The organism is Paraburkholderia sp. FW306-2-2C-D06C (assembly GCF_058781505.1).
Map to the genome: position 1 here is coordinate 1 of NZ_JBYSWU010000050.1, position 56583 is coordinate 56583.

The 56583-nt window shown below is 61.9% G+C and carries 54 protein-coding genes and 1 tRNA gene (1 of these 55 only partly in view); 37 read left to right on the top strand and 18 right to left on the bottom strand.

What is annotated here, in order from left to right; all coding sequences use genetic code 11:
• Window positions 1-160 precede the first annotated feature (160 nt).
• From AC3WLT_RS28800 to AC3WLT_RS28830, 7 genes are all read right to left on the bottom strand, one after another.
• Window positions 161-904, bottom strand: a complete 744-nt coding sequence (locus AC3WLT_RS28800) for a diacylglycerol kinase (RefSeq protein WP_492595058.1) — start codon at window positions 902-904, stop codon at window positions 161-163.
• Between the two features lie 20 nt (window positions 905-924).
• The gene (locus AC3WLT_RS28805) at window positions 925-1956 is read right to left on the bottom strand and encodes a glycosyltransferase family 4 protein (RefSeq protein WP_492595059.1); all 1032 of its coding nucleotides are present in this window, start codon (window positions 1954-1956) and stop codon (window positions 925-927) included.
• A 30-nt stretch (window positions 1957-1986) separates the two neighbouring features.
• Entirely contained in the window at window positions 1987-2928 is a 942-nt protein-coding gene (locus AC3WLT_RS28810) for a UDP-2,3-diacylglucosamine diphosphatase (RefSeq protein WP_492595060.1), read from the bottom strand.
• 250 nt (window positions 2929-3178) lie between these two features.
• Window positions 3179-3700 (bottom strand): RDD family protein, encoded by a 522-nt coding sequence (locus AC3WLT_RS28815; protein ID WP_492595061.1) that lies wholly within the window; start codon window positions 3698-3700, stop codon window positions 3179-3181.
• Window positions 3701-3722: 22 nt separating this feature from the next.
• Complete coding sequence (locus AC3WLT_RS28820; protein WP_492595062.1) at window positions 3723-4475, bottom strand: DUF3106 domain-containing protein; 753 nt, start codon at window positions 4473-4475, stop codon at window positions 3723-3725.
• A gap of 16 nt (window positions 4476-4491) precedes the next feature.
• A complete protein-coding gene (locus AC3WLT_RS28825) occupies window positions 4492-4920 on the bottom strand; it encodes a DUF3619 family protein (RefSeq protein ID WP_492595063.1) in 429 nt (142 codons plus the stop codon).
• Window positions 4917-5480, bottom strand: coding sequence for an RNA polymerase sigma factor (locus tag AC3WLT_RS28830; RefSeq protein WP_492595064.1), 564 nt, complete (start codon window positions 5478-5480; stop codon window positions 4917-4919). Before AC3WLT_RS28830 ends, AC3WLT_RS28825 begins: the two co-directional genes overlap by 4 nt.
• 364 nt (window positions 5481-5844) lie before the next feature.
• Here AC3WLT_RS28830 and AC3WLT_RS28835 point away from each other — a divergent pair, with 364 nt between their 5' ends.
• From AC3WLT_RS28835 to AC3WLT_RS28865, 7 genes are all read left to right on the top strand, one after another.
• A complete protein-coding gene (locus AC3WLT_RS28835; protein ID WP_492595065.1) occupies window positions 5845-7608 on the top strand; it encodes an acetolactate synthase 3 catalytic subunit in 1764 nt (587 codons plus the stop codon).
• A 115-nt stretch (window positions 7609-7723) separates the two neighbouring features.
• Window positions 7724-8215, top strand: a complete 492-nt coding sequence (gene ilvN, locus AC3WLT_RS28840) for an acetolactate synthase small subunit (RefSeq protein WP_492595066.1) — start codon at window positions 7724-7726, stop codon at window positions 8213-8215.
• A 121-nt stretch (window positions 8216-8336) separates the two neighbouring features.
• On the top strand, window positions 8337-9353 hold the full coding sequence (gene ilvC, locus AC3WLT_RS28845; protein WP_492595067.1) for a ketol-acid reductoisomerase: 1017 nt from the start codon (window positions 8337-8339) through the stop codon (window positions 9351-9353).
• A 1166-nt stretch (window positions 9354-10519) separates the two neighbouring features.
• On the top strand, window positions 10520-12220 hold the full coding sequence (ltrA, locus tag AC3WLT_RS28850) for a group II intron reverse transcriptase/maturase (RefSeq protein WP_171925029.1): 1701 nt from the start codon (window positions 10520-10522) through the stop codon (window positions 12218-12220).
• 117 nt (window positions 12221-12337) lie between these two features.
• Window positions 12338-12976 (top strand): phosphatidylserine decarboxylase, encoded by a 639-nt coding sequence (locus AC3WLT_RS28855; protein ID WP_492595068.1) that lies wholly within the window; start codon window positions 12338-12340, stop codon window positions 12974-12976.
• Between the two features lie 23 nt (window positions 12977-12999).
• The gene (gene pssA / locus AC3WLT_RS28860) at window positions 13000-13869 is read left to right on the top strand and encodes a CDP-diacylglycerol--serine O-phosphatidyltransferase (RefSeq protein ID WP_492595069.1); all 870 of its coding nucleotides are present in this window, start codon (window positions 13000-13002) and stop codon (window positions 13867-13869) included.
• A gap of 417 nt (window positions 13870-14286) precedes the next feature.
• The gene (locus AC3WLT_RS28865) at window positions 14287-15834 is read left to right on the top strand and encodes a 2-isopropylmalate synthase (RefSeq protein ID WP_492595070.1); all 1548 of its coding nucleotides are present in this window, start codon (window positions 14287-14289) and stop codon (window positions 15832-15834) included.
• 123 nt (window positions 15835-15957) lie between these two features.
• On the opposite strand, the gene AC3WLT_RS28870 is transcribed toward AC3WLT_RS28865, so the two are convergent.
• The 3 genes from AC3WLT_RS28870 to AC3WLT_RS28880 all read right to left on the bottom strand — a co-directional run bounded on the left by AC3WLT_RS28870 (window position 15958) and on the right by AC3WLT_RS28880 (window position 19050).
• Window positions 15958-17547 carry a SulP family inorganic anion transporter gene (locus AC3WLT_RS28870; protein WP_492595071.1) on the bottom strand — a complete coding sequence of 530 codons (1590 nt, stop codon included), beginning with the start codon at window positions 17545-17547 and terminating at the stop codon, window positions 15958-15960.
• Between the two features lie 87 nt (window positions 17548-17634).
• Window positions 17635-18270 carry a carbonic anhydrase gene (locus AC3WLT_RS28875; RefSeq protein WP_492595072.1) on the bottom strand — a complete coding sequence of 212 codons (636 nt, stop codon included), beginning with the start codon at window positions 18268-18270 and terminating at the stop codon, window positions 17635-17637.
• Window positions 18271-18498: 228 nt separating this feature from the next.
• Entirely contained in the window at window positions 18499-19050 is a 552-nt protein-coding gene (locus AC3WLT_RS28880) for a hypothetical protein (RefSeq protein WP_492595073.1), read from the bottom strand.
• Between the two features lie 190 nt (window positions 19051-19240).
• On the opposite strand from AC3WLT_RS28880, the gene AC3WLT_RS28885 reads away from it, so the two are divergent.
• The 28 genes from AC3WLT_RS28885 (at window position 19241) to AC3WLT_RS29020 (ending at window position 46659) form a co-directional block, all read left to right on the top strand.
• On the top strand, window positions 19241-20644 hold the full coding sequence (locus tag AC3WLT_RS28885; protein ID WP_492595074.1) for a branched-chain amino acid ABC transporter substrate-binding protein: 1404 nt from the start codon (window positions 19241-19243) through the stop codon (window positions 20642-20644).
• Window positions 20645-20811: 167 nt separating this feature from the next.
• The gene (gene rpsO, locus AC3WLT_RS28890) at window positions 20812-21084 is read left to right on the top strand and encodes a 30S ribosomal protein S15 (protein WP_073429571.1); all 273 of its coding nucleotides are present in this window, start codon (window positions 20812-20814) and stop codon (window positions 21082-21084) included.
• Between the two features lie 338 nt (window positions 21085-21422).
• Window positions 21423-23570: a polyribonucleotide nucleotidyltransferase gene (gene pnp / locus AC3WLT_RS28895; RefSeq protein ID WP_492595075.1), complete on the top strand. Its 2148-nt coding sequence runs from the start codon at window positions 21423-21425 to the stop codon at window positions 23568-23570.
• A gap of 217 nt (window positions 23571-23787) precedes the next feature.
• Window positions 23788-24804: an NAD(P)H-quinone oxidoreductase gene (locus tag AC3WLT_RS28900; protein ID WP_492595076.1), complete on the top strand. Its 1017-nt coding sequence runs from the start codon at window positions 23788-23790 to the stop codon at window positions 24802-24804.
• Between the two features lie 147 nt (window positions 24805-24951).
• On the top strand, window positions 24952-25731 hold the full coding sequence (tpiA, locus tag AC3WLT_RS28905) for a triose-phosphate isomerase (RefSeq protein WP_492595077.1): 780 nt from the start codon (window positions 24952-24954) through the stop codon (window positions 25729-25731).
• Between the two features lie 82 nt (window positions 25732-25813).
• Window positions 25814-26191 carry a preprotein translocase subunit SecG gene (secG, locus tag AC3WLT_RS28910; RefSeq protein WP_115102477.1) on the top strand — a complete coding sequence of 126 codons (378 nt, stop codon included), beginning with the start codon at window positions 25814-25816 and terminating at the stop codon, window positions 26189-26191.
• Window positions 26192-26305: 114 nt separating this feature from the next.
• Window positions 26306-26390, top strand: a tRNA-Leu gene (locus AC3WLT_RS28915).
• A 159-nt stretch (window positions 26391-26549) separates the two neighbouring features.
• Window positions 26550-26909, top strand: a complete 360-nt coding sequence (locus AC3WLT_RS28920) for an NADH-quinone oxidoreductase subunit A (protein ID WP_025496704.1) — start codon at window positions 26550-26552, stop codon at window positions 26907-26909.
• A 62-nt stretch (window positions 26910-26971) separates the two neighbouring features.
• The gene (locus AC3WLT_RS28925) at window positions 26972-27451 is read left to right on the top strand and encodes a NuoB/complex I 20 kDa subunit family protein (protein WP_006052903.1); all 480 of its coding nucleotides are present in this window, start codon (window positions 26972-26974) and stop codon (window positions 27449-27451) included.
• A 21-nt stretch (window positions 27452-27472) separates the two neighbouring features.
• The gene (locus AC3WLT_RS28930) at window positions 27473-28075 is read left to right on the top strand and encodes an NADH-quinone oxidoreductase subunit C (protein ID WP_492595078.1); all 603 of its coding nucleotides are present in this window, start codon (window positions 27473-27475) and stop codon (window positions 28073-28075) included.
• Window positions 28076-28084: 9 nt separating this feature from the next.
• Window positions 28085-29338: an NADH-quinone oxidoreductase subunit D gene (locus AC3WLT_RS28935; protein WP_492595079.1), complete on the top strand. Its 1254-nt coding sequence runs from the start codon at window positions 28085-28087 to the stop codon at window positions 29336-29338.
• Between the two features lie 131 nt (window positions 29339-29469).
• Complete coding sequence (gene nuoE, locus AC3WLT_RS28940) at window positions 29470-29955, top strand: NADH-quinone oxidoreductase subunit NuoE (RefSeq protein WP_006052900.1); 486 nt, start codon at window positions 29470-29472, stop codon at window positions 29953-29955.
• A complete protein-coding gene (nuoF, locus tag AC3WLT_RS28945; protein ID WP_492595080.1) occupies window positions 29952-31280 on the top strand; it encodes an NADH-quinone oxidoreductase subunit NuoF in 1329 nt (442 codons plus the stop codon). Before nuoE ends, nuoF begins: the two co-directional genes overlap by 4 nt.
• Before the next feature lie 123 nt (window positions 31281-31403).
• On the top strand, window positions 31404-33737 hold the full coding sequence (gene nuoG / locus AC3WLT_RS28950; protein WP_492595081.1) for an NADH-quinone oxidoreductase subunit NuoG: 2334 nt from the start codon (window positions 31404-31406) through the stop codon (window positions 33735-33737).
• Window positions 33738-34802, top strand: coding sequence for an NADH-quinone oxidoreductase subunit NuoH (gene nuoH, locus AC3WLT_RS28955; protein ID WP_492595082.1), 1065 nt, complete (start codon window positions 33738-33740; stop codon window positions 34800-34802).
• Window positions 34803-34817: 15 nt separating this feature from the next.
• A complete protein-coding gene (gene nuoI, locus AC3WLT_RS28960; RefSeq protein WP_090803773.1) occupies window positions 34818-35306 on the top strand; it encodes an NADH-quinone oxidoreductase subunit NuoI in 489 nt (162 codons plus the stop codon).
• A gap of 158 nt (window positions 35307-35464) precedes the next feature.
• Window positions 35465-36142 carry an NADH-quinone oxidoreductase subunit J gene (locus tag AC3WLT_RS28965; protein ID WP_492595083.1) on the top strand — a complete coding sequence of 226 codons (678 nt, stop codon included), beginning with the start codon at window positions 35465-35467 and terminating at the stop codon, window positions 36140-36142.
• A 16-nt stretch (window positions 36143-36158) separates the two neighbouring features.
• Window positions 36159-36464 carry an NADH-quinone oxidoreductase subunit NuoK gene (gene nuoK / locus AC3WLT_RS28970; RefSeq protein WP_115102602.1) on the top strand — a complete coding sequence of 102 codons (306 nt, stop codon included), beginning with the start codon at window positions 36159-36161 and terminating at the stop codon, window positions 36462-36464.
• A 17-nt stretch (window positions 36465-36481) separates the two neighbouring features.
• Window positions 36482-38539 (top strand): NADH-quinone oxidoreductase subunit L, encoded by a 2058-nt coding sequence (nuoL, locus tag AC3WLT_RS28975; protein ID WP_492595084.1) that lies wholly within the window; start codon window positions 36482-36484, stop codon window positions 38537-38539.
• Window positions 38540-38553: 14 nt separating this feature from the next.
• Window positions 38554-40044: an NADH-quinone oxidoreductase subunit M gene (locus AC3WLT_RS28980; RefSeq protein ID WP_492595085.1), complete on the top strand. Its 1491-nt coding sequence runs from the start codon at window positions 38554-38556 to the stop codon at window positions 40042-40044.
• A gap of 25 nt (window positions 40045-40069) precedes the next feature.
• Window positions 40070-41542, top strand: coding sequence for an NADH-quinone oxidoreductase subunit NuoN (gene nuoN / locus AC3WLT_RS28985; protein ID WP_492595086.1), 1473 nt, complete (start codon window positions 40070-40072; stop codon window positions 41540-41542).
• Window positions 41542-41838 (top strand): DUF2818 family protein, encoded by a 297-nt coding sequence (locus AC3WLT_RS28990; protein ID WP_007175603.1) that lies wholly within the window; start codon window positions 41542-41544, stop codon window positions 41836-41838. Before nuoN ends, AC3WLT_RS28990 begins: the two co-directional genes overlap by 1 nt.
• Before the next feature lie 43 nt (window positions 41839-41881).
• Window positions 41882-42466 (top strand): NUDIX domain-containing protein, encoded by a 585-nt coding sequence (locus AC3WLT_RS28995; protein WP_492595087.1) that lies wholly within the window; start codon window positions 41882-41884, stop codon window positions 42464-42466.
• A gap of 413 nt (window positions 42467-42879) precedes the next feature.
• Complete coding sequence (locus AC3WLT_RS29000) at window positions 42880-43308, top strand: DUF1178 family protein (protein ID WP_492595088.1); 429 nt, start codon at window positions 42880-42882, stop codon at window positions 43306-43308.
• A 48-nt stretch (window positions 43309-43356) separates the two neighbouring features.
• Window positions 43357-44553 (top strand): acyl-CoA dehydrogenase family protein, encoded by a 1197-nt coding sequence (locus tag AC3WLT_RS29005; RefSeq protein WP_492595089.1) that lies wholly within the window; start codon window positions 43357-43359, stop codon window positions 44551-44553.
• A gap of 10 nt (window positions 44554-44563) precedes the next feature.
• On the top strand, window positions 44564-45691 hold the full coding sequence (locus AC3WLT_RS29010; RefSeq protein WP_492595090.1) for an acyl-CoA dehydrogenase family protein: 1128 nt from the start codon (window positions 44564-44566) through the stop codon (window positions 45689-45691).
• 36 nt (window positions 45692-45727) lie between these two features.
• Window positions 45728-46186, top strand: a complete 459-nt coding sequence (locus tag AC3WLT_RS29015) for a MaoC family dehydratase (protein WP_492595091.1) — start codon at window positions 45728-45730, stop codon at window positions 46184-46186.
• Window positions 46183-46659, top strand: coding sequence for a MaoC family dehydratase (locus AC3WLT_RS29020; protein ID WP_492595092.1), 477 nt, complete (start codon window positions 46183-46185; stop codon window positions 46657-46659). Before AC3WLT_RS29015 ends, AC3WLT_RS29020 begins: the two co-directional genes overlap by 4 nt.
• 88 nt (window positions 46660-46747) lie before the next feature.
• On the opposite strand, the gene AC3WLT_RS29025 is transcribed toward AC3WLT_RS29020, so the two are convergent.
• From AC3WLT_RS29025 to AC3WLT_RS29050, 6 genes are all read right to left on the bottom strand, one after another.
• Window positions 46748-47449, bottom strand: a complete 702-nt coding sequence (locus AC3WLT_RS29025; RefSeq protein WP_492595093.1) for a glutathione binding-like protein — start codon at window positions 47447-47449, stop codon at window positions 46748-46750.
• Between the two features lie 168 nt (window positions 47450-47617).
• Window positions 47618-48877 (bottom strand): acyl-CoA dehydrogenase family protein, encoded by a 1260-nt coding sequence (locus AC3WLT_RS29030; protein WP_492595094.1) that lies wholly within the window; start codon window positions 48875-48877, stop codon window positions 47618-47620.
• 62 nt (window positions 48878-48939) lie between these two features.
• Window positions 48940-50046: a phosphotransferase gene (locus AC3WLT_RS29035; RefSeq protein WP_492595095.1), complete on the bottom strand. Its 1107-nt coding sequence runs from the start codon at window positions 50044-50046 to the stop codon at window positions 48940-48942.
• 20 nt (window positions 50047-50066) lie between these two features.
• Window positions 50067-50783, bottom strand: coding sequence for a histidine phosphatase family protein (locus tag AC3WLT_RS29040; protein WP_492595096.1), 717 nt, complete (start codon window positions 50781-50783; stop codon window positions 50067-50069).
• 25 nt (window positions 50784-50808) lie between these two features.
• Complete coding sequence (locus tag AC3WLT_RS29045) at window positions 50809-51594, bottom strand: oxepin-CoA hydrolase, alternative type (protein ID WP_492595097.1); 786 nt, start codon at window positions 51592-51594, stop codon at window positions 50809-50811.
• Window positions 51591-53147, bottom strand: coding sequence for a 3-hydroxyacyl-CoA dehydrogenase (locus AC3WLT_RS29050; protein WP_492595098.1), 1557 nt, complete (start codon window positions 53145-53147; stop codon window positions 51591-51593). The genes AC3WLT_RS29045 and AC3WLT_RS29050 overlap by 4 nt, the downstream gene beginning before the upstream one ends.
• Window positions 53148-53272: 125 nt before the next feature.
• Here AC3WLT_RS29050 and AC3WLT_RS29055 point away from each other — a divergent pair, with 125 nt between their 5' ends.
• Window positions 53273-53920 (top strand): glutathione S-transferase family protein, encoded by a 648-nt coding sequence (locus AC3WLT_RS29055; protein WP_492595099.1) that lies wholly within the window; start codon window positions 53273-53275, stop codon window positions 53918-53920.
• Between the two features lie 106 nt (window positions 53921-54026).
• Here the strand turns inward: AC3WLT_RS29055 and AC3WLT_RS29060 are convergent, their stop codons facing one another.
• Both AC3WLT_RS29060 and AC3WLT_RS29065 read right to left on the bottom strand, forming a co-directional pair.
• The gene (locus AC3WLT_RS29060; protein WP_492595100.1) at window positions 54027-55199 is read right to left on the bottom strand and encodes a pyridoxal phosphate-dependent aminotransferase; all 1173 of its coding nucleotides are present in this window, start codon (window positions 55197-55199) and stop codon (window positions 54027-54029) included.
• Window positions 55200-55326: 127 nt separating this feature from the next.
• Window positions 55327-55824, bottom strand: a complete 498-nt coding sequence (locus AC3WLT_RS29065; RefSeq protein ID WP_492595101.1) for a putative toxin-antitoxin system toxin component, PIN family — start codon at window positions 55822-55824, stop codon at window positions 55327-55329.
• A 57-nt stretch (window positions 55825-55881) separates the two neighbouring features.
• Between AC3WLT_RS29065 and yaaA the strand changes: the two genes are divergently transcribed.
• On the top strand, window positions 55882-56583 hold the 5' portion of the coding sequence (gene yaaA, locus AC3WLT_RS29070) for a peroxide stress protein YaaA (protein ID WP_492595102.1). The gene runs 81 nt beyond the window's last position; the window shows 702 of its 783 coding nt (coding positions 1-702); the start codon lies at window positions 55882-55884; its stop codon lies beyond the right edge, outside the window.

A 56583-nucleotide genomic window follows, 5' to 3' on the forward strand; every position in this document is an offset into this window, starting at 1 on the left:
TTCCTTCGGGGCGGGGGACTTCCTGCGGGGCGGAAAACTTGGGGCGGCCCAGCGTTTTCTAGTGAGACTATCGGACGATTATAAACCGAGCGTTCTAATACCCAACGGATACTCAGGGTTTTCATTCTTTGGGACGTTGGGCCATCGCGCAGCACCGGTCCTACAGCCATGCCTTGACCCAATGCACGACGAGCGGCCCGACGATCAACCCCCACGTCATCACGCACATGCCGAGCGCGACCATCACCGCGGCACTGCCGAGATCCTTCGCGCGCCGCGACAGTTCGTGGCGTTCGAGAGAAATGCGGTCGATGGCCGCTTCGACGCTCGAATTCAGCAACTCGACGATCAGCACCAGCAGCACCGAGCCGAGCAACAACACACGCGACACGGGATCGACCGGCACCAGCACGCCGCACGGAAGCAGAATCGCGGCGAGCGTCAATTCCTGGCGGAACGCGCTTTCCTCGCGGATCGCGACGCGAAACCCGGCCAGCGAATTTTTCAGCGCGTGCCATGCGCGGGTCAGGCCGCGATTGCCCTTGTAGGGATTGAAGGGCAGCGGCGCGAGCGGATCGTCGGGACTGAGCGGCTCGTGGTGGGTTTCGCTCGCGCCGCTCATGCCGCTGGTGCTGTCGGCGCGGTGAGTGCTGTCAGTGCGGTGTGTCTCGCTGGCGCCGCTCATACCGCCTGTGCGGTTTGCGCCGATGGCGCGGTTCGCGTGATTCACTGCGTGCGGCTCATCGTGTTCGCGCACGTCGTCGAACGGTTCGATGCTGGCCGCGTCGGTGTCGGTGTCGGCGTCGGTATTTGTGTCCGTATTTGCGTCCGTATTTGGGTCGTCACGCACGGCGTGCAACGCGCCGTTCGCCATGCGCGCCACGGTGGAGTGTCTGGTTCGCATAAGCGGCTCGGCACGCCGCGTCATGCGGCGGCGCTTTCCTCGCCGTACGACGGGCGCGGCAGCGGCTTCAGATGCGCCGCGAACTGCTCGGACGCGGCCGCCCATGAGAAGCGCTCGGCCCACGCGCGCGCGTGGTTGCGCTCGATCCTCAACGCTTCGAGGCAGGCTTCGCGCAGGTCTTCGTGCATCGCGCCCGCGCCGCCGTCGCCCAGTACGTCGATCGGGCCGGTCACCGGGTAAGCCGCGACCGGCGTGCCGCAGGCCAGCGCTTCGAGCAGCACGAGGCCGAAGGTATCGGTGCGGCTCGGGAACACGAACACGTCGGCGGCTGCATAGACCTTGGCCAGCTCGGCCTGCGTGAGCACGCCGAGGTAATTCGCTTGCGGATAGCGCGACTTCAGTTCGGCGAGCGCGGGGCCTTCGCCCGCGACCCACTTCGAGCCGGGCAGATCGAGCTTCAGAAACGCCTCGACGTTCTTCTCGACGGCCACGCGTCCCACGTACAGGAAGATCGGCCGCGCCGTGTTGAGCACCTTCGAGTCCATCTGGTGAAAGATGTCGAGGTCGACGCCGCGCGTCCACAGCACGACGTTCGTGAAGCCGTACTTCTCGAGGTCGCTCTTGACCACGGGCGTCGGCGCCATCACCGCCAGCGACGGCTTGTGGAACCAGTGCAGAAACTTGTAGGTCGCGGCCAGCGGAATGCCGAAGCGCGCCTGCACGTACTCGGGAAAGCGCGTGTGATAGGCGGTCGTGAACGGCAGCTTGTGCTGGATCGCATAGGCGCGCGCGGCCATGCCGAGCGGGCCTTCGGTGGCGATGTGCAGCGCGTCGGGGGCGAACGCGTCGATCCGCTGGCGCAGCTTGCGGCGCGGCAGCAGCGACAGGCGGATCTCAGGATAGGTCGGGCAGGCGATCGTCCTGAATTCGAGCGGCGTCAGCAGATCGACGTGGTGGCCGAGCGCGGTGAGTTCGCGCGTGGTGTTTTTCAGCGTGCGCACGACGCCATTGACCTGCGGTTCCCATGCGTCGGTGACGATCATGATCTTCATCGATTTCGGCCCAATAGAAGTGGAGAGGGACTATGCGGTCGCCCGGGCTTTTTGCACGCCGGCTTCCGGCGCGCGCATCACGGTCCAGTAGATCACTTTGACTTCGCCTTCGTATGTTTCGACGAGCGCCGACAGGCTCTCGACCCAGTCGCCGTCGTTGCAATAGAGCACACCGTCGATCTCGCGGATCTCGGCTTTGTGGATGTGCCCGCAGACCACGCCGTCGCAGCCGCGGCGGCGCGCTTCGTCAGTCATCACGCGTTCGAACGACGAGATGAAATTTACCGCGTTCTTCACCTGATGCTTCAGGTATTGCGACAGCGACCAGTACGGAAAGCCGAGCCGGCTGCGGATCCGGTTGAACCAGCGGTTCAGGATCAGGATCATCGTGTAGAGCGTGTCGCCGAGATAGGCGAGCCACTTGGCGTGCTGGATCACGCCGTCGAACAGGTCGCCGTGCACGATCCACAGGCGTTTGCCGGCGAGCGTCGTGTGGAACGCCTCGCCGCGCACGTGGATGTCGCCGAACGCGAGGTCGCAGAACTGGCGCGCGGCTTCGTCGTGGTTGCCGGGCACGTAGACGACCTGGGTGCCTTTGCGGGCTTTGCGCAGCACCTTCTGCACGACGTCGTTGTGCGCCTGCGGCCAGTACCAGCCTTTCTTCAGCTGCCAGCCGTCGATGATGTCGCCGACGAGGTACAGATACTCAGACTCGTTGTGACGCAGGAAGTCGAGCAGATAGGGCGCCTGGCAGCCGCTCGATCCCAGGTGGATGTCGGATAGCCAGATGGTGCGGTAGCGGTGCGTTTCGGCGTGCTCGTCGTCGTGATGGCCGGCGCGCGGGTCGAGCGGCAGCGACGGCGCCGGCAACGGCCGTCCCTGACTCTGGTTGGGTTCCGGACGGAACGCGACGGGGTCGACGCTCGGGGCGGTCTGGCGGAACAGGGAAGTCGCGGACGTTTTGGGGTCCATGGCTCACGCGTCGAGTTGCGGTGCCCGTATTGCGCCAGCCGCGCGTGACTGCGTCGTGACAGTCACAAGAAGTTCTTATTACTGTCGAGCGCCGGTCAGCCCGACAGAGAGGCGCGGAGAGAGATGTTACGCAGGCTGTTGGCGGGGAAAAGGGAGCAGAGCGGCGGGGAGCAAGCGAAAGGGAGCAAGCGAAAGGGAGCAAGCGAAAGGGGGCACGCTGCGCCGCGGACGACAATGCGGCCCGGCCCCCTCAGCGCGCGACGCTGATCACGCGTGTTCCGGCGAGACGGTCGTGCAGGAATTGGCGCTGCGGATCGAACCGGCCGGTCGCGGCCCACAGCGCGAACCAGAGCGCGGCGATCGCGAGCGTCTGCGGCACGGCGAGCCCCAATAGCGGATGCAACACGAGCGGCGGCAAAAACCACAGCCAGGCCAGCACGTAACGGACGATCGCGCGGCCGGTGGAGAGCGGCGCCCCGTCAGCGGCGGCGACGCGCAGGCGCCAGGTTTTCATCGGCAGGGTCTGCCCGCCGTGGGTCCAGAACCAGACAAAGTACAGCCCGACCACAAGGCCGATCCATGCCGCTAGAAGGTTGTGATGGGTCAGGCCGTTGCGCTGCTGCGTCAACGTGCTGAACAGATAACCGGCGATAAACACGACGCCGAACAGGATCACGGCTTCATAAAGCAGCGCGGCGAGGCGCCGGCGCACGGTGGGCGCGGTGACGGAGGCGCCGGCGGGCGGCGCTGAGGTCGTGAGCGGCTGGTGCACGGGTGTCGGGGTTGGGGCCGAATCAGGAGCCGTTGAAGATCGACGGCGCCTCGGACGGCGAAACCGGCACCGGCGTGGCGGGTACGAAGCTGCCTGCGGTGGGAACGGCCGGCAGGTCCCGGCTCGGCAACGACGCGCCGGCCGCGGCGCTCACCGCGACGGCACTGCTCGCGCCATGCTCACGCGCATTGACCAGGCGGTCGAGCCCCTTGATTTCGCTTCTGCCCGACGGCGGCGCGCTGACTACGCTGGGCCGCCGCTTGCGCTCGCTGGCGGCGAGCCGCTCCTTCTGTTCTTCGGGCAGTTGCTGATAGGCCTTCCATGCGTTCTGGCGGGTTTCTCGCGGCAATTCCTTCGAAACCTGGTAGTTTTCGCGTGCGACGCGCCGCTGATCGGGCGTCATGCGGACCCATTCAGCCATCCGGTCATGCAGGCGTTTTTGCGCATCGGGCGATAACTTCGAGTAACGCGACGCGATCTTGATCCATTTGCGCTTACGTTCGTCGCTGAAGGAATCCCATTGGCCGGCGAACGGTGCCAGCGCCACGCGCTCGGCGTTGGTGAGGCGCGCCCATGCCATCGGGCTGTTGTCGCCCGGCAAGCTGGGCAGTTCGACGGCAAGGGTCGGGGCGGGCGCCTTGGCGGTCCCCCCGCCGGCGGCAGGTGCGCTGGCAGTCGACGGGCTCGGATAAAAGCGCGGATAGGTTGCGGCGAACGACACCAGGGCCGCGATTGCACATCCGAAAACAACGGCCAAGCCGCGCTTGTAACTCACCCGAAGAATCTCCCGATCAGTGCGCGCGCGATAGGTACGCGTTGAAACCGTGGTCGAGATAGGCATTGAGCGGCAGATCGTCGCTTAGCATGGCGGCATCGATGTCGGCGAGTTCGGCGGTGCGCTGCTGGTCTTCCCAGTAGGCAATCGCCACGAGGCTCACGACCAGCGCCGCGAGCGGCCACGCGAGTGCAAACCGGCGCAGCGGCGAGCGGCGGCGCTGCGGCGCTTCGAGTTGCGGCATACCGGCCGGCATGCCGGCGCCGGCGAACGCGGGTACGAACACCGGCGCGCTCACGGTTTCGGGTTTCTTGCGGGCAAGCGCAGCACGGCGCGCTGCGGCGAGTCGATCGACGGCGGCGGACGGAATGCTGGCGGCGTTTTCGTCGAGCGCGCGGCGCACCTGGCGGGCGAACTCGAGTTCTTTTGTTTCGAGGGAGCTCATAGCGTAATTCCTTTAGCCTTGAGCGCTTGCGCCAGCGTGTGGGTGGCCCGGGAGCAGTGCGTTTTCACACTGCCTTCGGAGCAGCCCATCGCGGCGGCAGTCTCGGCGACATCCATATCTTCCCAATAACGCATGAGAAACGCCTCCCGTTGACGTGCCGGTAACTTTTGGATCTCGTTGTCGATTAACTGCAAGACCTGTTCGCGTTCGAGTTTCTGCTCGTTGCTCTCGGCGCCCGCCGAGCCTTGCTGGGCTTCGAATGTTTCGAGCGGGTCGAATTCGTCGTCGTCGGGGTTGCCGAGCGACGAAAACAGACTGACCCAAGTATTGCGCACTTTCTGCCGACGAAAATAGTCGTGCATCGCATTCTGGAGAATACGCTGAAACAAAAGCGGCAGTTCGGCGGCCGGGCGGTCGCCGTATTTTTCGGCGAGCTTGATCATCGCGTCCTGCACGATGTCGAGCGCGGCGTCGTCGTCCCGCACGGCGTAGACCGTCTGCTTGAATGCGCGCCTTTCGACGCCCGCCAGAAAATCGGCGAGTTCCTTGTCTGATGCCATCCGTTTGGGGGGTCGGCGCAGCGAGCGTGCGCGTAATCGGTCGAAAAATGTCGTAAAACTCGCGGATGCTAACAAACTTTTGCGCCGCTGGGGCGAAACGTACCCTACCTTGCATCTCTATAACAAGCTTTCGGTCATTTTTCGGTCAATCCAGAGATAGAGGGGCAGGGTGCCGCGGCAATATTTGCTTGACCGCGCGGGAATCTGCAGATATCGTCGCTGGTTCGCAACATAAGTGACTTGTCTCAATTGAGGTGCGGCCCAAGAAGCTCACCTGTCAACTGGACGCGCCGCTTGAACCCGAGCCACAAGCCCGGCAGAGAGCACCCGATCAATTTTTTGCCGAAAATTCGAAAGGTGAATAATGAATATGCCCAGCGCGGAATTCTCCACGTCGGATACGACCACCCCTCCCGAAGCTGACTCTATCGGCGCCACCGTGCTCATGAAGGCACTGGCCGACGAAGACGTCGAGTTTATCTGGGGCTATCCCGGCGGCTCGGTACTCTACATTTACGACGAGCTGTACAAGCAGGACAAATTCCAGCACATCCTCGTGCGCCACGAACAGGCTGCAGTCCATGCCGCCGACGCCTACGCGCGTTCCACCGGCAAGGTTGGCGTGTGCCTCGTGACCTCCGGCCCGGGCGTCACCAATGCGGTGACCGGTATCGCCACCGCCTACATGGATTCGATCCCGATGGTGGTGATCAGCGGCCAGGTGCCGACTGCCGCGATCGGTCAGGATGCGTTCCAGGAGTGCGATACGGTCGGCATCACGCGTCCCTGCGTGAAGCACAACTTCCTCGTGAAGGACGTGCGCGACCTCGCCGCCACCGTCAAGAAAGCGTTCTACATCGCCCGTACTGGTCGTCCCGGCCCGGTGCTGATCGACATTCCGAAAGACGTGTCGAAAGCGCCTTGCCAGTACGAACCGCTCAAGTCGGTCTCGCTGCGCTCGTACAATCCGGTCACGAAGGGCCACTCCGGCCAGATCCGCAAGGCGGTTGCCTTGCTGCTGTCGGCCAGGCGCCCGTACATCTACACCGGCGGCGGCATCATCCTCGCGGACGCATCGCGTGAGCTGAACCAGTTCGCCGATCTGCTCGGCTATCCCGTCACCAATACGCTGATGGGTCTGGGCGGCTACCGCGCGAGCGACAAGAAATTCCTCGGCATGCTCGGCATGCACGGTACGTACGAAGCCAACATGGCGATGCAGCACTGCGATGTGCTGATCGCGATCGGCGCGCGCTTCGACGACCGCGTGATCGGCGACCCGGCACACTTCGCGTCGCGTCCGCGCAAGATCATTCACATCGACATCGATCCGTCTTCCATCTCCAAGCGCGTCAAGGTCGACATTCCGATCGTCGGCGACGTGAAGGAAGTGCTGAAGGAACTGATCGAGCAGCTGCAAACGGCCGAGCATGGCCCGGACACCGCGGCGCTCGCCGACTGGTGGAAGGACATCGAAGTCTGGCGCGCGAAAGACTGCCTGAAGTTCGACCGCAAGAGCGAGATCATCAAGCCGCAGTACGTGGTGGAAAAGGCGTGGGAGTTGACCGACGGTAATGCCTTTGTGTGTTCCGACGTCGGCCAGCACCAGATGTGGGCGGCGCAGTTCTATCGCTTCAACAAGCCGCGCCGCTGGATCAATTCCGGCGGCCTCGGCACGATGGGCTTCGGCCTGCCGGCGGCGATGGGCGTGAAGATGGCGCACCCGGACGACGACGTGCTCTGTATCACGGGCGAAGGCTCGATCCAGATGTGCATTCAGGAACTGTCGACCTGCAAGCAGTACGAGACGCCGATCAAGATCATTTCGCTGAACAACCGCTATCTGGGCATGGTGCGCCAGTGGCAGCAGATCGAATACAGCAAGCGCTATTCGCATTCGTACATGGATGCGCTGCCGGATTTCGTGAAGCTCGCGGAAGCGTACGGCCATGTCGGCATGCGTATCGAACGCACGGCGGACGTCGAGCCGGCGCTCAAAGAAGCGCTGCGCCTGAAAGATCGCACGGTGTTTCTCGACTTCCAGACCGATCCGACCGAAAACGTCTGGCCGATGGTTCAGGCCGGCAAGGGCATCACCGAGATGCTCATGGGTTCGGAAGATCTATAACGACCGTTTCTGACGCCGGCTTCGTCGCGCGCGCCTTCACAAAGGGCCACAGCGGACGAAGCGGCGCGAACCGGCCCGCATACATCGATACATCGACATCTGGAAGAAGCGAAACATGAGACACATCATTTCCGTCCTGCTGGAAAACGAACCAGGCGCGTTGTCACGCGTGGTTGGTCTCTTCTCGGCACGCGGCTACAACATTGAAACCTTGACGGTGGCTCCGACCGAAGACCGTTCGCTGTCGCGCATGACCATCGTCTCCATTGGCTCGGACGACGTGATCGAACAGATCACGAAGCATCTGAACCGCCTGATCGAGGTGGTGAAAGTGGTCGACCTTACCGAGGGCGCCCACATCGAGCGCGAGCTGATGTTGATCAAGGTGAGGGCGGTCGGCAAGGAACGTGAGGAGATGAAGCGGATGTCGGATATTTTCCGCGGCCGCATCATCGACGTCACCGAAAAGACCTACACGATCGAACTGACGGGCGCGAGCGACAAGCTCGATGCCTTCATCGAAGGGCTCGACGCCACCGCGATTCTCGAAACGGTCCGCACGGGCTGTTCGGGTATCGGCCGCGGCGAGCGTATTTTGAAGGTCTGACGCGCGCAGTTCAATACCGTCTCGATCGAAGCCGGGCATGCCTTCAAGAACCCGGCCAAGCAACACAACATTCGCAGTATTTGAATTTCACTGAATCATCGAATTTAGCCAAGGAACCGACATGAAAGTTTTCTACGACAAGGACGCCGACCTCTCCCTCATCAAGGGCAAGCAAGTCACCATCATCGGCTATGGTTCGCAAGGCCATGCGCACGCACTGAACCTGAGCGAAAGCGGCGTGAAGGTGACGGTCGGTCTGCGCAAGGGCGGCGCATCGTGGAGCAAGGCTGAGAACGCCGGCCTGCAAGTCAAGGAAGTGGCGGAAGCCGTCAAGGGCGCGGACGTCGTGATGATGCTGCTGCCGGACGAGCAGATCGCCGACGTGTACGCGAAGGAAGTCCACGCCAACATCAAGCAAGGCGCTGCGCTTGCATTCGCACACGGCTTCAACGTTCACTACGGCCAGGTGATCCCGCGCGCCGATCTGGACGTCATCATGATCGCGCCGAAGGCGCCGGGCCACACGGTTCGCGGCACCTACTCGCAAGGTGGCGGCGTGCCGCACCTGATCGCCGTGGCGCAAGACAAGTCGGGCGCAGCACGTGACATCGCTTTGTCGTACGCGGCAGCGAACGGCGGCGGCCGTGCCGGCATCATCGAAACGAACTTCCGCGAAGAAACCGAAACCGACCTGTTCGGCGAACAAGCCGTGCTGTGCGGCGGTACGGTCGACCTGATCAAGGCCGGCTTCGAAACGCTGGTGGAAGCAGGCTACGCGCCGGAAATGGCGTACTTCGAGTGCCTGCACGAACTGAAGCTGATCGTCGACCTGATCTACGAAGGCGGCATCGCGAACATGAACTACTCGATCTCGAACAACGCCGAATACGGCGAGTACGTGACGGGTCCGCGTATCGTGACGGCTGAAACGAAGAAGGCAATGAAGGCTGTGCTGACGGACATTCAGACCGGCGAGTACGCAAAGAGCTTCATCCTCGAAAACAAGGCTGGCGCACCGACGCTGCAATCGCGCCGCCGTCTGACGGCCGAGCACCAGATCGAACAGGTCGGTTCGAAGCTGCGCGCGATGATGCCGTGGATCGCGAAGAACAAGCTGGTCGATCAGTCGAAGAACTAAGCCAGTCTCTGCTTTTGTCCGGCGCGGCGCACTGCCGTGCAGGCGGACAGGTCAAAAAGCCGTCCAAGGGTGCTGAACCCTGGGCGGCTTTTGCTATCCTACGGTTTTACGTGCGACACGCACGCTCGTGTCCGTCAGCCCCACGTTACGGGGCATCGACTAGAGGGTTATTGAGGAAGGTCTCGACTGGACTCACCATGCCCTCCGCAGGCGGCTCCCTTGTGAGCCGCACTTTAAGCAGTAGATGTGTCCTTAGGGGCACACCTTAGTAGTGAACACGGGACACGGTGCATTCCGCCGTCAACCGTATTGCATTGACCTGATTACCGTCAGGTCCCGCCCAGTCAGCGGCTTCATCTCCGCCGACAGGGCGGGGTGATGTTTGCAATTCCTGCGCCTCAGGGCAACGGAGTCGCTAAACGATACGAGCGAAAAGCTCGGTGTGTCATTGTTCGGCCTCGCTGGCTGCATTGGCGAGGGTAGTGAACCTGCTGTACGACCAGCAGTAGCCTAGGAAGACATGCGTCACTGGCAATGGTGGGGTGTGAAGCTCTTCTAACAATGTACCCCCCGGAAGTTCGGGCGGATGGTGGTTGCGAGATGACCATCCGGAGACTCCCAGCAGCAACGGGGTTGAGGGGCTAGGCTGGCTGATATGGTTAATGCAAGTGAACTGCTGATAAACCTCGTAAGTAGGACGGTGCCAAAGCTGCTGACAGGCATCAACCAAACAGGTGTGCGGTCGGATAACCCGCTGTAAATTCGGGTTACGTCGTCATCGGACCGCCGGGGAATAGGCAGAACCTAAGTCAGTCGTGTGACACGCCGGGAACGTGGTAAGCCTGTATGGTTGCCGGTCGTAGTTTGACTGGCAGGCGAACCGCGAGGGACGCTGTTGATTGTGCAGGTATGGGATGACGGAGAAAGCGAAAGCCGGTCTGTAATGGGTCGGATAGGGGTTGGAACATTACCCCACGCGAAAGCGGGCAGACTTCCGTCTGGTCTACCGTCGCAAGATGGCTGACTAACCCTTAGCTGGAAGATGATTGCTGTCGGGCTTCTGGACCGTCAGCATATGTTTTTAACCCCCTTGCGGGAGCAGATCGCTCCCGCAAGGGGCGATCTGTTCTTCGCTCGGGATTCACTTCTTCGAGTAGGAGAGCAGCATGAGAGTATCTGTCCGAAAGGACGGATCTGCGCTTTCCCACGCGCCGGACAACTGGTACGCCGTAGATTGGCGGCGGGTTGAACGGAACGTGAGAGGGATGCAGATTCGAATTGCGAAGGCGACGCGGGAAGGCAACTGGCGCAGGGGGAGAGCCCTGCAACGGATGTTGACCCGCACGTTGTCCGCAAAGCTGTATGCGGTACGACGTGTTACGCAGAATCAGGGTGCGCGAACGGCTGGAGTCGATCGCGAACTTTGGGACTCGCCTGAGAGCCGATGGCTTGCTGTCGGCAGGTTGAAGCGGCGTGGATATAAGCCTCTGCCTTTACGGAGAGTCTTTATCCCCAAGGCCAATGGAAAGGAGCGCCCTCTGGGCATTCCGACCATGCGGGACAGGGCGATGCAAGCCTTGTATCTGCTGGCCTTGGAGCCGGTGTCGGAATCGACGAGCGACCCGAACTCTTATGGGTTCAGGTTAAACCGCTCGACGGCTGACGCCATGTCACAGATATTCGTCGCCATGTCCCAGAAGGGCTCAGCCCGTTGGGTGCTGGAGGCGGATATCAAGGGATGCTTCGACCATATTAGCCATAACTGGTTGGAGACCCATGTCCTGATGGACAAGGAAATCCTCCGGAAATGGCTGAAAGCTGGCCTGATTTACAAGGGGCAGCTTCAGGCGACAGAGGCCGGTACGCCGCAAGGAGGGATCATTTCTCCGACGCTGGCGAATGTGACGCTGAACGGGCTGGAGCGAGAACTGCTAGCGCACCTTAGTGCGAAGTTTGGGATCGCAAAAGCCAACAAGCTTAAAGTCAATGTGGTGCGGTACGCGGACGACTTCGTGATCACCGGTGACTCGCAAGAGTTGCTGGAGCAGGAAGTTCGACCTTGGGTGGAAACATTCCTTGCCGTTCGAGGTCTGCAACTGTCCGAGGAGAAAACGCGGATCACGCACATTGACCAAGGCTTCGATTTCCTGGGGTGGAATTTCCGTAAGTACTCGGGGACGCTACTCATCAAGCCGAGCAAGAAGAACGTGAAAACGTTCTATCGCAAGGTGGCGGATACGATCAGCGGTCATAAGACGGTAAAGCAGGAGAATCTGATTCGACTGCTGAACCCGATGCTACGGGGCTGGGCGCAGTATCACAGTCCTGTGGTCGCCAAAGAGGCATACAGCCGCATGGAGTCTTTGATTTTCCGAAGGCTTTGGCGGTGGTCGAAGAGGCGGCACCTGAACAAGAGCGCCGAATGGGTGAAGAAGAAATACTTTCACTCGGAGGGCAATCGACACTGGGTGTTCGCTGTTCCTGTAGCTCGTGACGACGGTGGTAAGGGGTTGCTTAGCCTGTACCAGATCAGCGGTACGGAAATTAAGCGACACAGAAAGGTCAAAGGAGCATTCAATCCCTTTGATCCTGAGTGGGAGCAGTACGGCGAACAGTTGCGACAGGCGCGCATGGAACACTCAATGCGTTATCGGAAGCAATGGGTTTCGCTGTATATGTCGCAAGACGGGCTTTGCTCGCATTGTGGCTGTGCCCTGACAAAGGAGACCGGCTGGCATGACCATCATCTAGAGTATCGGATGCATGGTGGCACGGACGCTCTCTCGAACAGGGTTCTGCTTCACCCGCACTGCCATCAGCAGGTGCACGCAGGTAAAATTGCGGTAACTAAGCCGGCCCGGTCCTAAGACCGGGCTTTGTTTGTAGATTTGAGCCGTATGCGGGGAAACTCGCACGTACGGTTCTTAGGGGGCCCTTCTTCCGCGAGGAAGGGGGGCTACCCTCCAAAAATACAGAAGCCATCCATGAATTACCCTCATCCGATCATCGCGCGAGAAGGCTGGCCGTTCATCGCCATCGCGGCCGTCGTAGCATTACTGGTCCATGCCTTCGCGGGGTTCGGCTTTGCATGGCTGTTCTGGCTGATCCTGATCTTCGTGGTGCAGTTCTTCCGCGATCCGGCACGCCCGATTCCGACTCAGGCGAACGCCGTGCTGTGCCCGGCCGATGGCCGCATCGTCGCAGTCGAAACAGCGCATGATCCGTATGCCAACCGTGAAGCGCTGAAGATCAGCGTGTTCATGAACGTCTTCAACGTCCACTCGCAACGCTCGCCGGTGGATGGTGCGATCTCCAAGGTCGAATATTTCCCGGGCGCGTATCTGAACGCAGCGGTGGACAAGGCTTCGCTCGAAAACGAGCGCAACGCGGTGGTGATCGAAATGGCCGGCGGCCAGACGGTGACCTCGGTGCAGATCGCCGGTCTGATCGCGCGGCGAATTCTTTGCTACGTTCGGGCAGGTGAGCCGCTCACGCGTGGTCAACGTTATGGATTCATCCGGTTTGGCTCGCGCGTCGACGTGTATCTGCCGGCGGGCAGCCGTCCGCGCGTGTCGATCGGCGAGAAGGTTTCCGCGTCGTCCACGATCCTCGCTGAACTATAAAGCGGCACAAAGGAGGTTTTCCGATGGCCGCATTCAAACCGCGTCGACCCCGCAACAATGGACCGCTGCCGCGTCCGTTTCGCCGCAACAAGCCGATCGTGGCGGAGCCGTCCGCAGTCGACAGCCGGCGCGCGCAGCGTCAGCAATTCCTGAGAAGGCGCGGCATTTATCTGCTGCCGAACGCGTTCACCACCGCGGCGCTCTTCTGCGGCTTCTTCGCCGTGGTTCAGGCAATGAACGTGCGCTTCGAAGTCGCGGCCATCGCGATCTTCGTCGCCATGGTGCTCGACGGCATGGACGGCCGCGTCGCCCGCATGACGCATACGCAGAGCGCCTTCGGCGAACAGTTCGACAGCCTGTCGGACATGGTGTCGTTCGGCGTGGCGCCGGCGCTCGTGATGTACGAGTGGGTCCTGAAGGATCTCGGCCGCTGGGGCTGGCTCGCGGCGTTCGTCTACTGTTCGGGCGCGGCGTTGCGTCTTGCGCGCTTCAATACGAACATCGGCGTGGTCGACAAGCGCTTCTTCCAGGGCATGCCGAGTCCGGCAGCGGCGGCGCTGATCGCCGGTTTCGTGTGGCTCGCCACCGACAACCGCGTGCCGCTCAAGCTGGTGTGGCTGCCGTGGGTTGCTTTCGTGCTGACCATCTACGCCGGTGTGACGATGGTGTCGAACGCGCCGTTTTACAGCGGCAAGGCGCTCGACGTGCGCCATCGCGTGCCGTTCGGCGTGATTCTGCTGGTGGTGGTCGCGTTTGTGCTGGTGTCGTCCGATCCGCCGCTGATGCTGTTCGGCCTGTTTGTGCTGTATGGCCTGTCGGGCTATGTGTTCTGGGGCTATCAGGCGATGCGCGGCAGGGCGAATCCGGCCCGCTCGGTGCAACGGGACAGGTAGGCGCGGCGAGTAAGCGTGACAAGTAAGTCTGACAAGTAAGTCTGGCAAGTAAGTCTGGCAAGTTAGCGCCGCATCACATTCGCGTGCCGGCGGGATGAAAAAACGGCGGCCCCCGAGGCTGCCGTTTTTCCTGGTGCGAGCGGCGCCCGAGGCCGCCCGGAGGCAGGTGTGACGCCAATTGCACGACGGGGGGAATGCCGCTATAGTCGTTGGATGAATGCGTTCACGCTCTCCGACAAGTATCAACAAGCGCTTCAACGTGCGCCGCTAGGCGCGCCAGAGCTAGCGCGTCTACCGCGCTGATCGTTTTCGCCCTCCGTCTGCCTCGTCTGTGGTTGAGCGTCGCCAGCGGTGGCGCAAACACCCGAATTCCAATATCCGATCCCCACAATTGACCGACTCCTCAGGAGACCCGACATGGCCGACAAACTGATCATATTCGACACGACCTTGCGTGACGGCGAACAATCGCCCGGCGCGTCGATGACGAAAGAAGAAAAAATCCGCATCGCGAAGCAGCTGGAGCGGATGAAGGTGGACGTGATCGAAGCAGGCTTTGCGGCCAGCTCGAACGGTGACTTCGATTCGATCCACACCATCGCGGGGCTGATCAAGGACAGCACGATCTGTTCGCTCGCCCGCGCCAACGACAAAGACATCCAGCGCGCCGCTGACGCGCTCAAGCCTGCCGATCGTTTCCGCATCCACACGTTCATCGCAACGTCGCCGCTGCACATGGAAAAGAAGCTGCGCATGACGCCGGATCAGGTATTCGAGCAGGCGAAGCTGGCTGTGCGTTTTGCGCGCAAGTTCACTGACGACGTCGAGTTTTCGCCGGAAGACGGCAGCCGCTCGGATATGGATTTCCTGTGCCGCGTGCTGGAAGCCGTGATCGCGGAAGGCGCGACCACCATCAATATCGCGGACACGGTCGGTTACGGCGTGCCGGAACTGTACGGCCAGCTCGTGAAGACGCTGCGCGAGCGCATTCCGAACTCGCATAAGGCGGTGTTCTCCGTGCATTGCCATAACGACCTCGGCATGGCGGTGGCGAACTCGCTGGCCGGCGTGAAGATCGGCGGCGCGCGTCAGGTCGAGTGCACGATCAACGGTCTCGGCGAGCGCGCGGGCAACACGTCGCTCGAAGAAATCGTGATGGCCGTGAAGACTCGTAGGGATTACTTCGGCCTCGATATCGGTCTCGATACGACGCAGATCGTGCCGGCATCGAAGCTGGTGTCGCAGATCACTGGTTTTGTCGTGCAGCCGAACAAGGCGGTGGTCGGCGCGAACGCGTTTGCGCACGCCTCGGGCATCCATCAGGACGGCGTGCTGAAAGCGCGCGACACCTACGAAATCATGCGTGCCGAAGATGTGGGCTGGAGCGCGAACAAGATCGTGCTCGGCAAGCTGTCGGGGCGTAACGCATTCAAGCAGCGTCTGCAGGAACTGGGCATCGCGCTCGATAGCGAAGCCGAGCTGAACACTGCATTCGCGCGCTTCAAGGAACTGGCCGACCGCAAGGCTGAAATCTTCGACGAAGACATCATCGCGATCGTGACCGAGGAATCGGCCGAGGCGCAGGAAAAAGAGCACTACAAGTTCCTGTCGTTGTCGCAGCATTCGGAAACCGGCGAGCAGCCGCACGCGAAGGTCGTGTTCTCGGTGGAAGGCAGGGAAGTGACCGGCGAAGCGCGCGGCAACGGGCCGGTCGATGCCACGCTCAATGCGATCGAAACGGAAGTCGGCAGCGGCTCGGAATTGCTGCTGTATTCGGTGAACGCGATTACCACCGGCACGCAGGCGCAGGGCGAAGTGACCGTGCGTCTGTCGAAGAGCGGGCGCATCGTCAACGGCGTGGGCACCGATCCGGACATCGTCGCGGCTTCCGCGAAGGCCTATATCTCGGCGCTCAACAAGCTGTATTCGAACGTGGACAAGTTGAATCCGCAACGTTCGGAATGAGGAGGAAGCAGGGCGCTGATTGCGTTCCTGCTAACCCGTGATGATCGAAGCCCTGTGCCTTGAAAAGCACGGGGCTTCGTTTTGTGCGTCGCGTGTTTGATGCGGCGCGTGCGTGTGCTACCGCTACTCCGCAGCAGTGCGCCGCATCGACCAGCCGCGCGCGGCGCGTGCCTGCGCCTGGACCTGATGCCGCACTTCGACGGCGATCTCACGGCGCGGCGCATCGGCGACAAACGCGTCGAGCAGCTCACGCACATCGTGATCGACGAAATCGGCGCGCGTCGCGTCGACGATCAAAGTCGCACCGTCGGGAATCTGCTGCAGATAGTGCTTCAGCGGCACCTTGCCGAGAAACGACACATCTTTGCGAAACGACAGCAGATAGTGATCGCCGTGCTGCGCGAGCACGATCGGGCTGCGCAGGTTCGCGTACAGCGCAAGCAGCACGCTGCACAGAATGCCGAGCAGGATGCCGATCAGCAGATCGGTGGCGAGCACGCCGACCAGCGTGACGATGAACGGCGCAAACGGCGCGAAGCCCTGCCTGGCGACAGCGACGAACAACGACGGCTTGGCCAGCTTGAGACCGGTGAAGATCAGGATCGCCGCGAGGCAGGCCAGCGGAATCAGGTTGATGACGCTGGTGAGCGCAAACATACTGACGAGCAGCAAAACACCGTGGATGATTGCCGACAGCCGGCTCTGCGCGCCAGCATGCACATTGGCGGAACTGCGCACGATCACCGAGCTGATCGGCAGGCCGCCGATCGCGCCGGCGATCAGATTGCCGATGCCTTGCGCCTTCAACTCGCGATCCGGCGCCGCCGGGCGGCGTTGCGGATCGATCTGCTCGACCGCTTCGAGGCTGAGCAGCGTTTCCAGACTCGCGACGATCGCGAGCGTCATGGCCACGCGCCAGATGTCGGGATTCACGAGCTGCGCGAAGTGCGGCCCGAAGTCGGCCCATTCCATCGCGACGCTCAACGCGGCGAACGATTCGAGCGTCGGCAGCGCGACGCGATGCTCGGCGGCCGGCGCGAGAGACGGCGCGAGCAAGCCGAGCAGCAGGGTCGCGCCGATGCCGAGCAAAACCACCGCGAGCGGCGCCGGTACGAGGCGCACCAGCGCGAAGCGGCGCAGCGCGCGAGTTTCCCAGCCGGCCAGAATCGCCAGCGACAGCAGCGTGATTGCGCACGCGGCGAGCGAGATCGAGCCGATCGGCGTCGTTACCGTGCCGGCCGCATGGGCGGCGGCTTGTGACGCTGATGACGCCGAGGGCGCGTGCGGGCCGAACAGCCCGAGCGCAAGCGGGAATTGCTTGACGATCAGCAGCACGCCGATCGCCGCCAGCATGCCTTTGATGACCGGCGACGGCACATAGGCGGCGAACCGGCCGGCCTTCAGCATGCCGAAGCCGAACTGGATCACGCCCGACAGCAAAACGGCCAGCAGGAAAGCGGCGAAGCTGCCGAGCTGCGCGATCCCGTCGACGACGATCACGACGAGGCCCGCCGCCGGGCCGCTCACGCTCAGCCGCGAACCGCTCAGCACGGCCACCACCAGGCCGCCGACGATGCCGGACACCAGCCCGGCGAACGGCTCGACGCCCGATGCATTGGCGATGCCCAGACATAGCGGCAGCGCCACGAGAAAAACGACTGTGCCCGCAAACAGATCGCGCTGAAACGTAGAGAAAAAAGCTCGAAGATTCATGGTGTCGACGCCGGTGAATGAGTGTGTCTTGCGTGCAAGGAAAGCCGGCAACGCGAAATCGAAGTGCGTGGGTTCCGGCGTGGTGCGCTATGCGGCGCTGTGGGCGATCGCAGTGCAAGCCGTCGCGTCGTCGGCTTCATAGCCGGACGTGAGTACCTTGATGCGCCCATCCTCGAGAGCGAAGATCCAGCCGTGGACGAGCGGCGGGGACTCGGCTTCCTGCACGATCGGACTCGCACGTAACTGGCGAACCTGTTCGAGCACGTTCAGTTCGGCGAGGCGATCGATGCGCGCGCGTTCGGAAGCGTGCCCTTCAAGTTCGCCGCGATGGGTTTGCGCCAACGCGCATAAAGGCGCGATCCGCCGGTTGACGTGCGGCAGCCGCGGTTCCGGCGGCAACAGCGCGGCGCGCACGCCGCCACAGCCATAGTGTCCGCAGACGATCACATGACCGACCTTCAAAACCCGAACCGCGTATTCGAGGACGCTTGCGGAGTTGTCGTCGTCGGGATGAAAGAGGTTGGCGATATTGCGGTGAACGAACAGATCGCCGGGCTCGCAATGCGTGATGGTTTCGGCGGGCACGCGGCTGTCCGAGCAGCCGATCCACAGCACGTGTGGATTCTGGCCCCGCACCAGATCGCGGAAAAAATCGGGGTTGCGCGCAGCGGTTTCATGCGCCCATGCAACGTTGGCGACCAGCAGGCGTTTGGGACGGTTCATCGATAGCGGCTCCGGAAGTGAGGCAAATCGGCTGCGACCTGGCGCCAGCGTGCCGGCGGCGCGGCAAACGCAAGGTCGAATGCCGGATTTTTTCTTACGAAAGCCTTTCTATCAAAAAATTAAACCGGTGTGTGAGAAATAAAATTCGCCGTCATGCGTGATAAATAAAAAAAAGCCGCCTGAAACGGCGGCTTGGTAGATCCATGCATCCTGAGTAGGAACGGATGCTCAGAACAGGTTGCGGCGATCCGGATCGTGCAGCGGATCGGGGGTTTTCTGCGTGAGCCGCACGATGCCCTGGCCGTCGAAATAAAAGCTGTACATCATGTACCAGACGTTGTCTTCCAGGTAACGATAGGTCCAGACCTCGCGCTTCATGAGCGGGAAGTACGAGGTTTCGACGGGACGGCCGAAATTGACGAGTACGTCGCTCTTGGTCCACTTGCCGATTTCCGCGCGGTAGAACTCGTTGGGCTGGAGCACCTGGCGTACGTTGACGATCTTGCCGGCGGCGTCGATGTCGGCGGCGGTGGTGGTTTCGCCCATCGGCTGCGTTGGCCACATGAGGCGTTTGCCGCCTTTCGGCAAATCGTAGATTTCGCGTGGCGCGCCGAGCCGCGCGACGATGGTCGACTCGTCCGCGCCTTGCTGAAATTGCTGCCACGGCTGCACGCAGCCGGCTAGCGTCAACGCGCTCAGGCAGACGAGCGCGGCACGGTGCAGGCGGGTGGCGGCGGGCACGCCGGTCGACTCCGCCCTGGAATGGTGGCCGTTGAACATGAATTCCTCCGATGGCGTTTGAATAGCGGTTTTTATCATCGAGACGCATTATTTTGACACGCGCTGCGGCAAAAGATTTGCGCTTCATGCGAGGCTCCGCCGCAGGCATGGAACGAGCTGGCCGGCTTGCTTATTCCGTCGCGAACGCCCTATGATCCGCGCTTCGAACGATTCAGGCGGGGCGAGGACGATGGCGAAGTGGCAACGGGCGGCGGCTGGGGCGCTGGTGGTGGTTTCAATGGCTGCGGCAGTCCATGCAGCGGGCGCGACAACGGCTGGCGCGGCGAGTGGGGCGGCGAGCGGGGCGGCAAACGGGGCAGCAAACGGGGTTGCAAACGGGGTTGCTAACGGAGCAGCGAACAAAGTAGCAAACGGAGCAGCAGGCGCGGCGACCACCAGGCCGGCTGGTGCGCCGATCCAGCTCGCGCTGATCGAAGGCATGTCCGGCCCGTTCGCGAATGCGGGCGCGGCGGTGGAGCGCAATCTGCGGTTCGGCGTGGAGCAGGTGAATGCGCATGGCGGCGTCAAGCTTGCCGATGGCTCACATCCGCTCGAACTGGTCGTGCTGGACAGCAAGGGCAGCACCGAAGAAGCGCTGGTGCAACTGCGCGCGGCGGCCGACCGGCACATCGGCTACATCCTGCAAGGCAACAGCTCGGCGGTCGCGGCCGCGCTGATCGGCGCGATCGACAAGCAGAACAGCCGCGAGCCGGAGAACCGCGAGTTGTTCCTCAACTATTCGGCCGACGATCCCGCGCTGACCAACGCCAATTGCAGCTTCTGGCATTTCCGCTTCGACGCGCACGCGGGCATGCGCATGGACGCGCTCGCCGACGTGATCCAACGCGACAAAGCGGTGAAGAAGGTCTATCTGCTGAACCAGGACTACAGCTTTGGTCACGATGTCAGCAGCCTCGCGCGCTCGGCGCTGGTTGCGAAGCGTCCCGATATTGCCGTTGTCGGCGACGAGTTTCACCCGATCGGCCGCGTAAAGGATTTCGCGCCGTACATCGCGAAGATCCGCGCGAGCGGGGCGGATGCGGTCATCACCGGCAACTGGGGCAACGACCTGACGCTGCTAGTCAAGGCGGCGCGCGAGCAGGGTCTCGATACGAAGTTCTACACGTTCTACGGCAATAGTCTCGGTGCGCCAGCGGCGTTGGGCGACGCCGGCGTCAAGCACGTGGTCGCGGTGGCCGACTGGCACCCGAACGCAGGTGGCGTGGCTTCCGACGCCTGGTACGCAGCGTTTCGCGCCCGTTTCCCCGCCGCGCAGGACGATTATCCGGTGCTGCGCATGTCGCTGATGATCGAAACCCTCACCGAGGCGATGGGCCGCGCTGGCAGCGCTAACCCGGCGGCCGTCGCGAAGGCGTTGGAGGGGATCAGGTTCGACAACGGCTTCCATGCCTCGTGGATGCGCGCCGACGACCATCAGCTGATCCAGCCCCTTTACGTAATGGAGATGGACAGGGCAGGTTCGCCGGGCGTGCATTTCGATAACGAAGGCTCTGGGTACGGCTTTCGCACGGTGCTGGCGTTGCCGCCCGAGCGTACCGTGCCGCCGACCGTCTGCCGGATGAAGCGGCCATGAATCGACCATGAGCCGGCCAAAGCGCCACTGAACCGGCCCGGCACAGCAGGGTTCGCGGCTGGTTTGGGCTGTGCTACAATACGCGTCCCGTTGTACGTTGTAATACGGGTAACCCACGGCACGGCCTTTCTTCCGTGACCGCCTGTCTAGTTCTCAAGGAAATCGACATGTCCGCAGTTGAAACAAGCAAGAAGTCCGAAGTCGTTGCGCAATTCGCACGCGCAGCCAACGACACCGGCTCCCCCGAAGTTCAGGTCGCGCTGCTGACGACCCGCATCAACGAACTGACCGTTCACTTCAAGGCGCACGCGAAAGATCACCACAGCCGCCGCGGTCTGCTGCGCATGGTGAGCCGCCGTCGTAAGCTGCTCGACTACCTGAAGGGTAAGGACGCGGATCGTTACCGCGCACTGATCGAGAAGCTGGGTCTGCGTAAGTAATCGGCCAGTCGTTCAGCAAGATGCCTGTGTCAGTTCCGCTGATACAGGCATTTTGTTTTTGAACGGTGTGCTTCATGTGATGCGCACCGTCTGTTGTCCGCGCTAACGTGCCCGCGCATGTGGCGCGGAGCAGAAAAAGCAGTAAAAAAGCAGTAAAAAAAGCAGTAAAAAAGAGAAACACGGCCGGGCTGCAGGGCAGGGCTTTGTGTCATTCCAGCGGTTCGCGCGCGTAGAGCGTGGTTCTCTGGAATGGCATAACACTACTCTTCCCATGTGGCGCCGGTTCTGGCGTTGCCGCGCCGCTTCTGGTTCGCGCGGCATTACGATGAGGAAAAGCAATGACTATGTTCAATAAAGTCGTCAAAGAGTTTCAGTGGGGACAACATAAGGTTCGCCTCGAAACGGGCGAAATCGCTCGCCAGGCGAGCGGCGCGGTGATCGTCGACGTCGAAGACACCGTTGTGCTGGCTACCGTGGTCGGCGCCAAGACGGCCAAGCCGGGCCAGGACTTCTTCCCGCTGACCGTCGACTACCTCGAAAAGACCTATGCCGCCGGCAAGATTCCGGGTGGCTTCTTCCGCCGCGAAGGCCGTCCGTCGGAAGGCGAAACGCTGATTTCGCGCCTGATCGACCGCCCGCTGCGCCCGCTGTTCCCGGAAGGCTTCTACAACGAAGTCCAGGTCGTGATCCACGTCCTGTCGCTGAACCCCGAAATTCCCGCTGACATCCCCGCGCTGATCGGCGCGTCGGCGGCGCTCGCCGTGTCCGGTCTGCCGTTCAACGGCCCGGTCGGCGCAGCACGCGTGGCCTACATCAACAACGAATACGTGCTGAACCCGACCCGTCCGCAAATGAAGGACTCGGCGCTCGACCTGGTCGTCGCCGGTACGGAACGCGCGGTGCTGATGGTGGAATCGGAAGCGCAGCAACTGAGCGAAGAAGTGATGCTCGGCGCCGTGGTGTTCGGTCACGAGCAAATGCAGATCGCGATCGACGCGATCCATGATCTGGTCCGCGAAGGCGGCAAGCCGGAATGGGACTGGCAACCGGCGGCGAAGAACGAGCCGCTGATTGCACGCGTGACAGAACTGGCGCAAGCCGATTTGCTCGCCGCTTACCAGATTCGCGACAAGCAGGCGCGTTCGGCCAAGCTGAAGGAAGTCTACGCAGCCGCGTCGGCGAAGCTGGAGGAAGAAGCCGCGGCAGGTGGCACGGTGGCAGCCGACAAGGCGACCGTCGGCAACGTGCTGTTCGACATCGAAGCGAAGATCGTCCGTACGCAGATCCTGAACGGCGAGCCGCGTATCGACGGCCGCGACACGCGCACCGTGCGCCCGATCGAAATCCGTACCGGCGTGCTGCCGCGTACGCACGGCTCGGCGCTGTTCACGCGTGGCGAAACGCAGGCGCTGGTTGTCGCGACGCTGGGCACCAAGGGCGACGAGCAGAACATCGACGCGCTCGAAGGCGAATACCGCGAGCGCTTCATGCTCCACTACAACATGCCTCCGTTCGCGACCGGCGAAACGGGCCGCGTCGGTTCGCCGAAGCGCCGTGAAATCGGCCACGGCCGTCTGGCCAAGCGCGCGCTGGTCGCGTGCCTGCCGAGCGCCGACGAATTCGGCTACTCGATCCGCGTCGTCTCGGAAATCACCGAATCGAACGGTTCGTCGTCGATGGCTTCGGTGTGCGGCGGCTGCCTCGCACTGATGGACGCCGGCGTGCCGATGAAGGCGCACGTCGCCGGCATCGCGATGGGCCTGATCCTCGAAGGCAACAAGTTTGCGGTGCTGACCGACATTCTCGGCGACGAAGACCACCTCGGCGACATGGACTTCAAGGTGGCGGGTACCGAGCAAGGCGTGACCGCGCTGCAAATGGACATCAAGATTCAGGGCATCACCAAGGAAATCATGCAGGTCGCCCTCGCGCAAGCGAAGGAAGGCCGTATGCACATCCTCGGCAAGATGACCTCGGCGGTGTCCGGCGCGAACACGCAACTGTCGGAGTTCGCACCGCGCATGATCACCATCAAGATCAACCCGGAAAAGATCCGCGACGTGATCGGCAAGGGTGGTTCGGTGATTCGCGCGCTGACCGAAGAAACCGGTACGACGATCGATATTTCGGACGACGGCGTTGTCACCATCGCGAGCACGAGCAGCGAAGGGATGGCCGAAGCGAAGAAGCGTATCGAGAACATCACGCTGGAAGTCGAAGTGGGCCAGGTGTACGAAGGTACCGTGCTCAAGCTGCTCGATTTCGGCGCGATCGTGAACATCCTGCCGGGCAAGGACGGTCTGCTGCATATCTCCGAAATCGCCAACGAGCGTATCAAGGACATCAACGACTACCTGAAGGATGGCCAGCAAGTGAAGGTCAAGGTCATCCAGACGGACGAAAAGGGTCGCGTGCGTTTGTCGGCCAAGGCGTTGCTGAACGACGCCGCGTCGGGTGCGCCGCAAGGCGAACCGACGCCGCAGTAATGCGGTAGAAAGCGACGGCCGGCAGCGTGAATGCGCGCCGGCCGTTTTTCATGCAGGGTGCAGGGTGGATTGCACTGCGGGCGGGTGAAAGCGGGTAGAAGCGGGTACTCTGTTTGCATGGAGCGCTTCGTGGGCTGTTCAGACGATTCGTGTCCCCCAAGGGGACTTCCTTCGGGGTGCCGGTACGCAACGCAATCCAATCTTGGAGTTGACGCAGATGAAAGCGATCGAAATCACTGAATTCGGTGCGCCGGAAGTCCTGAAGCTGGCGGAGCGGCCGATGCCGCAGCCGAAAGCCGGCGAGGTGCTGATCAAGGTGGCGGCTTCGGGCGTCAACCGTCCGGACGTGTTCCAGCGCAAGGGTGGCTATGCGCCGCCGCCGGGCGCGTCGGATTTGCCGGGGCTCGAAGTGGCCGGCGAGATTGTCGGCGGCACGATCGACGAAAAGAACAACCCGTTCGGTCTGAAAAGTGGCGATCGCGTGTGCGCGCTGCTGGCGGGCGGCGGCTACGCGGAATATGCGGCGGCGCCGCTGCTGCAGTGCTTGCCCGTGCCGGCGGGTCTGTCTGATGTGGAAGCGGCTTCGCTGCCGGAGACGTTTTTCACGGTGTGGAGCAACGTCTTCGACCGTGCACAACTTGGCGCGGGCGAAGGTGCGCCGAATGAGACGCTGCTGGTGCAGGGCGGTTCGAGCGGCATCGGTGTCGCGGCGATCCAGATTGCGCACGCACTCGGTTTTCGCGTGCTCGCCACCGCGGGTTCGGACGAAAAGTGTCACGCGTGCGAAGCGCTCGGCGCGGAGCGCGCGATCAACTACAAGACTGAAGATTTCGTCGAAGTCATCAAGTCGATGACGAACGATCGCGGCGTCGACGTGATTCTCGACATGGTGGCCGGCAACTACGTGCCGCGTGAGCTGTCGGCGCTGGCCGACGGCGGGCGCATCGTGGTGATCGCGTTGCTCGGCGGTGCGAAGGCGGAAGTGAATCTGAACGAAGTGCTGCGCCGTCGTCTGACGGTAACTGGCTCGACGTTGCGTCCGCGGCCGATCGAATTCAAGGCGAAGATTGCCGCGCAACTGAAAGAGCGCGTGTGGCCGCTTCTCGAAGAAGGCCGCATCAAGCCGGTGGTGCACCGCGTGTTTCCGGCGGCGCAGGCTGCCGAAGCGCATGCGCTGATGGAAAGCAGTACGCACGTCGGCAAGATCGTATTGACCTGGGGTCAGGACGCTTGACGCGGCCGGTTTGACCCGATCCACCCCACGCAGTAAAATTGCGCGTTTTGCGCACGCCGCATGAATCCGCAAGGCGGGCCGTCAGCACAATCAAGGCGCGAGGCATGGCGCCAAGCGAAGTCCGCCGCCACGACACAAGACGAGACGATGTCGAAACAACGAGCCAAACTGGTAGTTGGTAACTGGAAGATGCACGGGCGCCTCGCCGATAACGCCACGCTGTTGCAGGCGGTAGCGCAGGGCGCCGGCGAATTGCCGGCCGACGTGCGTGTCGGCGTCTGTGTGCCGTGTCCGTATCTTGCACAGACGCAATCGTTGCTGGAAGGCAGCCGGGTCGTGTGGGGCGTGCAGGACCTGTCCGCGTTCACGCACGGTGCCTATACCGGCGAAGTGGCTGCGCAGATGGTCGTGGATTTCGGCGCGTCGCTGGCCATCGTCGGACATTCGGAGCGCCGCGCCTACCATCGCGAAAGCGCGGAACTGGTGGCGGTGAAGACTCAGCGTGCACTGGAAGCGGCCTTGACGCCGATCGTTTGCGTCGGCGAAACGCTCGAAGAGCGCGAGGCCGGTTCGACCGAGCAGGTGGTCGGCGCGCAACTGGATGAAGTGCTGGCGAAATTGTCGACGCAAGAGGCGGCGCGTATCGTTGTTGCGTATGAGCCTGTGTGGGCGATCGGCACCGGCAAGAGCGCGACGTCGGAGCAGGCGCAGGCCGTTCACGCATTTCTGCGTTCGCGTCTTGCGGCAAAGGGCGCGGCTGTTGCGGATGTGCCGCTGTTGTATGGCGGCAGCGTGAAGCCGGAGAACGCGGAAGAATTGTTCTGTCAGCCGGATATCGACGGTGGCCTGATCGGCGGCGCGTCGTTGAAAGACCAGGATTTCCTGGCGATCTGCAAAGCGGCAGGCGCGGCAAGCGTCGCCGGTTAAGCAGGGCGCCTCGGCGAGGATGACCCCATCCCGCGCGGCACACCTCGTGTGGCGCGGTTAAATAAAGACTCAGGTGAGTGTGATGCTGTATTTGAAAACATTGATTATCGTCGTTCAGCTGTTGTCGGCGCTCGGGGTCATCGGCCTCGTCTTGCTGCAGCACGGCAAGGGCGCCGATATGGGTGCTGCTTTTGGTAGCGGCGCGTCGGGCAGCCTGTTCGGAGCGACGGGTTCGGCGAACTTTCTGTCGCGTACAACAGCGGTTCTCGCGGCGGTGTTTTTCGTCACTACGTTGACACTTACGTATCTCGGTGCGTATCGTGCGAAACCCTCCGCAGGCTTGCTGGGCGCGGCGGTGACTGCGCCGGTCGCGGCTTCCGCTGCATCCGCGCCGGCAGGTGCTTCGGCTGCATTGCCGGCGTCGGCTGCATCCGTCCCGGGCCAGGACGTACCGAAATAAATTTTTCGTTCAAAGTGCCTTTTGTGCGTTGAACAAACTGTTTGAACAAGTTACAATTCAAGTCTTGAAGCGATTCGCGGGTTTTATAAGTTGTTTTCCCGGATTGCATGCAGTGCCGACGTGGTGAAATTGGTAGACACGCTATCTTGAGGGGGTAGTGGCGTAAGCTGTGCGAGTTCGAGTCTCGCCGTCGGCACCAATGTTATCGAATGCCAGCCGCTTGCTTCGCTCCGGCTGGCATTTTCACTTCTGGTTCGCTGCTTGCGTTGGGCCTGCCACGTTGAGCATCCCGAAGTGATTTCGCGTCAGAGGTGCTATGCTCCTGACGGCACTCAGAACCAACCGATTGAGGATAGTCTTGAACCTCGCAGCCTATTTCCCCGTCTTGTTGTTCCTCATTGTGGGCACCGGTTTAGGCGTAGCACTGGTCAGTATCGGCAAGATCCTCGGTCCCAACAAGCCCGATACCGAGAAAAACGCACCGTACGAGTGCGGCTTCGAAGCATTCGAAGATGCGCGCATGAAGTTCGATGTGCGCTACTACCTCGTCGCCATTCTCTTCATCATTTTCGATCTTGAAACCGCGTTCCTGTTCCCGTGGGGTGTAGCCCTGCGCGACATCGGCTGGACGGGATTCATGGCGATGATGATTTTCCTGCTCGAATTCCTGCTGGGCTTCGCCTATATCTGGAAAAAGGGCGGCCTCGACTGGGAATGATGGATTAATCGCCGGTTTGCGTGGGTGGCCTGGCTTGCCACCCCGTCTGGAGTGGAAAGCAAATGAGTATCGAAGGGGTCTTGAAGGAAGGGTTTGTCACCACCACGGCTGACAAGCTGATCAACTGGACGCGCACTGGCTCCTTGTGGCCGATGACGTTCGGTCTTGCGTGTTGTGCGGTCGAGATGATGCATGCGGGTGCTGCCCGTTATGACCTCGACCGTTTTGGCGTGGTGTTTCGTCCCAGTCCGCGTCAGTCGGACGTGATGATCGTCGCCGGCACGCTGTGCAACAAGATGGCGCCTGCTCTGCGCAAGGTCTACGACCAGATGGCAGAGCCGCGCTGGGTGATCTCGATGGGCTCGTGCGCGAACGGCGGCGGCTACTACCACTACTCCTATTCGGTGGTGCGCGGCTGCGACCGGATCGTGCCGGTCGACGTCTACGTGCCGGGTTGCCCGCCTACGGCGGAAGCGCTGGTGTACGGCGTGATCCAGCTGCAGGCCAAGATCCGCCGCACCAACACCATCGCCCGTCAATAAGGCCAACGCCTCCCCCACAATATGGCAAGCAAACTCGAGACCCTGAAAGCGAACCTCGAGGCGGCCTTTGGCGGCCTCCTGCTGAGCACTACCGAGGCAATCGGTGAGTTGACGATCGTCGTGAAGGCTGGCGACTACCTCAACGTGGCAACGCGTCTGCGCGACGACCGCTCGTTCGGCTTCGAGCAGTTGATCGATCTGTGCGGCGTCGACTACCAAACCTACGCCGACGGCGCATACGACGGCCCGCGTTTCGCGGCCGTGCTGCATCTCTTGTCGGTGCAGAACAACTGGCGTCTGCGTGTGCGCGTGTTCGCACCGGACGACGAAGTGCCGATCCTCCCGTCTGTCGTCGAAATCTGGAATTCGGCCAACTGGTACGAGCGCGAAGCGTTCGACCTGTACGGTATCGTTTTCGAAGGTCACCCGGACCTGCGCCGCATCCTGACCGACTACGGATTCATCGGTCACCCGTTCCGTAAAGATTTCCCTGTCTCCGGCTACGTCGAAATGCGTTACGACCCGGAAGAGAAGCGCGTCGTCTATCAGCCTGTGACGATCGAGCCGCGGGAAATCACGCCGCGCGTGATCCGCGAGGATCACTATGGCGGTCTGAAACACTAAGAGAACGCCATGGCAGAGATCAAGAACTACACGCTCAACTTCGGCCCGCAGCACCCGGCAGCGCACGGCGTGCTACGCCTCGTGCTGGAACTCGACGGCGAAGTCATTCAGCGCGCCGATCCGCATATCGGCCTGCTGCATCGTGCGACTGAAAAGCTCGCGGAAACCAAAACGTTTATCCAGTCCGTGCCGTACATGGACCGTCTCGACTACGTGTCGATGATGGTCAACGAGCACGGCTATGTGATGGCGATCGAAAAGCTGCTCGGCATCGACGTGCCGGTGCGCGCGCAATACATCCGCGTCATGTTCGACGAAATCACGCGCGTGCTGAACCACCTGATGTGGATCGGCGCGCACGCGCTCGACGTCGGCGCGATGGCGGTGTTTTTGTATGCGTTCCGCGAACGCGAAGACCTGATGGACGTGTACGAAGCGGTGTCCGGCGCACGGCTGCACGCGGCGTATTACCGTCCGGGCGGCGTGTATCGCGATCTGCCGGATGCCATGCCGCAATACAAGGCATCGAAGATTCGCAATGCGAAGGCGTTGTCGAAGATGAACGAGAACCGCCAGGGTTCGCTGCTCGACTTCATCGACGATTTCTTCACGCGTTTCCCGAAGTGTGTGGACGAGTACGAAACGCTGCTCACCGACAACCGCATCTGGAAGCAACGTCTGGTCGGCATCGGCGTGGTCAGCCCGGAACGCGCGCTGCAACTTGGCATGACCGGCGCGATGCTGCGCGGCTCGGGTATCGAGTGGGATCTGCGCAAGAAGCAGCCGTACGAAGTCTATGACAAGCTCGATTTCGACATTCCGGTCGGCGTAAATGGCGATTGTTATGACCGGTATCTGGTTCGTGTCGAAGAAATGCGCCAATCCACGCGGATTGTGAAACAGTGCATTGATTGGCTGCGTAAGAATTCCGGCCCTGTGATGATCGACAATCACAAGATTGCGCCGCCGTCGCGCGTCGGCATGAAGTCGAACATGGAAGAGCTGATTCACCACTTCAAGCTCTTCACGGAAGGCTTCCACGTGCCTGAAGGCGAAGCCTACGCGGCCGTCGAACATCCGAAGGGCGAGTTCGGTATCTACCTGATCTCGGACGGCGCGAACAAGCCGTATCGTCTGAAGATCCGCGCACCGGGCTATGCGCACTTGTCCGCTCTCGATGAAATGGCGCGCGGTCACATGATCGCCGACGCTGTGACGATCATCGGCACGCAGGACATCGTGTTCGGCGAAGTGGATCGCTAGGACGTATTCATCGGCGCGCGTCTTCAGATTGCACCGAAGCGCGCGTCAAGCAAAGGAACGCCGGGTCTGTCGCAGCATCGTGTGAGCGGCAGGTTTTCGTTCGGTAGGAATTGAAAGAGTCGTGTCTGAAAATGATCTCAGCTGAAGGCCTGAAAGAAATCGATCGTGCGATCGCGAAGTATCCCGCCGATCAGAAACAGTCCGCCGTGATGTCGGCGTTGGCCACTGCTCAGGAAGAGCATGGCTGGCTGTCGCCCGAACTCATGCAGTTCGTCGCGGACTATCTCGGCATGCCGGCAGTCGCTGTGCAGGAGGTCGCAACCTTCTACACGATGTATGAGACCTCGCCGGTCGGCAAGCACAAGATCACGCTCTGCACGAACCTGCCGTGCCAGCTCGGCCCGGACGGCGGTTCCGACAGCGCCGCTGAATATCTGAAGCAGAAGCTCGGCATCGACTTCGGCGAAACCACGGCGGACGGCAAGTTCACCCTGAAAGAAGGTGAGTGCATGGGTTCGTGCGGCGACGCGCCGGTGATGCTGGTGAACAACCATCGCATGTGCAGCTTCATGAGCCGCGAGAAGATCGACCAGCTGCTCGAGGAACTTTCGAAATGACGTCTTTACACGATCGTCACATCAAACCGCTGATCCTCGCCGGCCTGAACGGCGACAACTGGCATCTCGAAGACTACGTGGCGCGCGGCGGTTACGCCCAGCTGCGCCGCATTCTGGAAGAAAAGATTCCGCCCGAGCAGGTGATCGCCGACGTCAAGGCGTCGGGTCTGCGCGGCCGTGGCGGTGCAGGCTTCCCGACCGGCCTGAAGTGGAGCTTCATGCCGCGTCAGTTTCCGGGGCAGAAATATCTCGTCTGCAATTCGGACGAAGGCGAACCGGGCACGTTCAAGGATCGCGATATCCTTCGCTTCAATCCGCACTCGCTGATCGAAGGCATGGCGATCGGCGCGTACGCGATGGGCATCACGGTCGGCTACAACTATATCCACGGCGAAATCTGGGAAGTCTACAAACGCTTTGAAGAAGCGTTGGACGAAGCTCGCCGCGCCGGGTTCCTCGGCGAGAACATCATGGGTTCGGGCTTCTCGTTCGAACTCCATGCGCACCACGGTTACGGCGCCTATATCTGCGGCGAAGAAACCGCGCTGCTCGAGTCGCTCGAGGGCAAGAAAGGCCAGCCGCGCTTCAAGCCGCCATTCCCGGCGAGTTTCGGCGTGTACGGCAAGCCCACCACGATCAACAACACCGAGACATTCGCGGCGGTGCCGTTCCTGCTCGCAGTCGGTCCGCAGCATTACCTCGAAATCGGCAAGCCGAACAACGGCGGCACGAAGATCTTCTCGGTCTCCGGCGACGTCGAGCGTCCGGGCAACTATGAAATTCCGCTCGGCACGCCATTCGCGACGCTGATGGAACTCGCCGGCGGCATCCGCGGCGGCAAGAAGATCAAGGCCGTGATTCCTGGCGGTTCGTCGGCGCCGGTGATCCCGGGCGACATCATGATGCAGACCGATATGGACTACGACGCGATCGCCAAGGCTGGCTCGATGCTCGGTTCGGGCGCGGTCATCGTGATGGACGAGACGCGCTGCATGGTGCGCTCGCTGCTGCGTCTGTCGTATTTCTATTACGAAGAGTCGTGTGGTCAATGCACGCCGTGTCGCGAAGGCACCGGCTGGCTGTACCGCGTCGTGCATCGTATCGAGCATGGACTCGGCCGTCCGGAAGATCTGGATCTGCTGAACTCGGTCGCTGAAAACATCATGGGCCGCACAATCTGCGCGCTCGGCGATGCGGCGGCGATGCCGGTACGCGGCATGCTCAAGCACTACTGGGACGAATTCGAATATCACGTTGCCCACAAGCATTGCCTCGTCGGCGGTCATGCCGGTGCGGCAGCGGCGCCGGAAACAGTGGCTGCCTGAGTTGGCTGCTGAGTTGGCTATCCAGCACCAGAAGAACACGTCAACCGCGGGATTCATCGCCTGAAGCGGGCGATGGACAGGGCGAACGATTGAGCGGTAACAGGTTAAGGAAGATTGACCATCATGGTTGAACTTGAAATAGACGGCAAGAAAGTAGAGGTGCCTGAAGGCAGCATGGTGATCCAGGCTGCGCATAAGGTCGACACGTATATTCCTCACTTCTGCTATCACAAGAAGCTGTCGATTGCAGCCAACTGCCGGATGTGTCTGGTCGATGTCGAAAAGATGCCGAAGGCCGTGCCTGCATGTGCCACGCCGGTGTCGGCGGGCATGATCGTGCGCACCAAGTCCGAGAAGGCGGTGAAGGGCCAGCAAGCCGTGATGGAATTCCTGCTGATCAATCACCCGCTGGATTGCCCGATCTGCGACCAGGGCGGCGAGTGTCAGTTGCAGGATCTGGCGGTCGGTTACGGCAAGTCGTCGTCGCGTTATAGCGAAGAAAAGCGCGTCGTGTTCCACAAGAACGTCGGCCCGCTGATCTCGATGGAAGAAATGTCGCGTTGCATTCACTGCACGCGGTGCGTGCGTTTCGGCCAGGAAGTTGCCGGCGTGATGGAACTCGGCATGCTGGGCCGCGGCGAGCATTCGGAAATCACGTCGTTCGTCGGCAAGACGGTCGACTCCGAGCTGTCGGGCAACATGATCGATCTGTGCCCGGTCGGCGCGCTGACCAGCAAGCCGTTCCGCTACAGCGCCCGTACGTGGGAACTGTCGCGCCGCAAGTCGGTGAGCCCGCACGATTCCGTCGGCGCGAACCTCGTGGTGCAAGTGAAGAACAACCGCGTGATGCGCGTTCTGCCGTTCGAAAACGAATCCATCAACGAATGCTGGATTTCGGACAAGGACCGCTTCTCGTATGAAGGCCTGAACAGCCCGGAACGCCTGACGCAGCCGATGCTCAAGCAAGGCGGCAAGTGGGTCGAGACCGATTGGCAAAGCGCGCTCGACTACGTGGTCAAGGGTCTGAAGGGCATCAAGGGCGACCACGGCGCGAACGCGCTGGCCGCACTGGGCAGCGCCCACAGCACTGTCGAAGAACTGTTCCTGTTGAAGCAACTCGCGCAAGCGGTCGGCACGCCTAACGTCGACTTCCGTCTGCGCCAGTCGGATTTCTCGGCACCGGTCAACGGCGCGCCGTGGCTCGGCACGGCGATCGCCGATCTGTCGAACCTCGACGCCGCACTGGTGATCGGTTCGGATCTGCGCCGCGATCATCCGCTGTTCGCCGCGCGTCTGCGTCAAGCTGCAAAGAGCGGCACGAAGCTCACGCTCGTGCAAGCCACCAACGACAACGCCCTGATTCCGCAAGCGCAACGCGTGGTTGCGGCTCCGTCGGCCTGGCTCGACGCACTGGCTGGCATCGCCGGCTCAGTCTCGGAGGCGAACGGCGTTGCATTGCCGGAAGCCTTTGCCGGCGCGCGACCGACAGACGCAAACAAACAGGTCGCGAAGTCGCTTGCCACCGGCGAACGCCGCCTCGTGCTGCTCGGCAACGGTGCGGTCCGTCATCCGGACTTCGCCGCCATTCACGCCGCGGCGCAATGGATTGCTGACGCGACCGGCGCGACGCTGGGTTTCCTCACGGAAGCCGCAAATACGGTCGGCGCGCATCTCGTCAACGCATTGCCAGGCGAAGGCGGTCTGAACGCTCGCGAAGTGTTCGAGCAACCGCGCAAGGGCTATGTGCTGCTGAACGTCGAACCCGAATTCGACACCGCCAATCCGGCGCAGGCTCTGGCCGCGCTGAAGCAGGCTGAAATGGTCGTCGTGCTGTCGCCGTTCCAGACGGGCGCCGAATACGCCGACGTGCTGTTGCCGATCGCACCGTTCACGGAAACGGCCGGCACCTTCGTCAATGCCGAAGGTACCGTGCAGACGTTCAATGGCGTCGTGCGTCCGCTCGGCGATACCCGTCCCGCATGGAAGGTGTTGCGTGTGCTGGGCAGTCTGCTGGGCGTGCCGGGCTTCGAATTCGACACGGCAGAAGAAGTGCGCGCGGCGGCGCTCGGCGACGGCGAACTGAAGTCGCGTCTGTCGAACAAGACGGGCGTCGCGGTTACAGGCGGCCAGGCAGCGAAGGCGGCAGAAGGCAAGTTCGAGCGTATCGCCGACGTGCCGATCTATCACGCGGACGCGCTGGTGCGTCGCGCCGAATCGCTGCATCTGACGGCAGCGGCGCGCGCGGCGAACTCGGTCGGGCTGCCGGCCGCGCTGTTCGACAATCTGGGTTTGAAGGAAGGCGACGCGGTGCGCGTGCGCCAGGGCGAGCAATCGGTGCAGTTGCCGGCCGTGCGCGACGCGAATCTTGCGGAGACGGTCGTCCGCGTATCGGCGGCTACGCCTGCCGGTGCAGCGCTGGGCAGCCTGTTCGGTGAACTGGTGGTGGAGAAGGCGTAAATGAGCTTGTTCGATACGATCAACTCGGGCGGCACCCAGCTTCTCGGTGTGGCATGGCCCGCGGTGTGGGCACTGGTGCGCATCCTGGTGGTGGCCGTCGTGATCCTGCTGTGCGTGGCTTACCTGATTCTCTGGGAGCGTAAGCTGATCGGCTGGATGCACGTGCGTCTCGGCCCGAATCGCGTCGGCCCTGCAGGTTTGCTGCAACCGATCGCCGACGTGCTGAAGCTGTTGCTGAAAGAAGTGATTCAGCCGGCTCAGGCGAGCCGCTGGATCTACCTGATCGCGCCGATCATGGTGGTGGTGCCGGCCTTTGCGGTCTGGGCGGTGATTCCGTTCCAGGCGGGCGCGGTGCTCGGCGACATCAACGCGGGTCTGTTGTACGCGATTGCGATTTCGTCGATCGGTGTGTACGGCGTGATCCTGGCCGGCTGGGCGTCGAACTCGAAGTACGCGTTCCTCGGCGCCATGCGCGCCGCGGCTCAGATGGTCTCGTACGAAATCTCGATGGGCTTCGCGCTGGTCGTCGTGCTGATGACCTCCGGCAGCCTGAATCTGTCGGACATCGTCACTTCGCAAGAACGCGGCATCTTCGCGGGCTACGGCTTGAACTTCCTGTCGTGGAACTGGCTGCCGCTGTTGCCGATGTTCGTCGTGTACTTCATCTCGGGCATTGCCGAAACGAACCGCCACCCGTTCGACGTGGTGGAAGGGGAGTCGGAAATCGTCGCGGGCCACATGATCGATTACTCGGGGATGGCGTTCGCGCTGTTCTTCCTCGCCGAGTACATCAACATGATGGTGATCTCGGCATTGGCTGCAACACTGTTCCTCGGCGGCTGGAGCGCACCGTTCGGCTTCCTGTCGTTTGTCCCGGGCATCGTCTGGCTCGTCGCCAAGGTTTTCTTCCTGTTGTCGGTGTTCATCTGGGCGCGTGCCACATTCCCGCGCTATCGCTACGACCAGATCATGCGTCTGGGCTGGAAGATTTTCATTCCGGTCTGCGTGGTGTGGCTGGTGGTGGTCGGCTTCTGGATCATGTCGCCGTTGAATATCTGGAAATAAAGGGCGGATGAACCCATGACCGCAATCCAAAACTTCTTCAAGACCTTCTTCCTGACGGAGCTGCTCAAAGGCCTCGCGCTGACGGGACGCTACGCGTTCCAGCGCAAGATCACGGTGCAGTTCCCGGAAGAGAAGACCCCGATCTCGCCGCGTTTTCGCGGCCTGCATGCGCTGCGCCGCTATGAAAACGGTGAAGAACGCTGCATCGCCTGCAAGCTGTGCGAAGCAGTGTGCCCGGCGCTCGCCATCACGATCGAATCGGAAACGCGTGCGGACAACACGCGCCGCACGACGCGTTACGACATTGACCTGACCAAGTGCATTTTCTGCGGTTTCTGCGAAGAAAGCTGCCCCGTCGATTCGATCGTCGAGACGCACATTCTCGAATATCACGGCGAAAAGCGCGGCGATCTGTACTTCACGAAAGAAATGCTGCTGGCCGTTGGCGATCGCTACGAAGCGGAGATCGCTGCAAACAAGGCAGCTGACGCGCCGTATCGTTGAAACGCTTCTGTTTGGTGCAGTAAAACGTAAAACGGCCTGTTGTCGGGCCGAGCGCTGCGGCCTCACCGCCGCGGCATGGCGCAACTGTGCGGCTTTTTTGCCAGATGCACGAGCCAAAGAACAATGCCTGACAATGGCCTAACGATGAACCGGTAATCATGGAATTCACGACCGTACTGTTCTACATCTTTGCGCTGCTCCTGGTTGTATCAGGGCTGAAGGTGATCACCTCGCGCAACCCGGTGTCGTCCGCACTGTTTCTGGTGCTGGCGTTCTTCAACGCGGCGGCGATCTGGATGCTGCTGCAGGCCGAGTTCCTCGCGATCCTGCTGGTGCTGGTCTACGTCGGCGCGGTGATGGTGCTGTTCCTGTTCGTCGTGATGATGCTGGACATCAATATCGACGTGCTGCGGCGCGACTTCAAACGCTTCGTGCCGATGGCGACCCTGGTGGGCGCGATCATCGTGATCGAGACCGCGCTGATCCTGTGGCACGGCTACGGCGCGACCGCGACGGCGCTGCGCGACACCACGGCTGCGGCCAACGGGATGGCCGGCTGGTCGAATACGCGCATCATCGGCAAGATCATCTACACCGACTACATCTTCGCGTTCGAAGTGGCCGGCCTCGTGCTGCTGGTCGCGATCATCGCGGCGATCGCGCTGACCACGAGTCATAAGAAAGACAGCAAGCGCCAGAACGTCAGCGAGCAGGTCAAGGTGCGTGCTCAGGATCGCGTGCGCGTCGTGAAGATGGCATCGGAAAAAACCGCGGCGACTCTCGCGGCGGAAGAAGCCGCAGCAGCGGCCGACTCTGCGGCCGGCAAGAACGGCTGAGCAGACAGGAGATAAAATCATGACCCTAGCTCACTACCTCGTCCTTGGCGCAATCCTGTTTGCGATTAGCGTCGTTGGCATTTTCCTGAACCGTCGCAACGTCATCATCATCCTGATGGCGATCGAACTGATGCTGCTGGCGGTGAACACCAATTTCGTCGCGTTCTCGCATTACCTCGGCGACGTGCATGGCCAGATCTTCGTCTTCTTCGTGCTGACGGTTGCGGCAGCGGAATCGGCGATCGGCCTCGCAATTCTGGTGACCCTGTTCCGTAGCCTCGACACGATCAATGTCGAGGATCTCGATCAGCTCAAAGGTTAATTTCAGGTAAAGCTGTTATGTCAACGACACTCAATGAAAACCTGCTGCTGGCGATCCCGCTGGCACCGCTGGCCGGCTCCCTGATTGCGGGGCTGTTCGGGAAAGCGGTAGGGCGAGCCGGTGCGCACTCGGTAACGATCCTCGGCGTCGCGATCTCCTTCATCCTGTCGGCCATCGTGTTTTTCGATGTGCTGAACGGCGCGAGCTTCAATGCGACCGTCTATGAATGGATGATGATCGGCAAGACCAAGTTCGAGGTCGGCTTCCTGGTCGACTCGCTGACGGCGATGATGATGTGCGTGGTGACCTTCGTGTCGCTGATGGTGCACATCTACACGATCGGCTACATGGCCGACGACGACGGCTACCAGCGCTTCTTCTCGTACATCGCGCTGTTCACGTTCTCGATGCTGATGCTCGTGATGAGCAACAACTTCCTGCAGCTGTTCTTCGGCTGGGAAGCGGTGGGTCTGGTGTCGTACCTGCTGATCGGCTTCTACTTCACCCGTGAGAGCGCGATCTACGCGAACATGAAGGCGTTCCTCGTGAACCGCGTCGGCGACTTCGGGTTCCTGCTCGGCATCGGCCTGCTGTTCGCGTTCGCCGGTTCGATGAACTACGGCGACGTGTTCGCGAAGCGCACCGAACTCGCGGCATTGAGCTTCCCGGGCACGGACTGGGGCCTGCTGACGGTCGCCTGCATTTGCCTGTTCATCGGCGCGATGGGTAAGTCGGCGCAGTTCCCGCTGCACGTCTGGCTGCCGGATTCGATGGAAGGCCCGACGCCGATCTCCGCGCTGATTCACGCGGCAACCATGGTGACGGCCGGTATCTTCATGGTCGCGCGCATGTCGCCGCTGTTCGAGCTGTCGGAGAGCGCGCTGTCGTTCATCACGGTGATCGGCGCGATTACGGCGTTGTTCATGGGCTTCCTCGGGATCGTCCAGAACGACATCAAGCGCGTGGTCGCGTACTCGACGCTGTCGCAGCTCGGTTACATGACGGTTGCGCTCGGCGTATCGGCTTATCCGGTCGCCATCTTCCACCTGATGACGCACGCGTTCTTCAAGGCGCTGCTGTTCCTCGGCGCGGGTTCCGTGATCATCGGCATGCACCACGATCAAGACATGCGCAACATGGGCGGTCTGCGCAAGTACATGCCGATCACGTGGATCACGTCGCTGGTCGGTTCGCTGGCGCTGATCGGTACGCCGTTCTTCGCGGGCTTCTATTCGAAAGACTCGATCATCGACGCGGTGAAGCTGTCCCATCTGCCGGGTTCGGGTTTCGCGTACTTCGCGGTGGTGGCGAGCGTGTTCGTTACTGCGCTGTATTCGTTCCGTATGTACTTCATGGTGTTCCACGGCAAGGAGCGCTTCCGCGATCCGAAACATCCGGAATCGCCGATGGGCGCGGAAGCCGCAGCGCATGGTCACGGCCACGACGCACACGGCCATGGTCACGACGACCATGCGCACGAGCCGCACGAAACCCCGTGGGTAGTGTGGGTGCCGCTGGTGCTGCTGGCGATTCCGTCGGTGGTCATCGGTGCGATCGCTATCGGTCCGTTGCTGTTCGGCGACTTCTTCCAGCACGGTGTCGCGTTCGAGAAGGTGATCTTCATCGGCGAAAACCATCCGGCACTGGAAGAGATGAGCCATGAGTTCGTCAACTGGAGCCAGATGGGCCTGCACGCGGTTGCCGGCCTGCCGGTGTGGCTGGCGCTCGCGGGTGTAGTGGTCGCATGGTTCCTGTATCTGGTCCGTCCTGATCTGCCGGCTGTCATCAAGCGCGCGTTCGGCCCGATCTACACGCTGCTCGACAACAAGTACTACATGGACAAGATCAACGAAGTCGTGTTCGCGAGGGGCGCCGTGGCGATCGGCCGTGGTCTCTGGAAGGAAGGCGACGTCGTGGTCATCGACGGTATCGTCAACGGCAGCGCGCGCTTTATCGGCTGGTTTGCCGGCGTGATCCGCTTCCTCCAATCCGGCTACATCTATCACTACGCGTTCGCCATGATTATCGGCATGTTGGGGCTCCTGACCCTGTTTGTAACGCTCGGCGGCAAATAAGGCGAGGGACACTAATGCACGCTTATCCGATTCTCAGTATTGCGATCTGGTTGCCGATCCTCGTCGGTCTCCTGGTCCTGGCCATCGGTTCCGACCGGAACCCGGCTCCGGCGCGCTGGATCGCACTGATCGGCTCGGTCGCCAGCTTCATCGTGACGATCCCGCTGATTACCGGTTTTGATTCGAGCAGCGCCGAGTTGCAGTTCGTCGAAAAGGCGAACTGGATCGAGCGCTTCAACATTACGTATCACCTGGGTGTCGACGGCATCTCGATGTGGTTCGTCGTGTTGACCGCAGTGATCACGGTGATCGTCGTGATCGCCGCGTGGGAAGTCATTACGAAGAATGTCGCGCAGTACCTTGCTTCGTTCCTGATCCTGTCCGGCATCATGGTCGGCGTGTTCAGCGCAGCGGACGGCATGCTGTTCTACGTGTTCTTCGAAGCGACGCTGATTCCGATGTACATCATCATCGGCGTGTGGGGTGGGGCGAACCGCGTGTACGCGGCGTTCAAGTTCTTCCTGTACACGCTGATGGGCTCGCTGCTGATGCTGGTCGCGCTGCTGTACCTGTACATCCAGACCGGCACGTTCGATCTGGCGACGTGGCAGAACGCGCAGATCGCCATGACGCCGCAGGTGTTGCTATTCATAGCGTTCTTCCTGGCCTTTGCCGTGAAGGTGCCGATGTGGCCGGTGCACACGTGGTTGCCTGACGCCCACGTGGAAGCGCCGACCGGCGGCTCGGTCGTGCTGGCCGCGATTATGCTGAAGCTGGGCGCGTACGGTTTCCTGCGCTTCTCGCTGCCGATCACGCCGGACGCGAGCCACTTCCTTGCGCCGGTCGTCGTCACGCTGTCGCTGATCGCTGTGATTTACATCGGCCTGGTTGCGATGGTCCAGTCCGACATGAAGAAGCTGGTCGCGTATTCGTCGATCGCGCACATGGGTTTTGTGACGCTCGGTTTCTTCATCTTCAACCAGCTCGGCGTGGAAGGCGCGATCGTGCAGATGATTTCGCACGGTTTCGTGTCGGGCGCGATGTTCCTGAGTATCGGCGTGCTTTACGACCGTATGCACTCGCGCCAGATCGCCGATTACGGCGGCGTCGTCAACATGATGCCGAAGTTCGCGGCGTTCGTGATGCTGTTCTCGATGGCGAACTGCGGCTTGCCGGGTACTTCCGGTTTCGTCGGCGAGTTCATGGTGATTCTGGCGGCAGTCCAGTACAACTTCTGGATCGCAGGCGGTGCGGCAGTCACGCTGATTCTCGGCGCGGCCTACACGCTGTGGATGTACAAGCGCGTGTACTTCGGCGCGGTCGCCAATGATCACGTGAAGAGCCTCGTCGACATCGACCGTCGCGAATTTTTCATGCTGGCAGTGCTAGCCGCACTGACGCTGTTCATGGGCCTGTATCCGAAGCCCTTTACCGATGTGATGCACGTATCCGTGGAAAACCTCCTCTCCCACGTCGCGCAATCGAAGCTGCCGTTGACACAGTAATGCAGAGCGGAGGAACTTAAAGATCATGCAAAACGCCCCTATGACAGCTCTGTTGCCCGACGCACTGGTGATGCTCGCCGTTGTCGTCGCGTGGCTCAACGACACGTTCGTCGGCCAGGCCGGTCGCCGCACCACGTATTTCATCGCGTTCTTATCGACGCTTGTGGCCGGAGTCTGGTTCGCAATGAACGCGTTCGACCCGCAAGTGCACTACTTCTTCGGTCACATGTACGTGGTGGATTCGTTTGCCAATGTGATGAAAGCGGTGGTGACGCTCGGCTATACCGTGTCGATCGTTTACTCGCGCAAGTACCTCGAAGACCGCGGTCTGTTCCGTGGCGACTTCTTCCTGCTGGGCATGTTTTCGCTGCTCGGCCAGCTGGTGATGATCTCCGGCAACAACTTCCTGACGCTGTACCTCGGTCTGGAACTGATGTCGCTGTCGCTGTATGGCGCGATTGCACTGCGTCGTGACGCGGCGCCGTCGAACGAAGCTGCAATGAAGTACTACGTGCTCGGCGCGCTGGCTTCGGGTTTCCTGCTGTACGGCATCTCGATGCTGTACGGCGCGACCGGCTCGCTCGACCTGAACGAAGTGTTCAAGGCCATCGGCACGAGCCATTACGATCCGAGCGTGCTGCTGTTCGGCGTGATCTTCATCGTGGCGGGCGTGGCGTTCAAGATGGGTGCGGTGCCGTTCCACATGTGGGTGCCCGACGTATATCAGGGCGCGCCGACGGCGATGACTCTGCTGGTCGGTGGCGGTCCGAAGGTCGCCGCTTTCGCGTGGGGCCTGCGCTTCCTCGTGATGGGTCTGCTGCCGCTGGCTGTCGAATGGCAGCAAATGCTGGCGATTCTCGCCGCGCTGTCGCTGATCGTCGGCAACATCACCGGTATCGTGCAACGCAACGTGAAGCGCATGCTCGCGTACTCGGCGATCTCGAACATGGGCTTCGTCCTGCTGGGGCTGCTGGCAGGCGTGGTGGATCAGAAGACCACTGGCGCGGCCAACGCATACGGTTCGGCCATGTACTACAGCATCGTCTACCTGATCACGACGCTGGGCACCTTCGGCATCATCATGCTGCTGGCGCGCCGCGATTTCGAAGCCGATACGCTCGACGACTTCAAGGGCCTGAACCAGCGCAGCCCGGTGTTCGCGTTCGTGATGATGGTGATGATGTTTTCGCTCGCCGGTATCCCGCCCGCGGTCGGTTTCTATGCGAAGCTCGCCGTGCTGCAGGCAACCATGAACGCCGGTTTGACGTGGCTGACCGTGCTGGCCGTGATCACGTCGCTGTTCGGCGCGTTCTACTACTTGCGTATCGTCAAGCTGATGTACTTCGACGAGCCGCAAGACAAGTCGCCGATCCTCGCCGACACCAGCACGCGTGCATTGCTCGCGCTCAACGGTGTTGCCGTGCTGGTGCTCGGCATTGTGCCGGATCCGCTGTTGAAGGCCTGTCTGCAGGCAATCCAGCACACGCTGCTGCTCTGATGTCGGCTGCGGGTTGGTTTATCGTGTTGTTGGCGCTGGTCGGCGCCAACCTGCCGTTCCTGAATCAGCGCCTCTTCGCCGCCGTGCCGTTGAAAGCGGCGAAGAAGAGCGCGTGGATCCGGATTGCCGAACTGATCGTGCTGTATTTCGTGGTCGGCGCGCTCGGTTTTCTGCTTGAAGCGCGTGCCGGCAACCGCTTCGAACAAGGGTGGCAGTTCTATGCGATCACGTTTGCGCTGTTCGTCGTGTTCGCGTTTCCCGGCTTCACCTTCCAGTATCTCGTCAAACGCCGCTGACGGCGTCTCGCCGTCGCGCACCAAGTTGTCCTGAGGTCCGCAAATGGCTGAACTTCCCGATCACGATGCCGCACTGACTGAGACCTGTCTCGAGAGCAAAACGGTCTATCAAGGGCCGTTTATCACACTGAAGTGCGATACCGTCCGCTTGCCGGACGGCAAGCACGCAACCCGCGAGTACGTTCAGCATCCGGGCGCCGTGATGGTGATTCCGCTGTTCGACGACGGCCGCGTGCTGATGGAAAGCCAGTACCGCTATCCGATGGGCAAAGTCATGGTGGAGTATCCAGCGGGCAAGCTCGATCCGAACGAAGGCGCGCTGGCATGCGCAAAGCGTGAGTTACGGGAAGAAACCGGCTACACCGCGCGCGAATACGTCTATCTGACGCGCGTTCATCCGATCATTTCCTATTCGACCGAATTCATCGATATCTACCTCGCACGCGGTTTGACCGCCGGCGAGCGCAAACTCGACGACGGCGAGTTCCTCGAGCTGTTCACGGCCAGCGTTGCCGACGTGTCTGAATGGGTGCGCACCGGCAAGATCACTGACGTAAAAACGATCATCGGCACGTTCTGGCTGGAGAAGGTTTTGTCGGGTGCGTGGCCGACTGCGGAGCCACGATAGCGCGCTCGGCGGTCAACCGGGCTAGTCTGGCGGATAGAAAGATAGGTGCGCGTCGCGGCCGTTCTGGAGAGTCCGTAAAGGCCCCTGTCGGTCCGTGACCGACAGGGGCTTTGCTGTTTGCGGGGGACGGTATCTAACCTGTGCGACGCGATGCATCGAGGTCTGAGTGCGATGACGTAACGATTGGCGTGGGTCAACCGGGGGTAAGGTGCGAGCGCATATCCACCGGCACCGTCATTGGCCATTTGCTGCTGAGACGACCTTCGGCAGCCCGCTGTGCAAAGGGTTAAAATCGCTTAGACGTTCGATTTTTTGGTGACGTCTGGCGTTAATGCGCCGTCCGTAAAAAATTGCGAACGATCGTTCACAAATTTTCATTTTGCGCTAAACTGGCACGCAAGCCCTGATTCCACATGAAGGTCCTCGATTTACAGTGTCCGCATGGCCATCGGTTCGAAGGCTGGTTTGCTTCGGCTGATGACTTCGAATCGCAGCAGTCCCGCAAGCTCGTCGAATGTCCGATCTGCGGTGCGAACGAAGTGAGCCGTTTGCCGTCGGCGCCCCGGCTGAATTTATCGGGCGCGACTGACACGAAAGTCCCAGCGGCGGGCGCAGGGGAAATGCAGGCGCGTGTCATGCGCGCACTGCGCGAGGTACTGGAAAAGACCGAGAACGTGGGCGACCGCTTCGCCGAGGAAGCACGGCGCATTCACTACAACGAAGCGCCAGCACGCAATATTCGCGGTGTTACGACACCGGAAGACGCGAGAGCCTTGGTCGAAGAAGGCATCGAAGTGATGCCGCTGCCAGTCCCGGCTGCACTGAAGGAACCGCTGCAATAGCGCGGTGGTTCGCTGGCAGCGGGCGGTTGCGGCCAGGAGACACTACGCATGAATCTGGATTATTCCCCCGCTGACGACGCGTTCCGCGCCGACATCCGCGCCTGGCTCGAAGCGAATCTGCCTCGCGAGCTGAGCGACAAAGTACTCAACCACAAACGTCTGAATCGCGACGACTTCGCAAGCTGGCACACACTGCTCGGCGCGCGCGGCTGGTCGGTGGTCGGCTGGCCGAAAGAATACGGCGGCCCGGGCTGGGACGCGACGCAACGGCACATCTGGGACGAAGAGTGCGCACGTATCGGCGCGCCGTCCGTGTTGCCGTTCGGCGTTTCGATGGTGGCGCCCGTGCTGATGAAGTACGGCAACGAAGCGCAGAAGCACCGCTATTTGCCACGCATTCTCGATGGTACGGACTGGTGGTGCCAAGGCTATTCGGAGCCGGGTTCCGGTTCCGATCTGGCGTCGCTGCGCACGCGCGCCGAGCGCGTCGGCGATCACTACGTCGTCAACGGCCAGAAAACCTGGACCACGCTCGGCCAGTACGCCGACATGATGTTCTGCCTCGTGCGCACTGATAGCGGCGCGAAGAAGCAGGAGGGCATCTCGTTCCTGCTGATCGACATGAAAACGCCGGGCATCACCGTGCGCCCGATCATCACGCTCGACGAAGATCACGAAGTCAACGAAGTCTTTTTCGAAGACGTGAAGGTGCCGGTCGAAAATCTGGTGGGTGAAGAGAACCGCGGCTGGACCTACGCGAAGTATCTGCTCGGGCACGAGCGCACCGGCATTGCCCGCGTCGGCCAGTCCAAGCGCGAGCTCGTATTCCTGAAGCGCCTCGCGCTCGATCAGAAGAAGAACGGCAAGCCGCTTCTGCATGACCCCGTGTTCGCTGCGAAAGTCGCGAGTCTGGAGATCGAGCTGATGGCGCTCGAAGTCACCGTGCAACGCGTCGTCGCCAATGAAACGGGCGGACGCGGGCCGGGACCGGAGGCATCGATGCTCAAGATCAAGGGCACGGAAGTGCAGCAAGGTCTGACCGAATTGATGTTCGAGGCGATCGGGCCGCTCGCCGCACCGTTCGATGTGCCGTTCCTCGAAGGCGAACGCGAACACAGCGTAGCAGGTGACGATGACGCCGCGCCGCTGGCCGCGTATTACTTCAACTTCCGCAAGACGTCGATATACGGCGGTTCGAACGAAATTCAAAAGAACATCATCGCGCAGATGATTCTCGGACTTTGAGGAGCGGCGCATGGACTTCACTTTCAACGACGAACAGCAGCAATTCGCGGACGCACTGCGCCGCTATCTGAACAAGAGCTACGGGTTCGAAGCGCGCCAGGCGATCGTGCAATCGGAATCCGGCGTGTCGGATGCACATTGGTCAGCCTTCACGGAACTCGGCCTGACTGCGTTGCCGGTGCCGGAAGCGCATGGCGGCTTCAATGGCAGCTCGATCGACATGCTGGTGGTCATGCAGGAGTTGGGGCGCGCGTTGGTGGTCGAGCCGTATTGGGCGAGCGCCGTGGGTATTGAAGCATTGCGGCTGGCTGGCACGGCGCAGGGCGAGGATGCATCGCTGCTCGAGCGCGCGGCGCAGGGCGAGATCAAGCTGGCGGTGGCATTTCACGAACCGCGCGCCCGTTACGATCTGTTCGAGGTTCAGACCACCGCGAGCGGGCAAGGCGAGCAGCAGACGTTGAGCGGCACGAAGTCGGTTGTGCTGCATGGCGCGCAAGCTGACTACTGGATCGTGCCGGCCCGGCTGAACGGCGAGATCGCGCTCTTCGTCGTTGCGCGCGATGCGGCCGGCGTCAAAGTAACCGACTATCGCACGATCGACGGTCAACGTACCGCCACCCTCGAGTTCCAGGGTACACCGGCACGCCGGCTCGCCGGCAAACACGCCGGCGCAGCGACGCTTGAGCACATCGCCGATTACGGCACGGTACTGCTGTGCGCAGAGGCGGTTGGCGCGCTCGACGCACTGAACCACGCCACGGTCGAATACACCAGGACGCGCCAGCAGTTCGGCCAGCCGATTGCGCGGTTTCAGGCGTTGCAGCATCGCATGGTCGAGATGCTGATTCACGCTGAGCAGGCTCGTTCGGTGACTTATCTGGCAGCCGTGCGCTACAGCAGCAAAGACGCGGACGAGCGCCGTCGCGCTGTGTCCGCTGCGAAGGTGCGGGTCGGCCAGGCCGCGCGTTTCGTCGGCCAGCAGGCGGTGCAGTTGCACGGCGGAATGGGCGTCACGAACGAAGTGGCCGCGGCGCATCTGTTCAAACGCCTTGCTATCATCGAGACAACCTTGGGCGATGTCGATCACCATCTCGCGCGTTTCGCTGCGTTGCCGGGGTTTGCCGCCGCCGAAGCCTGAATGGCCAGTTGGGTCGAACAAATAAGAGGTGCGACGATGGGTTTGAGTTTTGAGGACATGGTGGTCGGTACGACTACCGAAATCGGCAAGCATACGTTCACGCGTGAAGAAATCGTTGCGTTTGCGGAGCAGTTCGATCCCCAGCCGTTTCACGTCGACGATGCGGCAGCCGCCGAGTCGCCGTTCCGCGGGCTGATCGCAAGCGGCTGGCACACCTGTTCGGTCATGATGGGCATGCTGGTGCGCAACACGATCGCCGGCTCCACGTCGATGGGTTCGCCCGGGATCGACGAGATTCGCTGGTTGAAACCGGTACGCGTCGGCGACACGATCACGATGACGAACGCCGTGCTCGACAAGCGAGTCTCGGCGAGCAAGCCGGATCGCGGCATCGTGTCGACGCAGTGGGAAGGCATCAATCAGCATGGCGAAACGGTGATTATCGTGCGCTCGAAGGGGCTGTTCGGGTTGCGTCTTCCGGGAGCCGAGTCATGACGGGCAGCGCGGCGCCTGCCGCTACGTTCGACGATGCACAGGCGTTGCGTGCGCTGGTAGGCGCGCAACCGCTCGTGAGCGGGTGGCTGACGGTCGATCAGCCAAGCGTCGATCGTTTCGCCGAGGCTACCGGCGATCACCAATGGATTCACGTCGACCCAGAGCGGGCGCGGCGTGAGTCGCCCTTCGGCGGCACGGTCGCGCATGGCTTCATGACGTTGTCGCTAATTCCGGCGCTGCTGGGAAAGACGGTGGCGCTCAAGCAGCGCATGGGCGTCAATTACGGATTGAACCGCGTGCGGTTCACGTCGCCGGTGCTGGTGGGCTCGCAACTGCGTGCCAGGTTCGCGGTGGAGTCCGTCGAAGATGTCGGCAATGCAGGCGTTCAGGTCGCGTGGAATGTGACGCTCGAGCGGCGGGGCAGTGAGCGGCCGGTGTGTGTCGCGGAGTTCATCACGCGGCACTACTTCTAGCGATTCAGCGCGTGCGAGCTGGACAATAAAGCGCGAGCGGCATGAATGCCGGCTCGCGCTTCTTTTTGCCGCTGCTACCGCAATCGCATCAATGCTTCGCGTATTGCGTCGCGCCGAACAGCATCTCTTTGGCCTTGTCGTCCATGAGCGGCTTGCGGGCCGACGCCAGCACGTCGACGCCACGCACCACCGCAGGACGTGCGGCGATTTCCTCATGCCAGCGCTTCACGTTCGGAAACGTATCCAGTTCGACGCCCTGGTTCTGCCACGAGCGTGTCCAGGGAAATGCAGCGATATCGGCGATCGTGTAGTCGTTGCCGGCGAGATATCGCGTCTTGCCGAGTTGTGTGTCCATTACGCCGTACAGGCGCCGCGTCTCGTTCGTGTAGCGATTGATCGCGTATTCGATCGGCTCCGGCGCGTAGATGCGGAAATGATGCGTTTGCCCGAGCATCGGGCCCAGGCCGCCCATCTGGAACATCAGCCATTGCAGTGTTGCATAGCGCGCAGCCGGGTCGGAGGGCAGGAACTTGCCGGTTTTTTCGGCCAGGTAGATCAGAATCGCACCCGATTCGAACAGCGCGAACGGCTTGCCGTCGGCGCTCTTCGGGCCGTCGGAATCGACGATCGCCGGAATCTTGTTGTTCGGGCTAATGGCGAGGAATTCGGGTTCGAACTGGTCGCCGGCGCCAATGTTCACGCCGTGCACGGCGTACGCGAGGCCCGTTTCCTCGAGCATGATGTGAACCTTGTGGCCGTTCGGGGTTGCCCAGCTGTAGACGTCGATCATCGCGGCTCCTTTGTTTCGCGAAAGCGGCGCCGCAAAGGACGCCGCAACTGGCGAAAATTAGAGCACAGATCGAACGATGCTGCTGGCGACGGCGCCGCGCGCAAACTCGAGCACGCGGCGCCGGAATCAGCCTCGAATCCAACCTCGAATCCAACCTCGAATCCAACTTCAAACCCGCGTAATCGGCGTCTCCACGCGAGCCGCTGCGCCCGCATCCATATAGCGCGCGAGTTCAAGCTTCGCGATGGCGTTGCGGTGCACTTCGTCGGGACCATCGGCGAAGCGCAGCGTCCGAGCGGACGCATAGGCATAGGCTAGCGGGAAATCATCGCTGACCCCGCCGCCGCCGTGCGCCTGGATCGCCCAGTCGATCACCTGACACGCCATGTTCGGCGCGACCACCTTGATCATCGCGATCTCGCCGCGCGCGCCCTTGTTGCCGACCGTGTCCATCATGTACGCGGTCTTCAGTGTCAGAAGGCGCGCCTGCTCGATCATGCAGCGCGCTTCGGCGATGCGCTCCTGCGTGACGCCTTGCGCTGCGACCGGCTTGCCGAACGCGACGCGCTGCAGTGAGCGTTTCGCCATCAGTTCGAGCGCGCGCTCGGCGAGCCCGATCAAGCGCATGCAGTGGTGAATCCGCCCCGGTCCGAGGCGGCCTTGCGCGATCTCAAAGCCGCGTCCTTCGCCGAGCAGCATGTTGGTCGCCGGCACGCGCACGTTCTGAAGCGTGATTTCCATGTGGCCGTGCGGCGCGTCGTCGTAGCCGAACACGTTGAGAGGGCGGTGCACGGTGATGCCGGTGGCGTCGGCCGGCACCAGAATCATCGACTGCTGTTGATGGCGCGGTGCTTCGGGATCGGTCTTGCCCATCACGATATAGATCTTGCAGCGCGGATCGCCCGCGCCGGACGACCACCACTTGTGGCCGTTGATCACATAGGAGTCGCCGTCGCGCACGATGCTCGTCTGGATATTGGTGGCATCCGACGACGCCACTTCCGGCTCGGTCATCAGAAACGCCGAACGGATCTGGCCTTGCAGCAGCGGTTCGAGCCACTCGCGCTTGTTGTCTTCGCTGCCGTAGCGCTCGATCGTTTCCATGTTGCCGGTGTCGGGCGCATTGCAGTTGAACACTTCCGGCGCCCAGGGCACGCGGCCCATGATCTCGCACAGCGGCGCATATTCGAGATTCGTCAGACCGGCGCCGCGCACGGATTCAGGCAGAAACAGATTCCACAAGCCGGCGTCGCGCGCCTTCAGTTTCAGTTGCTCGATGAGCTCGGTCGGCACCCATGCGTTGCCGTTCTGGCGATTGCGTGCGATCTCGGCGTAGAACGCCTGCTCGTTCGGATAAATGTGCTCGTCGAAGAAGGCGAGCAGTTTCTCGCGCAGCGCCTGAACCTTCGGGGTGTAGTCGAAATTCATGTATGACCTCGCGGATGACGAATGACGTTTGATCGTTAGCGCAACTCGGTGCGCCGGGTCGGCTAGCTCACCTTCTGTGCGTAGCGCCAGGCGAGTTCCGCCATCGGCTTGGCGCGGCGGCCGGCGTCGAGTGCTTGCGCACTGGCCGCGGTGCCGTCGACGACGCGTTTCATGATCCCTTGCAGGATCGCGGCGATGCGGAACATGTTGTACGCCAGGTAGAAATTCCAGTCGCCGTGAATCTCGAAGCCGGTGCGTTTGCAATAGCGCTCGACATACTGCGCTTCGTCGGGAATGCCGAGCGCTGCCCAGTCGAGACCCGCAATGCCGCGAAATTGCGCCGGATCGACATGCCACGCCATGCAGTGATAGGCGAAGTCGGCGAGCGGATCGCCGAGCGTCGACAGTTCCCAGTCGAGCACGGCGAGCACGCGCGGTTCGTGCGGATGAAAGATCAGATTGTCGAGCCGGTAATCGCCATGCACGACCGAGGCGCGCTCGCTCGTTTCGGCCGGCATATGCTGCGGCAGCCATTCGATCAGGCGCTGCATCGCGTCGATCGGTTCGGTTTCGGACGCGATGTACTGTTTGCTCCAGCGGCCGATCTGGCGCGCGAAGTAGTTGCCCGGCTTGCCGTAGTCCGCAAGGCCGGCTGCCGCGACATCGACGCTATGCAGCGCGGCGATCACGCGATTCATTTCGTCGTAGATGGCCGCGCGCTCAAGCGGCGTCATGCCGGGCAAAGATTGATCCCACAACACGCGGCCTTCGACGAACTCCATGACATAAAACGCGCGGCCGATTACGCTTTCGTCCTCGCACAGGGCGAGCATCTTCGCGACCGGCACGTCGGTGCCGGCTAGCGCATGCATCACGCGGTATTCGCGCTCGATGGCGTGTGCAGACGGCAGCAGCTTTGCAGCTGGCCCGGGCTTGGCGCGCATGACATACGAACGCGACGGCGTGACCAGTTTGAATGTGGGATTCGACTGACCACCGGCGAATTGCTCGAGCGTGAGCGGCCCGGAAAATCCGTCGACATGCTGGGCCAGCCACGCGGCGAGCGCATCGCTGTCGAAGCGTTGCCGCTCGTTGACCGGACGCGTGCCCTCGAAGGCCGAATAATCCGGTTTGTGTTCTGGTTCGCCAGTCTGTGTGGCTTGCACCATGTGTCTCCTCCAGTTCGGTTTCAGCTACGCTTGTATTGAATGAATTGTGCGTAGAGCATTTCCATCGTCGTATTGCGAACGTCGCGATGCAGCGGCGACGGCGGTGAATAGTTGATCGTGCGCAGCACCCAGTCGCGCGGCGCGGCGCCGATGTCGAGAGCGTTGATACAGCCGGTGGCCTGCGCCAGATGGCCGAAGAAAGTGCGGCCGCCGGCGGTGAGCGCATGCGACAGAATCGCGCGATTCACGCCGCCGTGCAGCACGAGCAGCACGGTGTCCCACGACATGTCCTCGCGCAACGCCGCCACTGCGGGCAGCACGCGATCGAACAGCGCGCCGATAGTTTCGCCGTCGAGAAAGCGTGTGCTTTCCGGCACGATGCCGTCGAACACACCCAGAAATGCCGCCTCGATATCTTGCAGCGGAATCTTGCTCAGCTTGCCGCCGCGAATTTCCTGCCACGCAGGCTCGATCTCGAGTTCGAGCCGTTGGCCCGTTTCGGCCAGGACGCGCTGCGCGGTTTCGACCGTGCGCGGCAAACCGCTGACGATCACGCGATCGAAACGCACGTTCTGCGCGGCAAACACGCGGCCCGCCGCGCTTGCCTGCTCGCGGCCGCTGGCGTTCAACGGCACGGTCTCCGGATCGATCGCGCGGCCGGAGTCGTCGAAGTAGGTGACGTCGCCGTGGCGCATCAGAAAGATGCGGCGGCGCTTGGGGAGTTGATATTCAGACATGGTCCCTTTATTCACTCTCTTGTCACTAGTAGACCGGAGCACGTTTTTCGAGGAACGCGGAAATCCCTTCGAGCCCGTCGCGATGATGCAGCGACGCGACGAAGCTGTCGCGCTCCGCAACCAGATGGTCGGCGAGCGGCTGTGCGCCGGCTGCACCGATCAAGCCCTTGATGCGCGCCACCGAATTCGGCGAAATCTTGCCGAGCTCGTCGGCCCAGGTGACAGCGGTGTCGCGCACGGCGCCGGCCTTCGCCAGTTTGTTGACGACGCCGAGATCATGCAAACGCGCGGCGCCGATCGGCTTGCCTTCGATCAGCACTTCGGTCGCCAGTTGACGCGGCAAAGCTTGCGCGAGAAACCACGAACCGCCGCCATCCGGCGTCAGGCCGACGCGTGCGTACGACATCACGAATTTGGCGTCCTCAGCGGCGACGATCAGGTCGCACGCGAGCGCCAGCGAGAAGCCCGCGCCGGCCGCGGCGCCTTCGACCGCCGCGATCACCGGCTTCGACGACAGCCGCAGCGCGGAAATCCATTCGCCGAGCAGGTCGATGCTTTCCGCCTGCACCGACGGATCTTTCGCACGGTTTTCCAGCAGGCGGTTCAGATTGCCGCCGGCGCAGAAGAAGTTGTCCGCGCCGGTGATCACCACTGCGCGGATCGACGGATCGCGCTCTACTGAATCGAGCGCTTCGATGCCCGCGGCATACATGTCCGGATGCAGCGCGTTGCGCGCGCCGGGATTCGAGAGCGTAAGGACCAGCGTCGATTCGCTTTCGGTCGGGCGCGAGGTCAGCAGTTCGGCGCTCATTGTTGTGTCTCCGTTTGAGTATCTGCAGCGTCGCGTTGGGTCAGCGACAGACCGAGTTGCGCCCGCCGCGCGAGCCATGGCGAGGGCCGGTAGCGCGGATCGCCAAGCACGCTGAAGATATTGCGCAAAATCGTCAGGATCGTATTCGCGCCGAGCGCGTCGCCGAGTGCGAGCGGACCGCGTGGATAGCCGAGCCCGAGCGTCACGGCGAGATCGATGTCTTCGGGCGTGGCGATCTGCTTTTGCGCGATATCGCAGCCGATGTTGACGATCGTTGCCACCACGCGTTGCGCGACGAATCCAGTCGAGTCACGGATCACCGTGACGGGAGTGCCGTCGGCGGCAAACAGCGCATGCGCGGTGTCGCGTGCGGTGCGGGTCGTGGCGGGCGTTGTCATCAGCGTGCAGCGTTGCGCGCCGGCCAGCGGGAATAGTGTGTCGACCGCGATCACGCGGCTCGCATCGAGTGCTTCGTCGACGGCGGCGGTGGTCGCGTCATGACCGAACGGCGTGACGACGATCAGCGAATTGGCAGCGGGCGTGGCGCCTTCGTCGAGCGTCACGCCAGCGTTGGCGACCAGTTGCACGACAGCTTCATGCGCTTGCGGATAACGCTTGCTGACCCACACGCTTTCAGGCAGTTCGGTCGGCGCGGGCCCTTCGGCCGGCACTTGCTGCTTGCCGTCTTCGTAGCGGTAAAAACCTTCGCCCGTCTTGCGGCCGATCAGGCCGCCCGCGAGCCGCGTGCCGGTGATCGGCGAAGGCGTGAAACGTGGTTCTTCATAGAACTGGTGATAGATCGATTCCATCACCGGATGCGACACGTCGAGTGCGGTCAGATCGAGCAGTTCGAACGGCCCGAGCCGGAAGCCGGCCTGCTCGCGCATGATGCGGTCGATATCGGCAAAGCTCGCGACGCCTTCGCCCGCCACGCGCAGGCCTTCGGTATTCATTCCGCGGCCGGCGTGATTGACGATGAAGCCGGGCATGTCTTTCGCACGCACCGGCGTGTGGCCCATGCGGCGCGCGAGGTCCATCAGCATGTCGCCGGCCGCCGGATCGCTGCGTAGACCGTCGATCACTTCGACCACCTTCATCAATGGCACGGGATTGAAGAAGTGGTAACCTGCCACGCGCGACGGATTGGTGCAACCCGCGGCGATCGCGGTGATCGACAGCGACGATGTGTTCGACGCCAGCACGCAGCGGCCGCTCACCACCGTTTCGAGTTCGCGGAAGAGGGCCTGCTTCACGTCGAGCTTTTCGACGATCGCCTCGACGACCAGATCGCAATCGGCCAGATCGCCAATGGCCTGCGCGCCGCTCACGTTGGCGAGCGCGGCAAGCGAGCGGGCCTGGTCGAGCTTGCCTTTGGCGGTCAGCCTGGCGAGCGTATCGGCGAGGTAGTCGCGCGCGGCGCCGATCGCGGCGGGGTTTGTGTCATAGAGACGCACGGTGAGACCCGCCAGCGCGGCGATCTGGGCAATACCACGGCCCATTGCGCCGGTTCCGACAATGCCGATAGTCTCGATGCTGTAATTGCGAAAGGTCATTGTGATGCTCGACTCCATGGTTATTTTAGAATAGCACGATCGTGCAATTTACTGGATGATTGATCGAAGGCCGCCGCATTGAGTCTGACGAGCGGTTTCAACAACCCGAAGGAAGGAGACACCCGATGATCAAGCTGTGCGGTTTCGCGCTGTCCAACTACTACAACAAGGTGAAGTTCGTGCTGCTCGAACACGGCATTCCGTTCGAGGAAGTGTTCGTGCTGCCGAGCCAGGAGGAGACGGTGCTCGAGCATTCGCCGCTCGGCAAGGTGCCTTATATCCGGACCGAGCACGGCGATCTGTGCGAGTCGCAATGCATCGTCGACTATCTGGCCGCGCGTTTTCCCGATAAGGCAATTTTCTCGGCCGACCCATGGGAAGCGGCCAAGGAGCGTGAGTTGATCATGTTCGTCGACGTGCATCTCGAACTGACCGCGCGCAATTTGTACAAGGAAGCGTTCTTCGGCGGCACGGTGACCGAGGCGACCAAGGGGCGCGTCGAGAAGCTGCTCGCGCATCACATCGCCGGCTTCAAAAGAATCGCGGAGTTCGGCCCTTATTTGCGCGGCGAGCGCTTCAGTGTCGCCGATACGGCGGGTTATGTGAGCCTGCCGCTGGTGGGCATGGCGACGCAGACGATCTACGGCCGCGATTTTCTGCTCGACGCCGGCATCGACTGGAAAAGCTACGTGAAGGCGATCAACGACCGGCCGGCCGCGCGGCGCGTGACCGAAGACCGCAAGGCGTATATCGCGGCGTCGCGTCCGGCTTGACGGGCGATACGGCAGATGAGATGAGCTAAGGCATGCCGCACACGCCTTAGCCGCTACGCGCGATGGCGGGGAACGTGGGTTCGTTCGCGGCATCGCGCGAGGCGTCCTAGAGCCGCGCCAGCCGTTCGAGCGCGGTGGCCAGCGTGCTTTCCTGCTTGGCAAAGCAGAAGCGCACCACGCCCGATTCATGCGCCTCGTGATAGAACGCCGACACCGGAATCGCTGCGACGCCGATCTCGCCGGTCAGCCATTGCGCGAATTCGGCTTCGGGCAAATCGCTGATCGCAGAATAATCGACACACTGAAAGTACGTGCCCGTGCAAGGTAGGAGCTTGAAGCGGGAATTCGCGAGACCGGCGCGGAAAAAGTCGCGCTTCTTCTGATAAAACGCGGGCAGATCCAGATACGGTGCCGGATCCTGCATGTATTGCGCAAGACCGATCTGCATCGGCGTGTTGACCGTGAACACGTTGAACTGGTGCACCTTGCGGAATTCGGCGGTCAGCGCGGCGGGCGCGGCCACATAGCCCACCTTCCAGCCCGTCACGTGATAGGTCTTGCCGAAGCTCGACACCACGAAACTGCGCTGCGCCAGTTCTGGATACCGCGCGACGCTTTCGTGCGGTGCGCCGTCGTACACCATGTGCTCATACACTTCGTCAGACAGAATCAGCACGTTGGTGCCGCGCACGATGTCTTCGAGCTTGCGCATGTCCTCGGCGCGCCAGACCGTGCCGGTCGGATTGTGCGGCGTGTTGATCAGCAGTAGCCGCGTTTTCGGCGTAATCGCGGCAGCGAGCTTGTCGAACGGAATCGCGTAATCCGGTGCGTCGAGCGTGACGAATACCGGCTTGCCGCCCGCCAGTTCGATCGACGGCAGGTAGCTGTCGTAAGTTGGCTCGACCACGATCACTTCGTCGCCTGGATGCACGGTGCAGAGAATCGCGGTCAGCAGCGCTTGTGTGGCGCCCGCTGTCACGGTGATTTCGTGCGTGGCGTCGTAGCGGCGGCCGTACAGGTTCGCGATTTTGTCCGAGATAGCCTGACGCAGCGGCGCCGCGCCGGCCATCGGCGGATATTGATTGTGACCGTCGCGCATGGCGTTCGCGACCGCATCCACAATTCGGGGATCGCAGCCGAAGTCGGGAAAGCCCTGGCCGAGGTTCACCGCGCCTTTTTCAGCGGCGAGCGCGCTCATCACGGTGAAAATCGTCGTGCCGACATCCGGCAGGCGAGACGGAAACGGGGGACTCATGGGCGTGTCGTGCGGTGCATTCATGGCGCTTTTCGGAGCGTGAGCGAGTGAGTTGGCGAAAGACGTCGTTTGAAAAGGACGAAGCTTGATTGTAGGGAATCGCGGCGCTGCGTGCGCGCAGTCGGCCCCACGTTGGCCGTTCGGCCAGGGGTCATGCGGGCGCGGGCTCGCCGGCTGCCGTCAAGGAGGCGCTGACGAACGTGACGAAGGGCGCCGGCTGCGCAATCTGAAAGCCGAAATCGCGCGCGATCCGCTTGGCTAACTTCAATACCGCGCGATCTTTCGATACCAGCCAGTCGGCCTGCGCGGCGTGCGCGAGTTCGAGAAACTTCTGATCGTCGCGGTCTTTGCATTTGGGCAACGGCATGGCATCTTCCGCCGGCGCCGCCGGTTCGACCCGCTGTGCGAGACGCGCGACGACGGCCAGCGCGGCCGCCTTGTCGACATTGCGATGCACGAATTGCGGATAGTCGAGCACGTAGGTCAGTTCGGCGAGACAGCGCGCGTCGATCAGCGCGGCCAGCACGCCGCTTTCGAGCGCGGCGCGGATCGGCCGCGTGTGCGGGTCGTCGAACACGAGAATATCGATCCACACGTTGGAATCGAGGACGACGCGCAAAGCGCCGCGTGAGGCATGGGAACCGGGCATTCGTTACAATCTGGCTTTCGTCTTTGACCGCCAGGCACGGCGTGCCTGCAAGCCTCTATGATAATCGTTCTGTCGCCGGCGAAATCGCTCGACTACGAAACCCCGCCGCACGTCAAAAAGCACACGATCCCCGATTTCGTCGATGACGCGGCCGAGTTGATCGGCGGATTGCGCCGTTTGTCGCCGCAGCAGATCGCCACGCTGATGAGCATTTCAGATCCGCTCGCACAACTCAATTTCCAACGCTATGCCGAATGGTCGCCGACCTTCGGCACACACAATGCCAAGCAGGCGGTGCTCGCGTTCAACGGCGACGTGTACGAGGGCTTCAATGCGAAGACGCTGTCGTCGGCCGATCTGGATTACGCGCAAAACCATGTGCGGGTGTTATCCGGCTTGTACGGATTGTTGCGGCCGCTCGATCTGCTGCAACCGTACCGGCTCGAAATGGGCACGCGCTTTGCCAATACGCGCGGCAAGGATCTGTACGCGTTCTGGGGCGAGCGGATCACCCAGGCGTTGAACGCGCAGTTGAAGAAGAACGCCGCGGCGTCGCGCGTGCTGGTGAATTGCGCGTCGGGCGAGTACTTCAAATCGGTCAAGCCGAAGCTGCTCGAGGCGCCCGTCGTCACGCCCGTGTTCGAAGACTGGAAGGGCGGCCGTTACAAGATCATCAGCTTCCACGCGAAACGCGCGCGCGGCTTGATGGCGCGCTACGCGGTCGAGAACCGCCTGAACGCGCCCGAGCAACTGAAGGAC

What these genes read in the sequence shown, in the direction of transcription:
- AC3WLT_RS28800 (WP_492595058.1), bottom strand. Translation starts at nt 904, where the DNA reads ATGCGAACCAGACACTCCACCGTGGCGCGCATGGCGAACGGCGCGTTG.
- AC3WLT_RS28805 (WP_492595059.1), bottom strand. Translation starts at nt 1,956, where the DNA reads ATGAAGATCATGATCGTCACCGACGCATGGGAACCGCAGGTCAATGGC.
- AC3WLT_RS28810 (WP_492595060.1), bottom strand. Translation starts at nt 2,928, where the DNA reads ATGGACCCCAAAACGTCCGCGACTTCCCTGTTCCGCCAGACCGCCCCG.
- AC3WLT_RS28825 (WP_492595063.1), bottom strand. Translation starts at nt 4,920, where the DNA reads ATGAGCTCCCTCGAAACAAAAGAACTCGAGTTCGCCCGCCAGGTGCGC.
- AC3WLT_RS28830 (WP_492595064.1), bottom strand. Translation starts at nt 5,480, where the DNA reads ATGGCATCAGACAAGGAACTCGCCGATTTTCTGGCGGGCGTCGAAAGG.
- AC3WLT_RS28835 (WP_492595065.1), top strand. Translation starts at nt 5,845, where the DNA reads ATGAATATGCCCAGCGCGGAATTCTCCACGTCGGATACGACCACCCCT.
- ilvN (WP_492595066.1), top strand. Translation starts at nt 7,724, where the DNA reads ATGAGACACATCATTTCCGTCCTGCTGGAAAACGAACCAGGCGCGTTG.
- ilvC (WP_492595067.1), top strand. Translation starts at nt 8,337, where the DNA reads ATGAAAGTTTTCTACGACAAGGACGCCGACCTCTCCCTCATCAAGGGC.
- ltrA (WP_171925029.1), top strand. Translation starts at nt 10,520, where the DNA reads ATGAGAGTATCTGTCCGAAAGGACGGATCTGCGCTTTCCCACGCGCCG.
- AC3WLT_RS28855 (WP_492595068.1), top strand. Translation starts at nt 12,338, where the DNA reads ATGAATTACCCTCATCCGATCATCGCGCGAGAAGGCTGGCCGTTCATC.
- pssA (WP_492595069.1), top strand. Translation starts at nt 13,000, where the DNA reads ATGGCCGCATTCAAACCGCGTCGACCCCGCAACAATGGACCGCTGCCG.
- AC3WLT_RS28865 (WP_492595070.1), top strand. Translation starts at nt 14,287, where the DNA reads ATGGCCGACAAACTGATCATATTCGACACGACCTTGCGTGACGGCGAA.
- AC3WLT_RS28870 (WP_492595071.1), bottom strand. Translation starts at nt 17,547, where the DNA reads ATGAATCTTCGAGCTTTTTTCTCTACGTTTCAGCGCGATCTGTTTGCG.
- AC3WLT_RS28875 (WP_492595072.1), bottom strand. Translation starts at nt 18,270, where the DNA reads ATGAACCGTCCCAAACGCCTGCTGGTCGCCAACGTTGCATGGGCGCAT.
- AC3WLT_RS28880 (WP_492595073.1), bottom strand. Translation starts at nt 19,050, where the DNA reads ATGTTCAACGGCCACCATTCCAGGGCGGAGTCGACCGGCGTGCCCGCC.
- AC3WLT_RS28885 (WP_492595074.1), top strand. Translation starts at nt 19,241, where the DNA reads ATGGCGAAGTGGCAACGGGCGGCGGCTGGGGCGCTGGTGGTGGTTTCA.
- rpsO (WP_073429571.1), top strand. Translation starts at nt 20,812, where the DNA reads ATGTCCGCAGTTGAAACAAGCAAGAAGTCCGAAGTCGTTGCGCAATTC.
- pnp (WP_492595075.1), top strand. Translation starts at nt 21,423, where the DNA reads ATGACTATGTTCAATAAAGTCGTCAAAGAGTTTCAGTGGGGACAACAT.
- AC3WLT_RS28900 (WP_492595076.1), top strand. Translation starts at nt 23,788, where the DNA reads ATGAAAGCGATCGAAATCACTGAATTCGGTGCGCCGGAAGTCCTGAAG.
- tpiA (WP_492595077.1), top strand. Translation starts at nt 24,952, where the DNA reads ATGTCGAAACAACGAGCCAAACTGGTAGTTGGTAACTGGAAGATGCAC.
- secG (WP_115102477.1), top strand. Translation starts at nt 25,814, where the DNA reads ATGCTGTATTTGAAAACATTGATTATCGTCGTTCAGCTGTTGTCGGCG.
- AC3WLT_RS28925 (WP_006052903.1), top strand. Translation starts at nt 26,972, where the DNA reads ATGAGTATCGAAGGGGTCTTGAAGGAAGGGTTTGTCACCACCACGGCT.
- AC3WLT_RS28930 (WP_492595078.1), top strand. Translation starts at nt 27,473, where the DNA reads ATGGCAAGCAAACTCGAGACCCTGAAAGCGAACCTCGAGGCGGCCTTT.
- AC3WLT_RS28935 (WP_492595079.1), top strand. Translation starts at nt 28,085, where the DNA reads ATGGCAGAGATCAAGAACTACACGCTCAACTTCGGCCCGCAGCACCCG.
- nuoE (WP_006052900.1), top strand. Translation starts at nt 29,470, where the DNA reads ATGATCTCAGCTGAAGGCCTGAAAGAAATCGATCGTGCGATCGCGAAG.
- nuoF (WP_492595080.1), top strand. Translation starts at nt 29,952, where the DNA reads ATGACGTCTTTACACGATCGTCACATCAAACCGCTGATCCTCGCCGGC.
- nuoG (WP_492595081.1), top strand. Translation starts at nt 31,404, where the DNA reads ATGGTTGAACTTGAAATAGACGGCAAGAAAGTAGAGGTGCCTGAAGGC.
- nuoH (WP_492595082.1), top strand. Translation starts at nt 33,738, where the DNA reads ATGAGCTTGTTCGATACGATCAACTCGGGCGGCACCCAGCTTCTCGGT.
- nuoI (WP_090803773.1), top strand. Translation starts at nt 34,818, where the DNA reads ATGACCGCAATCCAAAACTTCTTCAAGACCTTCTTCCTGACGGAGCTG.
- AC3WLT_RS28965 (WP_492595083.1), top strand. Translation starts at nt 35,465, where the DNA reads ATGGAATTCACGACCGTACTGTTCTACATCTTTGCGCTGCTCCTGGTT.
- nuoL (WP_492595084.1), top strand. Translation starts at nt 36,482, where the DNA reads ATGTCAACGACACTCAATGAAAACCTGCTGCTGGCGATCCCGCTGGCA.
- AC3WLT_RS28980 (WP_492595085.1), top strand. Translation starts at nt 38,554, where the DNA reads ATGCACGCTTATCCGATTCTCAGTATTGCGATCTGGTTGCCGATCCTC.
- nuoN (WP_492595086.1), top strand. Translation starts at nt 40,070, where the DNA reads ATGCAAAACGCCCCTATGACAGCTCTGTTGCCCGACGCACTGGTGATG.
- AC3WLT_RS28990 (WP_007175603.1), top strand. Translation starts at nt 41,542, where the DNA reads ATGTCGGCTGCGGGTTGGTTTATCGTGTTGTTGGCGCTGGTCGGCGCC.
- AC3WLT_RS28995 (WP_492595087.1), top strand. Translation starts at nt 41,882, where the DNA reads ATGGCTGAACTTCCCGATCACGATGCCGCACTGACTGAGACCTGTCTC.
- AC3WLT_RS29000 (WP_492595088.1), top strand. Translation starts at nt 42,880, where the DNA reads ATGAAGGTCCTCGATTTACAGTGTCCGCATGGCCATCGGTTCGAAGGC.
- AC3WLT_RS29005 (WP_492595089.1), top strand. Translation starts at nt 43,357, where the DNA reads ATGAATCTGGATTATTCCCCCGCTGACGACGCGTTCCGCGCCGACATC.
- AC3WLT_RS29010 (WP_492595090.1), top strand. Translation starts at nt 44,564, where the DNA reads ATGGACTTCACTTTCAACGACGAACAGCAGCAATTCGCGGACGCACTG.
- AC3WLT_RS29015 (WP_492595091.1), top strand. Translation starts at nt 45,728, where the DNA reads ATGGGTTTGAGTTTTGAGGACATGGTGGTCGGTACGACTACCGAAATC.
- AC3WLT_RS29020 (WP_492595092.1), top strand. Translation starts at nt 46,183, where the DNA reads ATGACGGGCAGCGCGGCGCCTGCCGCTACGTTCGACGATGCACAGGCG.
- AC3WLT_RS29025 (WP_492595093.1), bottom strand. Translation starts at nt 47,449, where the DNA reads ATGATCGACGTCTACAGCTGGGCAACCCCGAACGGCCACAAGGTTCAC.
- AC3WLT_RS29030 (WP_492595094.1), bottom strand. Translation starts at nt 48,877, where the DNA reads ATGAATTTCGACTACACCCCGAAGGTTCAGGCGCTGCGCGAGAAACTG.
- AC3WLT_RS29035 (WP_492595095.1), bottom strand. Translation starts at nt 50,046, where the DNA reads ATGGTGCAAGCCACACAGACTGGCGAACCAGAACACAAACCGGATTAT.
- AC3WLT_RS29040 (WP_492595096.1), bottom strand. Translation starts at nt 50,783, where the DNA reads ATGTCTGAATATCAACTCCCCAAGCGCCGCCGCATCTTTCTGATGCGC.
- AC3WLT_RS29045 (WP_492595097.1), bottom strand. Translation starts at nt 51,594, where the DNA reads ATGAGCGCCGAACTGCTGACCTCGCGCCCGACCGAAAGCGAATCGACG.
- AC3WLT_RS29050 (WP_492595098.1), bottom strand. Translation starts at nt 53,147, where the DNA reads ATGACCTTTCGCAATTACAGCATCGAGACTATCGGCATTGTCGGAACC.
- AC3WLT_RS29055 (WP_492595099.1), top strand. Translation starts at nt 53,273, where the DNA reads ATGATCAAGCTGTGCGGTTTCGCGCTGTCCAACTACTACAACAAGGTG.
- AC3WLT_RS29060 (WP_492595100.1), bottom strand. Translation starts at nt 55,199, where the DNA reads ATGAATGCACCGCACGACACGCCCATGAGTCCCCCGTTTCCGTCTCGC.
- AC3WLT_RS29065 (WP_492595101.1), bottom strand. Translation starts at nt 55,824, where the DNA reads ATGCCCGGTTCCCATGCCTCACGCGGCGCTTTGCGCGTCGTCCTCGAT.